The sequence below is a fragment of the Muricaecibacterium torontonense genome, assembly GCF_004793925.1.
Classification (GTDB): domain Bacteria; phylum Actinomycetota; class Coriobacteriia; order Coriobacteriales; family Atopobiaceae; genus Leptogranulimonas; species Leptogranulimonas caecicola.
This window is the reverse complement of sequence record NZ_SRYE01000004.1, coordinates 230,687-280,133: the sequence shown is the minus strand read 5'-3', so window position 1 is coordinate 280,133 and position 49,447 is coordinate 230,687. Positions and strand designations below refer to the sequence as shown.

Genomic DNA, 49,447 nt, shown 5'->3' with positions numbered 1-49,447 from the left:
GGACGTCGCCGACCCGCCCTAGGCGTCACTTCAAAGCCCCGTTGCCACTCCAGTGGCAACGGGGCTTTTTGCGTTTGGGGGAAGGTTTGAGAGTTTAGTCGCATTGCATGATGCAGTTATTAATAGCACCAATAATAGTTTGTGATGCTTTTTGAGAATCCACTTCCAGTGCAACTTGAAAGCTTTTATCGGCAAGAGAGGCAGGCGTGGTCTCTCCAATGAGGGTCCGGGCGCGTTGGGAGCCATTGAGGATCACGGATATGGGTGCAATGGGCCCATCGACGAGCTGAGGATGATCGATGATGGCCGCTGCCAGAGGATCGTGAAGAGCGCAGCCACCCATCGTGGGGTTATTGCGCTGATAGGCGTGGATATAAAAATCTGCCATGGAAGCCAAAAGCTGCCCGGTTTCGTTGAGCTGGCTCCAGCAGGAGGTATGTCGGCGCGTAAGGGTTGTCTTCATGGTGACGTCCAGACCGACCACCTTGGGGATTTGATTGCCTGCGTGACAATGGGTCCAGGCAGCAATCCAAGAACCAGAAAATACCTGAGAGGCCGCCTCTGGGTCATTGTTGATATTGGATTCAGCATGGGAGGTGACATTCCCAGGTACCAGGAAAGCTCCGCCCATACATGAAATGGCCCCGGCATGGGATAAGGCCTCAGGATCTTGGTCGAGAGCAAGTGCAATATTGGTGAGAGGGCCTGTGGCTACGATCGCAAGGCTGCGGCCATAACTTCGGCAAAGGTGGTTGATGGCTTTTGGGGCGATGAGTTTATCGGCGCGTCGAGGTGAAGGGGGAAGCATAAGTTTGCCCAGGCCAAAGAGCCCATGGATGGCTTTGACGGCAGATGAGGGCTCGAAGGGGGAGGACTTGCTCCAGACAAGCGGGTGGGACGCTCCGGGATAGACAGGGATGTCATCGCGACCCAAAAGATGCAAAATTGAGAGCGCATTGGATACGCTTTGGGCCTGGGAGACGTTGCCAAAAGTAGCGGTGATGCCTATAAGCTCTAGGTCAGGAGAGCCAAGGACATAGCAAATGGCAAGGGCGTCGTCGATGCCGGTGTCTAAATCCAAAAGAACTTTAGTGGTCATGGACCCTCCTGGAAATGGCAGCTGAAAGTCGCCTACCTGCAGATATGCCACAAGAATAGAAATGTCGCGAGGAACTCGATGACTTTATTCTAAGGGACTAGAGTTGCCTGAATCTTAAGGAGAGTCCATAATGGCGTTTCAGATTTTAAGTTCTGTTCAGGCAGTACTGCCCTCTGGGAAGAGGAAGCAGCCATGCTGTGTAAGAAGAGAGGATTGGCCATGGGTATGTTTGACGGTAAGACGGTGATCATCACTGGCGGCGGTTTTGCAGGGCTGCGCGATGGCTCGGCGGGCTCCATTGGTTACGGCATCGCCACTGCCTTTGCAAAAGAAGGTGCGAACCTTGTGGTTACCGGCCGCAACACTGCCAAGCTGGAGGAGGCCAAGAAGCGCCTCGAGGCCGACTTTGGAGTGCGTGTCCTTTGGGTTCAGGCTGACGTAGAAGCTGGTAAAGACAATAAAGCCACCGTGCAAAATGTGGTCGATCAAACAGTTGCCGAGTTTGGCGGCATCGACGTGCTGGTAAACAATGCGCAGGCTTCGGCATCGGGCGTGACACTGGCAGATCACACGCCCGATCAGTTTGACCTGGCTATCTATTCTGGCCTTTATGCCACCTTCTATTACATGCAGGCCTGCTACCCCTACCTCAAGGAGTCCAAGGGCTCTGTCATCAACTTCGCTTCTGGTGCCGGTCTCTTTGGCAACTATGGCCAGGTGGCCTATGCCGCTGCTAAGGAAGGCATCCGCGGCATGAGCCGTGTGGCCGCTACTGAGTGGGGTCCCGATGGCGTGAACGTCAACGTGGTATGCCCTCTGGCTTGGACCAAGGCTCTGGAGGACTTCCAAACTGCCTATCCCGACGCCTTCGAGGCCAATGTTCACATGCCTCCCATGGGCCACTATGGCAACGTTGAGACCGAGATTGGTCGTGTAGTAGTTCAGCTTGCAAGCCCGGACTTCAAGTTCATGACGGGTGAGACCCTTGTACTTGAGGGTGGAATGGGTCAGCGCCCCTAAAGTTTCGATCCCGTGCATAAGCTGCCGAGAAGAGCCGACCTCCTTTGTGGGGAGTCGGCTCTTTTGCTGCTCGCCTGCCGAGATTCGGCCCAAAAAAGCTTGTAGGGGTCGTTAGAGCGCGGCCTCGTCCGTATCCCCAGTGCGGATACGCCACACGTGGCTCACGGGCGTTACAAAGATCTTGCCGTCGCCCACCTGGCCCTCATCGTCGGTCTTCGCTGCCGAGACGATGGTCTTGCACAGGTCTTCGGCTCGCTCATCCTCACACACCACGATGATGATGGCTTTAGGCTGAGTTTGCACCAAGACCTCGGTGCCGCGGTAGTACTCGGTAAATCCATGCTGCTGGCCCATGCCCTGGGCCTGGAGGATGGTCATGCCGCCTGCGCCTGCCGCAACCAGCGCGTCGCGGGTGCGAGACACGGCTTCGGGCCGAATAACAGCTTCAATCTTTTGCATGGCTCAAAGACTCCTTAGCGTAAAGGTTGAACGGGAGAGGAAGGGCAGGGGTTTCTCGGTAAGGAATGGCCGAGAAAAACGCCCATCCCTACTAGTGAAGGTCCATGCCGGAGTAGGCGGGGTAGGAGGGCTCGGAGTGCGCTGCGACGTCGAGGCCGATCTCTTCGTCCTCATGGGCAACGCGCAGGTCGCCGCCCAGGCGCTTCAAGAACCAGGCAAGCAGGAAGGAGAGGCCCCCGGCCCACGCGATGACAAAGAGCACGGAGAGCAGTTGGCGCACTACCTGCATGGGGTCGCCAAAGATGAGGCCGGCGAAGGGACCATAGGCAGGATTGGCAAAGATGCCTGTGAGGATGGTGCCCGTCATGCCGCCAATGCCGTGAACGCCAAAGGCATCTAAAGCGTCGTCATAGCCCAGACGCGGCTTGAGGCGAGAGACGGCGAAGAAGCACACCACAGAGACGATGACGCCCATGAGCACGGCGGCCCAGATGTCTACGTAACCGGCGCCAGGAGTGACTGCTACGAGGCCGGCCACCGCACCAGAGCACGCACCAAAGAGGGTGACCTTGCGGGTGCTGGCATACTCGCAGGCCATCCAGGAGAGCATGGCGGCGGCAGCGGCGGTGTTGGTAGTGGCAAAGGCGAGGCCGGCCTGTCCGTTGGCTGCTCCGGCAGAACCGGCGTTAAAGCCAAACCAGCCCAGCCATAAGAAGAGGGTGCCTAGCAAGATGAAGGGGATGTTGTGTGGCTGGTAGGAGAGCTTGCCGTTGCCAAAGCGGGGGCCCACCATAAGGGCGAGCACCAGCGCGGTGACGCCAGAAGAGATGTGGACCACGTCGCCGCCAGCAAAGTCGTAGGCGCCAATGGCATCGGCAATCCAGCCGCCGCCCCACACCATGTGGGCCAGGGGACAATAGACGATCAAGACCCAAAGGCATATGAAGACAAGGAATCGAGAGAAGCGCATGCGCTCGACGATGCCACCCACGATGATGGCCACGGTGATAAGGGCGAACATGCCCTGGTAGAGAGCCCATACAAACTCGGGGATGGTTCCCCAGACGGTATCTACAGTCACTCCTGAGAGAAAGACCCGCTCCAAGCCTCCCAAGAAGGGGTGGGCCAAAAAGCTGTCGCCTGCACCGGTGCCAAAGCCCGATCCAAACACCAGGCTGTAGCCGACAGCCACCCAGATGATTGACACCACGCCCGCTACGGTGGTGCACATGAGCATGGTGTTGCCTACGTTCTTGCGACGTACCATGCCACCATAAAAGAATGCAATGCCCAAAGTCATGATGAAGACGAGAAACGCGCTCACCAAGATAAAGGCAGTGTCTCCGGTGTCGATCATGGATGCCTCCTTTAGAAGTCGAGCCGCGCAGCCTTAAATACGCAGCTGGTTAGGAGGCACTTTCTCCTCAGTTGGTTGCCTCATGGTTTCAGAAACAAAAGATGGAATAGATGCTTACTCCCCCTTTATGGGAGTGAAATCCCAGAGAAACTCAGTTAATTTGCAGGAATAAGCCTTTACCCAGCTACGAGGGGCCTTTTGGACAATTTAGAGCGCGAGGTAGATACTATTGAAGCGCTACGAAATATAGAAAAGTAAATTCATTCTTTCTTAAGATGCATGAAAACTCCTTCAGAATGCATATTTTTGTTCTTGCAATTAATCGAAACCCATAGAGTCACCTTCATGCAAAGTCAAGCAGTTAAGGTAAATTTGGGAAACTTAAATTCCATTTAAAGACGTGAAATACTAATTAGGGGATAGTTTTGGGGTTTGCTAAAGGCCTATTGAGGAACTATGAACAATAGACAACAGACTGTTTAAAGAGGGACCCTCTTGGTGCATAATCCCACTCGACCTAAAGCCGGTGCCCCATTGGCGGAATCGCATTTCGTATGCTTTGGAGAGGTTGCGTCCGCTTCGCCTGTGGCATCCCAGGCGCCTTGCGTACCCGGCTCGACTGAAAGGATTCACCCATGAATTCCATCGCTATCGTGTACTGGAATGGCAATGAGAAGACTGAGACCATCGGCCGTATGATTGCTCGTGGCGCTGCAGACTCCGGCGTGCTGGTCACCATTTTTACTGCAGAAGAGTTCAAGCCTTCCCGCATGGCTTCGTTCAATGCGGTGGCCTTTGGCTGCCCCACGGTGGGCGATGAGGAATCCTATTCCTTCGACGCCTATCTAGACGAGCTGGGAGAGCACCTCCACGAGGCTCCTGTAGCCGTCTTTGGTTCCTACGAGGACGCCGGCGATGCCGTAGATGTGTGGGAAGAGTCCATGGTGAACCGTGGCGTAGAGCTGGTTTCTGCCATCAAGCTCGACAATTTCCCCCAGGGCGCCCAAGTGGAGCGCTGCATGGCGCTGGGTGCCAAGCTGGGGTCCTTTGCCAAGAGCGAGGAGCTCGACTCCTACGAGGAAGCCCAGATGGCGCTCGCCTAAACCCTAGAAAACCCCACCATAAAGAGCCAATGATGCCGGCATTCCTGCAGCTTGCAGGGGTGCCGGTGTTTGTGAGGTTTGTTTATCCGCCACAATAAGCGGACGGCTGCTTGAAAGTGGAGGTGGTCGGGTAGTAAATGGGCGAGTTATTTTGAGGCCCAGTCTACTGAGCCCTCGCAGGTATTTACATTTGAAGGAGCAACTCATGCGCATCAAGAACGCTAAAGTGTTTCAACCCGACGGTACGTTCAAAGAGACCGATATCGTCACCGAGGGCGAATATATCAAGTCTGATGCCGCCGCTGACGGCGAGATTGTCGACGCCTTCGACTTCATCGCCCTGCCCGGCTTGGTAGACATCCGTGTGAAGCAGGCTGCAGACACTGTCTACGATGATGCAGGCAACTATCGCGTTGACGAGGTCTCCCGCTATGAGGCTGGCAATGGCGTGTTGGGCTACATGCCTGCAGTGAGCCTGCCTGTCGCCCATGCCAAGAAGGTTACCAAGACGATCTTGGACTGGAACGGCGACGAAGCTGCCCGCAAGGATGACAACGCCACTATCCTGGGTATTTCCTTGGAACACCCGCTGGCTCATATCGAGGATGCCAAGCCTTCTGAGGAGTCCTGGAAAGATCTGGCTTACGACGACGTGGATACCTTCCGCGACCTCCAAAAAGACGCCCAGGGTCTCATCAAGGTCATCGATGTGGACGCTACTCATGAGGGTATCGAGACCTATGTGCGCGAGACCTCCAAAGACGCCGTGGTGGCCATTGTCGACAACGATGCCACCTTTGCCCAGGCCGAGAAGGCCATCAAGGCTGGCGCCACCCTGGTGTCTGCCCCTTGGGCCGAGCGTATCCAGCTGGATGACAAGAAGCCCGGCGTGATCGATGCCGCCTTCAAGAACGACGGCGTCTTTGTAGAGCTGGTGGCCAGCGAGGACAATGGTTCCAAGAAGGACATCGTTGCCAACTTCGCCTTGCTGCAGGATCGCGTGGTGCTGGTATCTGAGGACGGCAACCTGTTCGACGCTATGAAGCGTGCCATCGAGATGGGCGTTCCCGCTCCCGTGGCCATCAATGCCGCCTCCCTCACTCCTGCCCTGGCCACCAAGCAAGAGGGCAAGGTGGGCTCTCTGGAGGATGGCCGTCTGGCCAACATCATCCTGGTCGACTCCAGCTACCACATCAAGCATGTGATCAACCGCGGCAAGATGATCCTCTAGCTTGCAGCTCCCTGCTCTTGGGGCGCAGGCAGATATAACCTCGAGAATCTCTAGGCTCCGGCGCCTCGACATTTGAGGTGTCGGAGCTTTTTTTGCAGGTTGAAATCAACTCAGTAGCCGCACCGTGTAAAGCACCCGGGTCCTTAAATTTTGGTATTCAACCCGTCTTCTCCAGGGGATTTATAAGGCGTAGAGAAGCTTCTTCGACCTTCTTAGATGGGTGGGTGACAGGGCCATGCGCTGGGATGTGCCACACAGATCGCTTCTGGCAGGCGCCAAGGTCCGCCCTGCGCAGGTTGGACATGCGTCCAACAAGACCCCTCGAGATCATAGCTTTGACGGGTTTGCGCGCCATGAGGCTTCAGTGACCGAGAAGCACTACCCCCTCGACCTGGGTGGATCTGCGCTGGCGGCGCTCATTGTAGGTTTGGTTGTGGGGGCGCTCGTGGCCATCTTGGAACTCAACCCCAGGTTTAACTACCATACTGCGCTTTATCTTAGCTTTCCCTCTGGTTCCGTGGGCATCTGGGCCATTTTGGTAGTGGTCATCGCCAGCCTGAGCCCCAATGGCCGCCAGGCAGCGGTACGCACCGGCTGCTTCTTGGCAGGGGTGGTCACCATCTACTACATCGTGCGTTTTGCCAACTACAGCGGCAATAACTACCGCATCATCCAGTCCATGTCAGAGGTTATGAGTCGCAAGTCCTCAGCTATTCAGGGTACTTGGTGGACCCAAAGCCGCATCCTTGCCATTGTCGTGTCCTATATGGCCTGCCTTTTGGGGGCCATTGTCGCGTGGGGCATCGCTCGGTTCTCGGGCACTCGTCACTATTGGCTCTTTGCCTCGATCCCCATCTTTTTGCTGGTCTTCGAGGGCTGGAGCTACTTTGTGCCCATGGCCCTCTACGTGCACATCAACTACGTTCCTGCGGTGGTGGACGTAGTGGGAGCCCTGGCAGTCACCTGGATCTTGGTCCAAAATCGCCAAGACGCTCAGGAAGCTCAAGAGCAAGCTGCCTAGCGAGAACCAAGCTTTTGGGCAAAGCTTCTTTTGGGTTCCTTAATACCTAATGTGGAAGACGTTGTCTTCAGGGATAGGGTCGATAGGATCGATATCTTCCACCGTAAAGCTCCAGGGAAGACGCGAATAGGCCCGTTGAAGTTGCGCAAAGAAACGTTGGCAATTCTCGGCAGATCCTTGAAGCTCCATAGAGACTGAGCCGTCGTCCTCGTTTTTCACCCAGCCGGCAAGATGCAGATGATTCGCAATGTCTGCAGAAGTGAAGCGAAAGCCTACGCCTTGGCAGCGCCCTCCAAACCGTACTGCGTAACGACGGAGCCCTTGATCCGGGATGTGGGGATTGGGGGAGACGGGATTGGCCATGAGAGCCTCCAGGTAAGGAGAGGGGCGGTTTTTGAAGGGGCGCAAGAGTTCTCTATAAAATCCTTCTGTGACCCTGCTCATCTTTATAATGGATTATTAGCGTGCGAAGGAGGGAGGGCTATGGCGTTCGTGAGCTTTCAAGATGTGCGTAAGGTCTATGCCATGGGCGACGTGTCTGTGGTAGCGGTTGACGGCATGACCTTCTCTATTGAGCAGGGGGAACTCTGCATTATTGTAGGGCCTTCGGGCGCAGGTAAAACCACGGTGCTCAATATGTTGGGCGGCATGGACAGTCCTACCTCGGGCACCATTTATTTGGGTGACAAATGCGTTTCGTCCATGGACAAAAGACAGCTCACAGCCTATAGGCGAAACGATATTGGCTTTGTCTTCCAGTTCTACAATTTGGTGCAAAACCTTACGGCTCTAGAGAACGTGGAGCTGGCCAGTCAAATTTGCGCCAACCCTCTGCCCGCAGCAGAAGTGCTCGAACAGGTTGGGCTTGCTCACAGGCTCAACAATTTCCCTGCTCAGCTTTCTGGCGGCGAGCAACAGCGCGTGGCCATTGCCAGAGCCATCGCGAAGAATCCAGCGCTGCTGTTGTGCGATGAGCCAACCGGCGCGCTGGATTACCGCACCGGCAAATCAATTCTCAAGCTTTTGCAAGATACCTGCCACCAAACCGGGCAGACGGTGGCTATCGTCACCCACAACCTTGCCTTTACACAGATCGCAGACCGCGTGATCTCGGTGCGTGAAGGGCGAGCTGCCTCCATCGAGGTCAACCCTCATCCGGCCGATGCCGCCACTGTGGAGTGGTAGCCTATGCCCCCCATCTACTGGAAAGAGATAGGGCGCACCATCAAAGCGTCGCTGGGCCGCTTCATTGCCATCGTCATCATCGTGGCCATGGGCTGCGGCTTTTTCGCTGGCCTGCGCATGACCGGTGTGGGAATGCGCAAATCGGCCGATGCGTTCTACGACGCCACTCGTTTGTTCGATATCCAGCTGGTCTCCACGTTGGGTTTTAGCGACCAGACCGTGGATGAGATCGCAGTCACCCCCGGGGTCGAGGCGGTCATGCCTCAGCGCACAGTGGACGTCATGGCGGACATCGACGGCACCTCCCACTCGGTGCGCATCATGTCTTTTAATGAGGAAGCCGCTAAGGATTCCCAGGTAGATGGCCCTGCAGTGCTAAGTGAAAACGGGGGGTACCTGGATCGCCTCATGCTTATGGAAGGTCGCTGGCCCACTGCCGACAACGAATGCGTGGTGCTCTACAAGAAGGCCATTGCGGGGGCGATGCCCAAGACAGTCAAAGTGCTCTATAGCCCCGCCGATCTCGACGGCGTGCTCAAAGTACGCGAGTACCAGGTGGTAGGAATGGTGGAATGCGCTGCCTTCACCAATGAGACCACGCTTTCTACCACCTCGTTGGGCAGCGGCATGCTGGGACAAGTGGCCTTTGTGGGGCCCTCTGCTTTTGACAGCGACACTCCCTATACCCAGGTCTCGGTCGAAGTCTCTGGGGCCAAGGATGCCCTCTGGGGGACCGATGCCTATCAGCAGCGGGTTGACGAGGTGGCAGCCTCTATCGACAGCCGCCTTGCTGGTATCGCAAACGGTCGTCTGGCCCAGGTGCGCGATGAGGCCCAAAAGACTTTGGACGACAATCGCACCACCTACGAACGGGAACGCGCCGATGCCCAAGCCCAGCTTGACGACGCCAAGGCTCAGCTGGAAGACGCCAAGGCCCAGCTGGATTCAGGCCAGGCCTCCTTGGACGAGGGACGCGCCACCCTTGCCGAGAAACGACAGCAGTTGGTGGATGGCCGCGCTCAGTGGGAAGAGGGCTCTGCTGAGCTGGCTGACAAAGAAGTCGAGCTAGAAAATGGGAGGGTGGAGCTGGAGCAGGCGCAGGCCACCTTAGACGACAACAGCGCCACTCTCCAAGAGGCCGGGCGACAGCTGCGAGAGGCTCAAACGCAGTTGGAAGCCCAGGCCTCTGCCATCGATGAAGCCAAGCAGCAGATCTCTGCCTATGAGCAGGGATGCCAAGCACTGGTGTCTGCTGCACAAGCCCAGGGGTTTAAGGGCGCTACGGTGGCAGAGATCCAGCAAGAGGCGGCAGTCCTTATCGGCCAGCTGGAAGCCGCAGCTGCTGCTGGCCAACCTATCTCCCAAGAGACGCTCGCAGGCCTTAAGGCTTTGGAAGCTCAGGCAAACACGCTGCTGGACAACGAGAGCGCCATTCAACAGGCCAAAGACGGTGTGGCGCGCTATGAAGAGGGGTTGGCTGCCCTCAAAGCCCAGGAGGGCCAGCTCGATGAGGGGGCGCGTCGGCTAGAGGCCGGCCGCTCCCAGCTGGATGCCCACAGAACGCAGCTAGAGGAGGGCACGGCGCAGATTGCAGCAGCCAAAGAGCAGTTGGCGTCCACCAAGGCCCAGCTGGATGATGGCGAGCGGCAGATTCAAGAGGGGCAGCAGTCGCTGGACGAGGCGGCCGTGAGGCTTGAGCAAGGCAGAAAAGACTACGAGAGCGGCCTGGCCGAGTATAAGGAAAACGAGGCAAAGGCCCAGCAAGAGTTTGCAGAGGCCGAGGCCAAACTTGCCGATGGCCAGGCAGAGATAGACGATATCGCCCGTCCTGACATCTATCTGTTGGACCGCACGCGCAACTATGGCGCGGAATCCTATAAGTCCGATTCCCAGCGTATCGACGCCATCGCCACTGCCTTTCCGTTCTTCTTCTTTTTGGTGGCAGCTCTAGTATCGCTCACCACTATGACGCGCATGGTGGATGACGAACGAGGACTCATTGGCACCTATAAGGCGCTGGGATATTCGGTGGGCGCCATCTGTACCAAGTACCTCATCTATGCAGGGCTGGCCTCGGTGGTCGGTGCGCTTTTGGGCATTCTTACCATGTCCCAGCTCTTACCCGGCGTGATCTTTGATGCCTATGGCATCATCTATGCGGTCCCTGCTCGGCCGTGGCCGCTGCCCATCGAGGCGCCTCAAGCGCTGGCGGCGGCGTTTCTCGGCATCGCGGTGACTTTGGGCGCCACCTTGTTCGCCTGCCTTTCCAGCTTGCGAGAAAGCCCGGCCTCGCTCATGCAGCCTCGTGCCCCCAAGGCTGGAAAACGCATCTTGCTGGAGCGCGTCAAGCCCCTTTGGAATCGCCTGTCATTCTCTTGGAAGGTCACCTTCCGCAATATCTTTCGCTATAAGCGCCGCTTCTTCATGACGGTGGTGGGCATCGCCGGCTGCACCATGCTGCTGCTCACAGGCTTTGGGGTGCGTGACTCTATCAACGACATCATCGATAAGCAATTTGGCGAGATCATGCACTACAACCTTACGGTGGGCCTCGCCGAGGACGCGACGCCTGAGGAGCATGAGGCCGTGGTGACCTACCTGGCAAGCCATACCAACGCAGCAGCCACCCAGAGCGCCTATACAGAAAACGTCATGGCAGACAGCGCCGCCAGCGACGGCAAAAACCATACGGCCACGCTGACGGTGCCCGAGGATGCCTTGGGGTTTAGCTCGGTGATGACCTTGAGAAACCGTGTCACCAAAGAGCCCTGCGAGCTTGCTGACGATGCCTGTATCGTGACCGAGAAACTCGCCGCCTCGCTAGGCGTCGCCCCTGGGGATACCCTCGAGCTCTACCAGGAAGACGCCGTGGGCAACCGCACCGGAAGCCCCCACAAGATTACGGTGACCGGAGTCTGCGAGACCTATCTGGGCTCGGTGGTCTACCTAGGCAAAGGGGCCTATGAGAAAGCCTTTGGCCCTCTGCCGGAAGCCCACACCGTCTATGGGCTGGTGCCCGAGAGCGGCTCTGAGCGCCAAGAGATCATCGAGGCCGTGGAGGCCATGGGCGGCGTGGACACCGTGACGCTCAACGACGAGACCATCGCCAGTTACCGCTCCATGCTCAAATCGGTGGATTCGGTGATGATCGTGCTTATCGCGGCGGCGGCGTTGCTGGCCTTTGTGGTGCTCTACAACCTGGCAAACATCAATATCGCCGAGCGCGTCCGCGAGATCGCCAGCCTTAAGGTATTGGGATTTACTCCAAAAGAAGTGGACGCCTACGTGTTTCGCGAGATAGTGCTCATCGTGATCATCGGCGCGCTGGTAGGCCTTGTCATGGGCGTGTGGTTTGAGTCCTACGTCATCGTGACTGCCGAGGTGGACGCTGCAATGTTTGGCCGCGAGATCCATGCTGTGAGCTTTGTCATGGCCTTTGGGCTCACCCTGGGCTTCTGCGGACTGGTACTTTTGGCCATGCTCCCCAAGCTTGCCTCCATCGACATGGTAGAAAGCCTCAAATCGGTAGAGTAACATTTATATGTCTATGTATTGACCCCTTTGCACCCGGAGGACCTTATGGACGCCCCCTATTCCATCATCGTTGACTCTCCTTGTGAGATCACCAAAGAATTCGCCGAGCAAAACGACCTTACCGTCCTGCACTTCACCTATACGGAGGCAGACAAAGAGGACGGCGGCCTCTCGGGCACCGACAACCTCTTCAACGCCAAGACTGCCCATGAGTTCTATGACGCCATGCGTCACGGCGCCTCTCCCATGACCAGCCAGCCTTCACAGTTGGAGTTCGAGGAGTGCTTCCGCCAGGTGGCCAAGAGCGGCAAACCCGCCATTTACCTGGCCTTTGATTCCGGCATCTCCGGCTGCTACGAGGGCGCTTGTACCGCGCTGGAGCGCGTGAAGGAAGACTATCCTGACATCCCCCTCACCATTGTGGACACCAAGCTTGCATCCACTCCTTTGAACCTGCTGGTGTACGAGGCGGTGCGCCAGCGCAACAAGGGCCTTTCGATGGAGGGCCTGGCTCAATGGGCGACCGAGGCTCACAACTTCATCCACACCCTCTTTATGGTGGATGACCTCAAGGCTTTGGCCCGTGGCGGCCGCATTCCCACCGGCATTGCCTTTGTGGGCACCAAGCTCGACATCAAGCCCATGCTCACCATCGCGCTGGACGGCAAGCTGGAGCTGGTAGGCGTGGCGCGCGGCCGCAAGAAGGGCATTCGTCGCCTGGCCGACAACTACCTCAAGAACCACGAGGAGAACACTCCGGTGTGCGCCATTGGCAATGCCGATTGCCCTGCCGACGTTCGCCGTCTGGAAGACCTGATCTCCCGCTCCGATGAGAACACTCTCTTCTTGGAGAGCTTTGCTGGCCCGACCATCGGCTGCCACGTAGGCCCGGGCTTCATGTCTTGCTGCTTCTGGGGCGCAGACAAGCGCGGCACCATGGCAGTGCCCGATAAGATCGCCAGCCAGGTGGAGCACGAGTAACCTTAACGGAGCATGCGCCAGGCTCTTGCGCACTCAAACCCACGCACCCTCCTGCTTGGAAGCGTTCCAGGTAGGAGGGTGTGTTTCTCGGCAGCTTGAGGATTCGGGGGGGCTGACAGGCGCCTTCTGGGATGCTAGCGCACGCGGTCTTCCCAGGTGCGCAGGGTCTCCTCGCGCAGGAAGGCCTTGAAAGGCGCCAAGTCTCCGGTGGAATCAAAGGCTTCCAGGGCCTCGTAGAAGGCGGCTTGGTCGCTGGCGTAGACGCACACTGGCGGATGGCCGCCGGCCAGCAGGATGAAGTTGGCCAGGTCGCGGGCCACGCGGCCTGTTCCCTCGGAGAAGGGGTGGATGGAGACCAGCGCGTTGTGGAAGTAGGCGGCGCAGGTGAGGGCGCGCTTGGGAGTGAGATTGGGGAGCTGAGCGCACACTTCGCGGCAGAGCTCCCGGGTGAGCAGAGGGCAGTCTTCAGGGGAGGCGCCCACCTCATGGGTCTCGCGCACGATATAGTCGCTCAATTTATATTTGCCCGGACGCTCGCCATCTGCAAGCTGAGTGGGGCTGTAGGTGCCATAGGTCAGCGTGCGATGGAGCGAGAGCACCAGCGATTCGTCCAAGGGGCGGCAGTACGCAAGGGCGTCCAGCATCCAGAAGAAGGCCACCCGCTGGTTGGCGATAGAGATGAGGTTTCGCACGGGGCCGGTGTAGTTGGTGACGCTGGCATGCTCGAAGACCTGGCTGGCTTCTTGAAAGGTGATGTCGGCACGCTCGATCTTGGCCGATTGGTAGGCAAACTCCAGCGCGAAATCTGACAGCTCGTAGTTTTGCTCTTGATGCGAGAGCGAGGACCACCAAGACAACACGTCGTCGTAGGTAACCGGAGTCTTGCGAGCCATGGACAACCTCCTCACACGGTGCTTTGACATCTATGATGACAAAACCAGGTGGGCGATAGGGCGGCAAATGGGGGAACGGGGTGCTTTCTTTACAAAGGATGAGGGAGGGTCTGGAGAAACCGTGGTGAGCTCGTGGCGGCTCTAAGGAAGTTATTCAACTGCGAGGTTTGCGACCCATACTTACCTAAGGACGCTCTTTTAGAGAGGGCACGTGAGGCAGGCAGTGGCAGAAGGAAGGATGATCGTCCATGGCGCTCACCCGGAGAAATTTTTTATGTGGCGCGGCTGGCTTGGCAGGATTGACCCTTGCGTCGTGCGCCCAGAACCCTGCTCCCGCTGAGGAAGACTCTGCTGATCAGAAAAAACCCAAGGTAGACGTGCATGCCTTTGATAAGTTGGCACTGGATGGCTCTGCGTGGAACTACGACGAGGAACACGACGTCTACTATCAGTTGGGATTGCCTTATGTGCTTGATCCCGTAGCAAGCCTTTACCAAAAACTCTCTATCTATGTGCCTGGCGCCTATTTTGAGAGCAAGGCTCATGGCGCCACCTATGAGTGCCATGTGAAAGAAGACAGCCAGGTGGCTGAGATCCCTCAGGCCTCTGCGCCCATTCTTTTGCCCATTAACTGCGGCGACTTTGGCCCGCAGATCGCAGCCAGCACCTATAGCTACGAGGGCCTCAAGACCTATCTGGACGCTGGCTGCATCTATGTATTTGCGGGATGCCGCGGCCGCTCAGGAGGCTATGAGTCCAAAAACCAGCTGGAAGGCGACGGGTCCTTTGACGGCGGCATGCCTTGGAACATCACCGACCTCAAAGCAGCCGTCCGCTTCCTTCGCTATAACGCTGCCGCTCTGCCCGGAGGCGCCCAATCCATCTATGGCATGGGGTTAGGGGCTGGTGCAGGCATCGCGTCGCTTATGGGCGTTTCAGGCGATGCCCCTTGTTTTGACCTCTATCTTAAGGAGGACGGCGCGGCCCTTTGGGATGGCCGGGGAAACCCGGTCTCAGATGCCCTTACTGGCGTACTTGCGTGGACGCCGGTGGTAGACCTTACCCATCAAGATGGCGCCTATGAGTGGCTCTATGGGCGCTTCTCTCAGAGTGAGAGTCGGGCCACCGATCTTTGGACCTCGGCGCTCTCTCAAGATCTGGCAGGCACCTACGGCCCCTTTGTAAACGCGCTGGGGCTCTCTTCAGGCTCTGGAGAGGACGCTCGAGAGCTATCGCTGGTAGAGACTGGCGACGGTCTTTGGAGCGATGGCGGCTATTACCAGGAGCTTCTCTCTCAGCTGGAGGGGGCAGCCACGCAGTTTTTCGAGCATGCGTCTTTTCCTGCCACGCTCTCAGCCTCTATCCAAACCAGCGCGGGGTTCCCAGGCGGCCAAGCTACTGGCGCCGACAGCCAAGCCATCGCTGCCAACGTGGCCCAAAGCGCTACGGGCGAGGCAGTGTCGTCTGCCCCGGCTATCTCGGTGCCTTCTGTGGCAGCCTACTTGGCCACCCTCAACAGCACCAGCCAATGGCTCTCCTACAACCCCTCAGATATGGTGGTGCGCATTGCCGATTTGCGCAGCTTCATCCAAGCCTGCGCCCCTGCCAGTCTGCCTTGCACTGCCTTCGATGGCATTGAATGCAAAACCGACGAGAACCAGCTCTTCGGGACCGGGACCCATGCGACGCTGCACTTTAGCAGGGATATCTACGAGCTGCTCAACCACAACCAGAGCACCTATGCCACACTTTCTGGCTGGCAGAACACCTATCCGGGCGATTGGGGCGTCGAGCTTCTTGAGAAAAACGCCCAGGGCGCCACTGTCGAGCGCCGGGGGCAGATGGCCAACGCCTTTAACTATCTGGTAGGGGAGACCGATCTTCTCGGCAGCGCGAAAGTGGCTCCTCAGTGGCGTATCCAGGTGGGTCTCGCGCAGTCGGTGGTGCCCTTTACCTCGGGTATCAATTTGGCCTGGTGCTTGCGCTCCACTGGGGCTGCCCAGCAAGTAGACCTCACTTGCGTATGGGGCGGCGGCCACGACCTATGCGAAGTAACCGGCGCTGCTCCAGAAAACCTGGTGAACTGGATCAAGGAGCGCATCCCTCAGGTGGATGAGTCCGAGCGCACCCAATAGCGTCCCACTCGCCCTAGGACGGCAAGCTAGAGGCGCATCACAAAGCCGCTTATAAAGATTGCCCAGCTGAGCGCCGCCATAATCCCGCTCAAGGCCAAGGGGGCGGCTGCAGCTGCCCTGGCGCCTGCCCAGGAGCGCGCTTTTTGGGCGAGGTGCGTAGCTGGGCCGCTGCCGAAGTTGAGGCAGATGAGCAGGAACGGCCCCATCTCAAAGAGCAGGTAGCGCACCTGGAGCCCCAGCACCAAGGGTGCCCCCAGATTGGTGTAGTTGAGGTAGAGGGCGGTGGCCATGAGGCAAAAGCCCAAGAAGATGCCGATAAAAAGGCTCCAGCGATAGCGGGGCTGAGCACCGAAGTCATCTGCTTGGGTGCGGTCTGCCACCACGGACCAAGCCAAACAGCCTATGAATGCTGCCGAGAAAAGCGGCCATCCAGAGGGGATGGGCAAGTAGCAGAAGTTGATGAAGAGGTTGGCGAAGAGCTGGAAGGGCGTGAATACATTGATGAAAGAGGCCAAAAGGATGAGAGGGTAGGCCCAGAGATGCTCCAGGATGAAGCGGAGCTGCCCTAGGCTGTCGATGCTGGTAGAGCCGCCACGGGTGTCAGGGGCGATGGAGGCATTGTCAAAGAGATAGGGCACCACAAAGCTTGCCAGTAGCCCCACTACGCAGAGCGTGGCCGCTCCAATCCAGAGGACTCGATCCCGCGGGCGCTTGAATTTGCAGCGCGGCATGAATAGGAAGAGAAGGGCTGCAGGCAAAAAAACCGCTTTGGTGTAGGTGCCGATGACCCAAGGCGCCAAGATCCAGGCAGCCCTACCCAGGCTCAAGGGCTCATGGGGGGTCTGCAGCTCTTTGGCAAAACTGGCGCCGGCTAGAGAGAGCAGGGCGATAGCGCAGGGGTCGTAGGAGTAATTGGCAGCCATGAAGAGCAGGGTAGGGGTGAGGCCAAAGACCAAAAGGATGCGCCTTCCAGAGACCAGCCGGCTCATGGCCAGTGCCATGAGCGCGATATAGGCAATCATGTTGGTGAGACGCCCGCAGAACAGCTGCACCGAGAGGGGCGCCCCGCACGCCTGGGCTAAAGCCAGCCCCAGCGCATTGGGGAGCCGAGTGGGCTGCAGCGAGGTCTCGGGAGACTCCTCTTGAGGAAAGGTCACCTGGTCCCAGCGATCCATATAGGCTTGCGCTCTATCCAAATTGCCATCCTGCTGGATAGTGGACCAGTTGGCCGACCAGTCATCCTCGCTGGTACCCCAAGGAAAAGGCCCCACGTTGTAGATGCCGTCAGGGTCGAAGTTGGTGAGTTCTCCTACCGATAAGAGCCTCTCTTGGCCTGCAGCAATGGCTGCCGCGCTGCGGTAATGGGCGTACCCATCCCAGCTCACAGAGACGATGGCAGGCATGAAGCAACAATATAGGAGGCCCAAAGGAGCGGCGATGGCCACAAAGCAGGCGATAGGACGGCCAGCCAACTGGCGACCCTTGAGAACCCAAAGCCCTATGCTGGGTGCGAAGAGCGCCCAGAAAAGGGCCAAGCGCCAAGGACAGCCCAAAAGGGCGCAGGCGACCCATGTCACCAGGGCTATGAGCCCCAGGAGGGAGCCCAGCCAGAGGCGGGGGTGGTTCTCGGTAATAGTTTTTATAGAAGCGACGGACATGAAAACTCTCTTCGTGCCAAATGAGATGCGGGCTCTGGAGCAGGTGACGTCCTTAAGGCCCTAAGGAGACGGTGCTGGATTGCTTGAATGGTAAAGGCGGGTATTCTGTAGCCTAAAGTGGCCTTTGACCCCTTTGGCATCCCTGATTTCAAGGTATCAGCATCCTGGGTCAAAATGGGTCTAAGAGTCGCTGCGCACTTAAATGACACCAGAGGCGCTTGGCTGCGAGCACCTGAGATGAAAAGAGGACGCTCATGTACGGGCTTATTGCTGAGGGACACTTTGATGCCGCTCACTTTTTGGCAGACTATCACGGCAAATGTGAAAACCTCCATGGCCACAGATGGCGGGTGGAGGTGACGGTGGAGTCTCAAGAGCTGGGTCAAGAGGGCACAGAGCGATCCATGGTGGCGGACTTCGGCCGCTTCAAGCGAAGTGTAGCTGCGGTGTGCGATGAGTTCGACCATAGGCTGCTGGTAGAGCAGGGCACGCTCAAGCCCACCACCGTCCAGGCGTTGGAGTCAGAAGGTTTCGCCCTGGAGGTGCTGCCTTTCCGCACTACGGCAGAGAATCTGGCCCATGAGATCTTCTGCCGCCTGGAGGCCAAAGGATTGCCGGTGGTCCAGGTAGAAGTAGATGAAACGCCGGCCAACCGCGCGTTTTTCCGGCGCTAGGAGGGTCGAGGGGCGATTCAATACCCAAGATGTAGGAGGGGGCGTCGCGGCGTGTTAGCGGCGCTCCTGCCTCTCTTGGGCCTCTTCGCGGTTGTCGTCCAGCGCCACTTCTTGGGCCAGCTGGTCCAAGCGGTATTTGAGCTGGGAGATCTTGGCAGAGTCGCGATATTGGCGCAAAAGCATGATGGCGATGACGCCTACCAGGATGAGGTTTGAGGGCGAGACAAAGCCCAAGAGGTCGCTTAGCCAATAGATGGGCTGAGGGAAGATGGCGATGAGCACCAGCAGGGCCACGAAGCACACCCAAAAGAGCGAGTCTTCAATTTGGATACGCTGCTTGCGAATGGAGCGGCAGATCATCAGAAAAGTGATGGCGGCTCCTAGAAAACAGACGAGGCGCAGAGGGATTTCCACGGATGACTCCTATCGAAACCACTGGAAGAGCAGGATGTTTAAGCAGGTGCGAGCCATATAAAGTATGGCTTTGGTGGGCTTGAGGTAGCTCTCGCCGGCCATACGGTCGCGCATTTGAGCGGGCACTTCGATGACTTTGGCGCCGCGCTTGCGAATGAGCAGTGCCACCGCGTCTGGCTCGGGCCCAATGTCCATGCCGGTGGCGTAGGGATCGAACATGTCTTTGGAGAACATGCGCATGCCGCTGGTGGGATCTGTGATGGTGACGCCGGTGGTGATGCGGATGAGCCAGGAGATAAGCGCATTTCCTACGTGGCGCAGGGAGCGGCCGCGCTCGCCCTCCAAAAAGCGGCTGGCGATGACGATGTCTGCCTGCTGGTCTTCCATGGCCTTGGCCATGGGGGCAATGTAGTCCGGCAGGTGCTGGCCGTCTGCGTCAAACTGCACCACGGCATCGTAGCCATTGCGCAAGGCATACTTCATGCCTGCCTGAAAGCCAGAGGTGAGCCCGCAGTTCACCGGCATGTCCAAGTGGTTGTAGCCCCTGGCGTCGCAGATCTCGCCAGTGCGGTCGCGGGATCCGTCGTTGATGATCAGCACATCGATCCAAGGGCAGGCAGCCTTAAGGCCGTCGACGGTGGCCTCCAGGCTCTCTTCTTCGTTATAGGCGGGCACTACGGCCAGGATGTTCAACAGGGGACCACCTTTGCTCAAGAGTCGCTTGCCCACCCATCCTAGCATTGTCCATTGGTAGAGAAGCGTTTATCCGCAGGTCAGACAGCTGTCTATGAGGTTTCCTCATAGTCTTTAAGATGAGAAAAATCTTTCATTATATCCAGTGCTACAATGAATGCAAGGGAAACGGAGGAATTGTATGTATTCAGTCGGTGATTTTATCGTCCATCCCGGTCAAGGCGTCTGTCGCGTAGAAGCAATCGACACTTCAGACACCCCCACCTATCACCTCATGCCCACCCATGGCCGCAATCCCATGCTCATCAAGTATCCCGTGGCGTCAGAGGACAATCTGCGTCCGGTGGTCTCTGCAGAAGAGGCCAACGGCCTTATCAACAACATCTGCGAGATGGAGCTCGACCCGTTCACTGACCGCTCTGCCGTTCTTGAAGAGAAGCATTTCAAAAAGGCTATCCGCCACGGTTCCTGCAAAGACGTGGTGCGCATCGCCAAAACCTTCCGTAGCCGTATCCAAGATGCCCAGTCCTCCCATAAAAAGGCCCCGGTCATCTACGAGCGCATCTACAAAGAGGCTCAGGAGCGCTCCCTCTCTGAGCTTTCTTGCGCACTGGACGAATCTCCCGATCAGATAACGGCTCGTTTTCAGGCCGCCCTCTCTTAGCCATTTGCGCACATCCATCCTATAAGCTAATAGCAGACACGCCTTAAGGCCCCGCCAATCCGGGGCCTCTCTGGTAATAAGGAGGATCTCATGGAAGCTGTCTCTGCCACCCAAGGCCGCGCCATTCTCACGGTGCTTGGCTCTGACCGCGCAGGCATCGTTGCCGCCATCACTCAGGTGCTGGCAAACCACGACGCCAATATCTTGGACATCTCGCAAACCATCCTGCAGGGCATCTTCACCATGACCATGCTGGTAGACCTCACCGCCGTCAGCGTGGAGTTCGACGCTCTCAAAGAGGAGCTCGATGAGGTCGCCAAATCCCTAGGCGTGCAGGTAATGCTCCAGCGCGAGGATGTGTTCCGCTTCATGTATCGCCTCTAAGGAGCCCCTATGACTCAAGACGCGACCTATCGTTTGGCAACGCCTGGCACCTATCGTCCGGTGATTCCCTCGGCAGCCACCTCAGCCCTGCTTCACGTGATGGATGTGAGCCCCATGCCCTCCGTCTCGCTGGGCCGCCCGCCAGTGAGCGACGGGCTTTACGAGGGCTTCTTCTCCATCGACGCCATCGACCCAGAGCTTTACCGCCACTATGGCGTGAAGCGCGGCCTTAGGAATGACGATGGATCAGGTGTGGTGGCTGGCCTTACCACCATCTGCAATGTGCACGGCTATACCAAAGATGAAGCCGGTATTCATGCCGATAAGGGAGACCTCATCCTCCGCGGCTACTCCATAGGCCAGCTGGTGGAGGCGGCCCACGCCGAGGATCGCTTTGGTTACGAGGAGCTTTCCTATCTCCTGCTTACCGGCAAGCTGCCCTCTGCAGCCCAACTGGCAGACTATAACGCGCGCATCGACGCGCGCCGCTCGCTGCCCACAGGCTACCTGGCGCTCTTCCCGCGCACCACGGCCTCCAGCTCCATCATGAATGTGCTCCAGCGAGCCACGCTGCTGCTCTACGCCTTCGATGAGAACCCGGATGCCACCGATCCCGAGCATGAGATCGACGTGGCGCTCTCGCTTTTGGCAAGGCTGCCGCGTATCGCCGCCATCGCCTCCAACGCCTACAGCGCCGAGACCAACCAGACTCAGCTGCGCATCCCTCCCATCGAGCCAGGCCTGTCCATGGCAGAGACCATCTTGGACGTGCTTCGCGGCGAGAAAAACTACAGCCATGAAGAGGCCATGGTCCTAGACTCGATGCTCATGCTCCATGCCGAGCATGGCGGCGGCAACAACTCCACCTTCACCTGCCGCGTGCTTTCCTCCTCTGGCACCGATCCCTACTCGGCCTATGCCGCTGCCATGGGCTCGCTCAAAGGCCCCAAGCACGGGGGTGCCAACTTCAAGTTGGGCCAGATGATCGACGACGTGGCAGCCCACGTAAAAGATCCTACCGACGACGAGGAAGTGGTTGCCTACCTCGAGCGCATCGCCAGAAAAGAGGCATTCGACGGGTCTGGCTTGCTCTACGGCGTAGGCCACGCGGTCTATACCCTCTCCGACCCTCGCGCCGAGATCATCCGCTCCCAGGCCGCCCAGTTGGCCCAAAACAAGGGATATACCAGCCGCTATCAGCTCATCCATGCCATCGAGCGGCTGGGGCCCCAGGTGGTGCAAAAGGTGCGGCAGACCGCCAAGCCCCTCTGCGCCAATGTGGACCTCTATGCCGGCTTTGTCTACGACATGTTGGATATCCCCGCCGAGATGCACACACCCATCTTCGCCATCGCCCGCCTCTCTGGCTGGGTGGCCCATCGCATGGAGGAGCTCTATGGCGCCGGCCGCATCATTCGACCAGCCTACATCTCGGTGGAATCCCACCCCACCTACGTGCCCCTGAACGATCGTCTCTAGCCAAAGGCCAGGAGAGCTCCATGACCCACGACCCCGCCCAGATCGCCACAGGACCCCTATCCATTGTCTTCACAGACCTCGACGGCACTTTTTTAACTACCGACAAGCGCGTCCATCCCACTTGTCGCGCTGCCCTGGAGGCGCTTCAAGAGCATCAGGTGCCCTTTGTGATCTGCACGGGTCGCGCAGTCTCTGGCGTCTACCCTGAGCTTCGCGCCCTGCCCGCCCTTTCCTACATCATTGCCTGCAATGGGGCGGTAGTGGCCAATGCCACGACTTCCCAAGAGCTCCACGCCACGCCCTTGGGCCACCAGCGGGCCCGCCAGCTCTTCGATGCGGTGGCTCATCTGGACGTCAACGTCGACTTTTTCGCCGATGGCTGCGCCTATGCCGAAAAGGACCGATTCTCAAAGCTCGACACCTATGGGTTGGAACCTCACTTTTTGGCCCAAACGCGCCGCTCGCGCAGGGTGGTCGAGAGCCTTGTTGAGCTCTTGGATCAGGTGGGGCGAGTGGATCGCATGAGCGTCTACTACCACACGCCAGAGCAGCGCCGGGCGGTGCTCGAGGCTGCCGAGGCTATGGGCGGCCTTACTGTCACCTCCTCGGAATTCTGCAATCTCGAGATCAGCGATAAAGAGGCCAATAAGGGTACGGCTGCCTGCTGGCTCTGCGACTACTTGGGCATTCCTGTAGAAGAAGCCGCCGCTTTTGGCGACGGCTTGAATGACACCCCCATGCTCGCAGCCTTAGGCGATGGGGTCGCTATGGCAAACGCTCAGCCCGGAGTGGCAGACTATGCCAACCATATCACCGCCCTTATCAACGACGAGGGCGGCGTGGGCGATTATCTTTTGAGACGTCTGGCAGCCTGGGAAAAGCTCTAAGGCTGACGATTGCGCAAAGTATGCGAGAGTCCTCAGGATGCGTGCACGCTGAGCGTTTGGTCGCCCACTTGCACTTGATAAGCGGCCCCCGGCTTGATTTGCGATGAGCTAAAGATAATCAGCTCATAGGGTTGGCTTGGCTCCCAGGTCTCAACGACGGCTCCGGCTTCGTCTTTAAGGGTCACTGTGGCGCCTACCTGCTGGGACCCGGTGTTCACTGTAAGCACCCCCTGGGTGGCGGTGGTCAGGGTCTGCACCATCTTGGCAGCCCCTGTGCCTTTGAACGTGCCTCCCGTGATGGTTCCAGTGGTATCAAAATCTAAAATCGAGGGGTCTCCTTGGGTGGGACCTTCACAGGCAATGGTGCCCCCGGTGATCTCTAGGGAGCCATTGGAGTCGATGGCATCCCCTGACGCCTGGATGTCCAAGGTGCCTCCAGAAATGGTGATGGCGCAGGCAGAGCCCCGTTGTGGCTGAGGGCCAAAGGTTTTGGTAGTGCTGCCGTCGGAGGCATTGATGCCGTCATCGGCAGCCGTCAGGGTAACGGTGCCATCGGTGACATCCACCTGTGCCCCTTCCAGTCCCTCGTAGCAGGTAGAGATGGCAATGGCGCCTCCAGAGACCGTGGGGGTCCCCTCTGCATGGGCGCCATCGTCTCCCGAGGCCAACTCAAGCTCACCGCCGCTTAAGGAGAGGTCGCCATCTGAGTGCAGGGCATCGTCTTCGGCATCGATGATGAGAGTGCCGCCACGCACTGTGAGAGAGCTGCCGGCTTTTAGACCTTTGGTGCTGGCGGTGTCGCTGGCGTCTTCTGTAGATCCCGTTACTGCGCTGGTATCTGAGGGCGCTGCGGCATTTTCAGGCCCTGCAGCAGGAGGCATCTGAGCGTTCGAGCCAAGGGCTTCTCCAGAAGGCATTGCAGGCGGCATGGTGCCTGAAGGCGGCGTTTGTCCTTGACTTGGGCTGTCTTTGCCACCAAAGCCTGGGGCATCGCTGCTGTCTTGTCCGGGCCCTCCTAGACCCAAAGAGCCGTTTTGCGCGCCTGGTTGTGCCGGAGGCTCTCCGACGGCTTGGGTGTTTGAGCCGGGCGTGGCTTCAGAGGAGCCGCCACTGGTGATAGAAAGGCTGCCGTCGGCAATATCCATCCAGCCCGAGGCGCTCACGCCATCGCCTTGGCTCTCTATGTCCAAAGACCCGCTTTCCACATAGACATAGCCCAGGGAGGCATCGTCGTCATTCTCGGCATGGAGGCCGTCTTTGCCTGAGGTGATCTGAAGGCTGGCTTCTTTGATGCAAAGGCTGTCGTTGGCTTCGGCGCCATGGCTGGCTGCTTCGATCTGGTAGGTGCCGCCGGCAATGACCAGATCATCTTTGCAGTCGATGCCCTTGCCTGCTGCAGAAGTGATGGTGAGTGATCCCCCCTCCGTTGAGAGTGAGGTCGCTGCTGCTCGCAATTGCGCAAGGAGACGAGGAGCCTTCTGAGACGGCGTCCTCCGAGGTTTGGCTAAGGGACGAGTTGCCTTCTAAGGTGATAATGACCTTATCGGCTTGGGTGATAGCAAGAGGGGTGTCGGTCGAGTTAGATAGGGCGGCCTCTTGTAGAACGAGGTGGACTTTGGCATCTTGAGGGGCATCGACGGCAAGGGAGCCTTCGGCCAGTTGGCCAGAGATGAGATAGATGCCTTCCTGGGTGAGGGTCACCTGAGAGCCATCCACAGACACGCCGGGGGCCTGGGTGGCCTTATCGAGTTGGGAGAGGTCAAGAGAGATGGTGGTGTCGGCATCGTAGGCGGTGTCAGAATCGCGCTCGGTGAAGTAGGCGCCCTGAGCAGTCTGGGACGCTGCGGGGAGGGTGGGCGCAGCACAGCCTGCCAGAAGCGTGGTGGACAGGCAGAGTCCTGCCACAAGTGCGGGAAGTTTCTTCATGGGTGTCCTTTTTTGTCCGGGTTAGAGCGAAGTGGCCTCGGTAGGCTGGGGAGAGAGGCAGATTTCCAAGTTGCCGTTGCGCAGGCGAAGACCGTCAATGAGGGACTTCTCTTGAGCGCCGTCCTTAAGGCAGATCTCATAGGTGAGTTTGAAGAGGCTGCCAAGATTGCAGGTCTTCACGCGAATGAGCTGATGGGAAGTGGCGTAGGCGGCAAAGAGGTCATCGAAGATGCGGGGGTAGTCCAGGTCTTCGGGCACGGTGACGGTGAGCGTGCGATAGTGCGAGCTGCGGCTGGTATGGGTGCCAAAAGAGTTCACCAGCAAGAAGGCGGCGCACATGATGAGGGGTGAAGGCGAGCCCATAGGCTACATAGCCCATGCCGCAGATAAGGCCTGTGCCCATGCCAATAAAGAGGGCGCAGATCTTTTTGGCAGAGCCGGGCACCGAGCGAAAGCGCACCAGGCTAAAGGCGCCGGCTACCGCCACTCCGGTGCCTACGTTGCCATTCACAAACATGATGACTGCGCAGACGACTGCTGGCAGCAGGGCCAAAGTGGTGCAGAAGGTAGCAGATACCCTACTTTTAAAGCTATAGGCCGCAGCCAGTATGAGTCCCAGCACAAGCGCGCTTCCTAGGGCAATCCCAAAGCCCGCAGGACTCATTCCCAGGCTTTCTGAGGCAAAGAGGGTGGAAAAAAGAGAGGTGTCCATTGGGTGCATCCTTTCTTAGCAGGCCAGTGCCTGGAGGGTTTGAGTCGAGGGCATCGAGGCGAAGAGTGTCCAGGCGCGGCCGTACTTGGAAAACGAGGAGGGATAGAGGTGCAGCTCGGACAAGAGGCCGCTGAGCCAAAGGGGGATCGCCTGGGCGCACTTCACCTCCATAAGCACCTGGGAAGAGGGCAAAAGCTGGACGCCTGAAGCCTGGGCGTTCAGGGACAGGTGAGCGGCGCTTGCTTTGAGAGCGCGGTCAAAGGTGACACGCAGCTCAGGGCTTGAGGGGTCGTGCGCTGCAAGCGCTGCGGGCATTAAAGCGTCAGATAGGCTCCCGCCGGCACGCAGCCGCAAAGAGTCGCGCTCGTAGCTCACCACAAGTGCGGGTGCCAGCGAGTCGTAAAAAACCAGGAAACGGTCGATCTCCCGGGCGGTGGCAGAGCTTTCGGGAGCTTCGCTCTGTCCCCAGAGCCAGGCCATTGCCTGAGTGTAGCCAGCCTGGCAGCGACGCTTGTACACCTAGCCGCGATACTTCTTTTTGAGCTCCACAAATACTGGAGTTTCGCCGGATGCCGGGCCGTAGGAGCGTAGGCGCAGCTTCTCTTTGTAGGCGGGCTTCTCGGCAGATCGGCGTGCCAGCACCAGATTGGGCGTGTCAAAGTAGAGGCTGCGCACCGTCGAATGCGGCCAGCGATCCGGCTCCATGTAGAGGGTGAGGGCGTCTCGCAGTGCGGCATACTGGGAGAGGTCCAAGAGGTATTTGAGTTCGTGCCTTTGAAAGAGTGCGGTATAAGCCACAGAACCTCCTTTGGTCTGTGCAGGAGGTTAGGCATCGAAGCTTAAGCCAACTCAAAATGGCGCCACAATCTTTAAGACTTTAGGCTCGCTTTAGGTTGGCTCCATAGACTGGGCTCACAGATTGGAAGCAAAGGAGTGTCGTGAGACTGCTGATAGCCGAGGACGAAGCACCCCTGGCCAGGGTGCTAAAAAAGCTCTTAGAGAAGAGCCGCTTTACTGTGGACGTGGTGGGAGATGGCGCCCAGGCGCTTGCTTACCTTGCCAGCGGCGCCTACGATGCGGCGATCCTCGACGTCATGATGCCCAAGCTGGACGGAGTGGAGGAGGTGCGCTCTCTGCGCGCTTAAAACAATCCGGTTCCCGTGCTCATGCTCACGGCGAAAGCCGAGCTTGACGATCGCGTCACAGGCCTTGAGAGCGGCGCTGACTACTATCTTACCAAGCCTTTCGAGGCAGCCGAGCTCGTCGCTGCCTTGCACGCCATCACTCGCGGCCATGCCGAGGTAGACGGTCGTCTCGCCAAAGAAGGCGTCACGTTGGATCGCACTACGTTTAGGCTTTCTGGCCCCGAAGGGTCTTTGGAGCTGCCCAACAAAGAGTTTCAAGTGCTGGAGTATCTGATGGCCCATCCGGGGCGCATCGTCTCTGCAGATCAGCTGCAGGACCGACTGTGGGACGCCTCTTCTGCCCCGGATATCAGCGTGGTGTGGGCCTACATCTCCTACCTGCGCAAGAAGCTGGCTTTGGTAGGCGCCCCTTTCACCATCAAAAGCTCGCGCAATGTGGGCTACTCGCTGCAACCTGCAATCCTCGAGGACCCCGCGGCTTCCCCAGGCTCTCACTTCAAGGACTCCCATGATCGCTAAGTTTCGCCGACGTTTCATAGGCCTCGCCATGGCCACCCAGCTTTTCCTGCTTGCAGCCATCCTTTTGGCCATGAATCTGCTCAACTACCAGGCCATTCTCGCCGAGGCTGACACCCTTCTGGCCACGTTGGCCCAAAACCAGGGCACCTTCCCTGAGCTCGCGGCCCTACCCGGGAGACACTCCCTGCCGATAAAGGCCCCCGCCAGCCTCCCTACTCGCCGGAGCTGCCCTACGAGTCCCGCTACTTCTCTGTCTTCTATGACGATGCAGGCCAGGCGGTTGCCGCCGACGTGTCCCATATCGCCTCGGTGGACAAATCCGGAGCCGTCGCCCTCGCCGATGCAGTGGTCGCTCAGGCTGCCGAGAAACCCCAGCTCCCAAAGGCGGGTGCTTCTGAGGGGACTCAAAGCCCCCAGGCTTTGGGGACCTATGGCTTTTCCGGCGCCTATCGCTATCTTTTCTCGGCAGATCCTAAAGGCGAGCGCGTCACCTTTCTAGACTGCAGGCGGCAGTTGGATCAGTCTTGGCGGTCGGTGGCCACCTCGATGGCCATGGCGGCGGGCTATGGAGTGGCAAGCCTCATCATTGTGCTGGCTTCGAAACAGCTGGTACGGCCTTTGGTAGAAGCGCAGCGAAAGCAGCGCCGTTTCATCACCGATGCAAGCCATGAGCTTAGGACGCCTCTATCCATCATCTTGGCCAACGCTGACCTGTTGGAGTTGGAGGGGGAGGACGACCCAGAGAGCATCGGTGACATAAAGTCCCAGGTGCGACGCATGGAATCGCTCACCGATGATCTGGTGGCGCTCGCCCGTCTGGAAGAGGCTCATGCCCAGGCGAAAACCGGCTCAGTGGATCTTTCTGCAGTGGTACAAGAGGCGATCGCACCCTACGAAGCGGTGGCGGCCCAGCAATCAAAAGAGCTGATAGTCGAGGTGGCCTCTGGCCTTGTGGGCTCAGGCAGCGCTCCAGAGATGGGAAGCCTGGTGGGAATCCTTTTGGATAACGCCTTTAAGTACTCGCCGGAAGGCGCATCTGTGCAGGTGGGTCTAGCGGCCTCCAAAGATGGGAAATCGGCAGAGCTTCGCGTGTTCAACGCCACCTGCGAACCTCTGGATCCTGCCCAACTTCCCGCTCTGTTCGACCGCTTTTATCGGACCGATGAATCCCGCGCCTCAGAGACGGGAGGCCATGGCATTGGGCTTGCCATGGCAAAGGCTTTCGTAGGGGCGGCAGGGGGGGGACCATTGTGGCCACCGCCCCTGAGCGCTCGACCTTTGTGATAGAGGTGTCGCTGCCCCTGCATAAAAACGTCTCCTGTCGCCGGGAGGGCGACAGGAGACGCAAGAGGCGTGGGGTGCCCAATGGTTCTAGTTAGCGCTCGTCCGGGTCATTGGGATGGGCGGGCTTCTCGGCGCCGGGCTTAGGCTTTTCGATGCCCACCGGCTTGCCCTGAGCATCGAAGATGATCTTGGGGTGGCAGCCGGTGCGGTCGGAGCTCTCGTTGCCGCCAATGACGTTGGCCTCGATCTCTGCCAGGGTATCAGCCATCTCGTCTGCCAGATCGGCAGAGAGCACATCGTCTTCGTCTGACTCCTCGTCGATCTCAGGCTCGCTCAGGCCCAAGGGCACGCGCTCCAGCACAGGGGCCGGTGTGGCGCGACTAAAGAGCGGCACATACTCGAAGAGGACGCCAGAGGTGGCCAGACCGTACCACTGGGCAGCGTTGCCGCAGATGCGGCGAATGGCGTATTTTACGCTCATGACGGTGCGGTCGTTGCCGGAGAGCTCGGTCTCGGGGGTGAGGAGCTTGCGCAACATCACGAAGCGGAAGTCGCCCACCTTGCCGGGATCGCGGTAGATGGAGTAGTTGATGGGCTGGGGAGCCATCTCGCCGGTGTCTACCAGGTCGCCAATAACCTGGCGCAGGTAGGTGTTCACGCGCTGGTTCATCTTGAAGCCCAGGTGCAGGGTGACTTTGAAGATGAAGTCGGTGCCAAAGTTATTGACGGTGTAGGCGTGGGTGTAGGGCTCGTCGGTCACGCGCACCGTGAGGAAGAAGTAGCAGCGGGCACGCTTGGGGCGCTTGTCCAAAATGGAGTAGAGGATGTCGCGGTCCAACATGTCCGGGGTGGCGTCGTTGGTGAGAAACACCACGTTGTCTGCCAACATGGGGATGTGCTCATCTGCGGTAAGGCGCTCCAGCTGTGGGATATAGCGGCTTACCGGCAGATAAACCGATTGGGAGCGCTCGATGGCCGAGCCGCGGCGCCAGACATACATGATGTAGAAGATGACGGCCGCCATAAGGATGGTGACATAGCCGCCATGGAGGAACTTGGCCAGAGAGGATAGGAAGAATGCGCCTTCCAAAGCGAGGAAGAAGACGGCAAAAACCACTGCCAGCGCGGTGTGACGGCGCACCTGAGAGAGATAGACCGTGAGCAGCAAGGTTGTCATGAGCATGGTGATGGTGATGGCCAGGCCGTAGGCGGCCTCCATGGCGTAGGAGGTCTTGAACAGCAAAACCACGCCAATGCAGCCTATCCACATGACGGTGTTCACCATGGGGATATAGAGCTGGCCCTTGGTTTGAGAGGGGTAGGTGACCCTTAGGTGGGGCAACAGGTTCAAGCGGGTGGCCTCAGAGACCAGGGTGAACGAGCCTGTGATGAGCGCCTGGCTGGCGATAAGGCCGGCCACTGCCGAAAGCACCACGGCAAAAGCGCGAAGGTCTACGGGCATCATCTCAAAGAAAGGATTCAGGCCCTCCAGGGAAGCCAGCTGGGCGTTACCGGAGTTGGCGATGATCCAAGCGCCTTGGCCTAGATAGTTGAGGAAAAGGCAGGTTACCACGAAAGGCCAGGAAGCGTAGATGTTGACTCGGCCTACATGGCCCATGTCAGAGTAAAGGGCCTCAGCACCGGTGGTAGCCAGAAAAACGAAGCCCAACACCGCAAAGCCCGCCTTATTAAGGGGCCCAAAGAGGAACATGATGCCGCGCAAGGGGTTCAAGGCGCGAAGCATGTCCCAATTGCCGGCCAGGTTCACTACGCCCATGATGGCCAGGAATAAGAACCAGGTGCACATAAGGGGGCCAAAGAGCTTGCCGATGGAGTTGGTGCCCGCACGTTGGAGCAAGAACAATCCGCACAAGATCACGACGGTGATGAGCACGACGAGCGTAGGAGTGTCGCCCAAAAACGCATGGCCGGCCTCGATGGTGCGAAGGCCTTCGACGGCGGTGGTGACCGTGACTGCGGGGGTTAAGATGCCGTCTGCCAAAAGAGCAGCGCCGCCAATCATAGCGGGCAGGATGAGCCACTTGGCGCAGGAGCGCACCAGCGAGTAGAGGGCGAAGATGCCGCCTTCGTTGTGGTTGTCTGCGCGCATGGCGATAAGCACATATTTGACTGTGGTGATGAGCATCACGGTCCAAATGATGAGGGAGACGGCGCCAATGATCATGTCTTGGGAGACGCTTTCAAGGCCGCCGTTGCCCTCGACAATGGCTTTCATAACGTAGAGAGGGCTGGTGCCAATGTCACCGTAGACCACGCCCAGGGTTACAAGGGACATGCCAAGAGAGAAGGGGATTGCCCCGTGGCCCGCCTTCTTGGCGACGGCCGGAACTGTGGATGCCAAAAGATGCCTCCTCGTAGGGGTGAAAAACCCACGTAAAACGGATAGTGCTCAAGAACCTAGCGATGATACGCCTCTTTTATAAACCATGTGCTCTCAAGAAGCTCGAAGACCCTCAAGAGCGTGGCTGCACGTTGAGGAATTCCCCTAAAAAAGCGAAGGAGCAAAACGCATCTGTAAGAGAAGAAGCCCTAGGTGCAAGGCGCTTTTGAGTCTATTCCCAAGCATGCAAAAGAGCACGCAATGGCACAGGGATTTTCTCGGCTGCCTCAAGGGCTTAAATCAGAGTACTCTCAATAGGAGACCCTTGATCTTTTAGGTTATATACGCCGCACAGCTGTCCTGGCAGTGCGGCCCGCATCCAAGGAGCCCCTATGGCAGACACGTCCACCATTCCTCAAGCCCCTGCGCCCCCTGCGCCCGCGTCAGCCCCTGACTCCTCTTCAAAAGAGCTGGTGTGGCACGGCGCCAATGGGCAGCGCATAAGCTATAGGGCCACCGCTGAGCTGCTGCCCATCCATCATTACGAGACTGGGGCACTCATAGGCATGATGTTCATGATCAGCTATCTGGCTCAAGACGGCACCGATGACCGGCCTGTGACCTTTCTTTGGAACGGCGGCCCCGGCGCTTCCTCAGACATGATCAATATCGGCGGCCTGGGTCCCCACTATGTGCCTGTGCGCGGCACGGATCATCTGAGCAATCCCAGCGTGTACAGGGACAATCCCTACACGTTGCTCCAGGAATCCGACCTGGTGTTCATCGACGCCTTTGGATGCGGCCTCTCTAAGGTGGACCCTTCTTTCGACGCCAAGACGATCTGGGGCGTCGATGGCGACGCCAGCGCCTGCGCCTCGGGAGTGGCTGCGTGGGTCCAAAAGCACCATCGCTACAATTCGCCACTCTTCCTCTACGGTGAGTCCTATGGCACGTTGCGCAATGCCCTGGTCTTCAGGCTGCTGGGGGAGCGAGGCGTCTCTGTCACCGGCGTCGTCGAGCAGTCCTCCATCCTGGACTTTGCCCCCACGCTTTCTGGCAACGACGACTATTACTTGGGCATGCTTCCCCTCTATGCGGCTGCTGCGTGTCACTTTGGCAAGGCGGGAGCGCAAAGCGCCGTCTCTGAGTGGTGGGACAAGGCTCAAAGCTTTGCAGATACCACGTTGGCGAGCGCCATCACCCAGGGGGACAATCTCTCGACAGAGACGTTTAACGATGTGGCCCAAGAGATGAGCCGGCTCATTGGCCTGAGCCCTGACTTTATCAAGAGCCGCGGCCTACGTATCGAGCTCGATGACTTCAGGGCCCATCTCTTGGAATCCGAGGGCAAGTTTATCGGGCGCTATGACATGCGCTATACCTCCTTTGCCTATAAGCCCGTCCAAGGGGACAGCGAGTTTTTCTCGGGCGAAGACCCCTCTATGGACGCCATCAATTCCCCTTACGTCTCGGCCTATCTACGCTTGGTCCAAGAGACAGGCTATGAGGTGGACCCCAACTACAACGCCCTCAACTTCAAGGTGAACCAGGCATGGAACTGGGCTCATCAGGCGCCAGGCACCCAGGGGATGCCCATCGTGCCCGACGGGTCCTTTGACATCTCTTGCGCCCTGCGACGCAATCCCCGAGCTCATATCCTTTTCATTGGCGGCTATTTCGATGCAGCGACACCCTTCTGGAACGTGCGCCACGACATGGCCAAACTCTTCTTGCCGCCCGAGCTCAAGGCACAGATCCAGTATCGCGTCTATGAGACGGGCCACATGACCTATGCCGACGACAAGGTACCCGCACTCTTGGCCGCCGACCTCAAAGCGTTCTACGGCAAATGCACGCGCGCGCTGGACGACTAGGGTTTCTCGGCAAATAGTCGCTCAAGCAAAATGCGCGGTCTCCCTATGAGAGATCGCGCATTTTGCTGTTTTGCAACGCCTAAGCAAGCTGCGGTTATCTGGGCGGCCGTGCGCAAGCCCAAGGTATCCAGACCCCAAGTTCGGTGCTTAATGGCGATTGCCTCCCTGACGGCCTTGGCCCTTGCGGTTTTGGCCTTGCGGGCCGCTTCCCGTAGGCCTGCCCCCTCTGCGAGGGCCAGGGGCGCCATGGAGCCTCTGGCCTCTTGGTTGCCGAGAAGAGCTGTCCTTCCCATAGGGGCGCTTGCCCTGGGTGGCGCCATTGCCTCGTCTGCCTCGGCCGGAGTGCGAAGGCGTTGTGCGCCCGCGTGCAGCAGCCTCTTTGGCGCGCCTGGCCTTGAGCTCGGCAAGCTTCTCCTCTGAGATCGGCGTGCGGCGCACCAGATAGACGTGGTGGATCTTGGCGTTTCGCTCGAAGTCTTGAGGGATGGTGCCTTGGGTGGCGTCTTGGATCTCGACGCCTGCGCGGCTTAAGGCCTCCACATCAGGAGTGAAGTTTCTCAGGTTGCAGGAGAACAGACACACGCCGTCGCGGGTGAGCAGGCGGGAGATGCCTATGAGCAGCTCGGCATGGTCTGCCTGCACATCGAAGGTGCGTGATCCCATAGAGGAGGAGTTGGAGAAGGTGGGGGGATCGCAGTAGATGAGGTCCCAGCGGTTTTTGGTGCGCCGCTGCTCGTCCACCCAGCGCAACACGTCTGCCTTGATGTACTCGTGGTTCTCTCCCACAAAGCCGTTGCGCTCCATATTGCGCTGCGCCCAGTCCAAATAGGTATAGGACAGGTCTACGGTGGTGGTGTAGCCAGCACCACCATCGGCTGCATAGACGGTGCCGGTGCCGGTATAGGCGAAGAGGTTCAGGAAGCGCTTGGAGCCCTGCATGGCCTTGGCCATCTCGCGGATCTCTGCGCGCACCAGGCGGTGATCCAGGAACAGGCCGCAATCCAAGCGATCTACCAGGTTGATCTCAAAGAGCAGGCCGCCTTCCTCCACCAGCTTGGCGCCGGGGGCAAGCGGGGCTCCGGCCACCCTGCGAAGCTTTGGCTTGCGCACCCGTGCACCCGGCGCTTTGGACTTTGCCAAGAGTTCCTGGGAGCGAATGGAGCGGGTGATGTCTTCAGGGGCCGCATACTGCGAGCCTCCCTTGGAGTGCTGGCGCACGCGCAGCGCCACGTCCCGGCCTCGGACTCCCACAACTCTTGGAGCCACCGTGAGCACGTCGATCAAGCGGCGGCGGACCTTCTCGGTATCGATCTCTTTGGGAGCGGCATACTCTTGCACCACCAGCCAGCGGCCCGGCGTCTGAGGGGCTCCCTGGAACAGATCCAATGCCACATTGTAGTCTGGCAAGTCCTGGTCGTAGACCCGATAGCAGGTCACGTCCTCTTCCAGGGCCCAGGACTTGCGCGCCTTGGCCACCTTCTCCAGGCGGGCGGCAAACTGGTCGGTGGTGGGCACCAGCACGGGGATCTGATCGCCTCCGGAAAGAGTGACGGTGGCTGCCGGCTCCAAGGCCACATTGTCGTAGGCACGCAGCGTCGCGTCGCCCTTGCCCAGCTTTACCTCTAGGGTCTCCTGAGGCTCCGTGCCCAGGAGGGCGTCCAGAGCCGCGTCGCGGGTGAGGCAGGAGGCGGGGCAGATCTCGGGCAGTCCCGAGAATAGCGAGGCCAAGCAAGAGAACGCCTCGGCTTCCCTGGGCGCCTCATCGGCATGGAGCCAGGAGAGGTCTGCTACTGCCAGGCGGTTTTCGCTCAAACGCTCGCCCAAGTGCATCGCTTCCTTTACCGAGAAGAACTCCGGTTCCCGGTCGATGCCGGCGGCGCGCAGGATAGAGCGCACGGCGGTGGCATAGCCCTCGCGGCTGTCAGTGGCACAGAGGATCAATGGGCGGTCTTTGCCCTGGTCTGCCCGGTGCTCAGCCTCTTTGCAGACAAGCGTCCAGGTGCGGGTGGCATGCTTGAGCCAATGGGTGAACCCCCAGGTCACACGCAGAAGGCCGGGAGCGCGATCCAAGGCGATCTGCGCGGCTTCTGCCACCAGCGACCCGTTGCCCGCAAAGGCCACGGCTAGAGAAGGGGCGATGTCTTCGCTTACCATGTGCTGCCAGCCGGAGGTCCAGAGCATGGCGGCGGCATAGTCTGCCCTTAGCGCGGGGATGGTGGCTCTGCGCTCGGCGCGCTCATAACCGCGCTGGAACAGTGCGGCGCCAGAAAGGTCGATGCCAACGGAGAGGTGCCCCTCGCGCAGACGCACGCGAATACGGAGGTCGGGGCGCTGGGTGTCCACATTGGGACGCACGCCGCGCGCCGCCAACATGCGGTCAACGATGGCGTCCTTCACACGCTGGGACACATAACGGGTGTTGTCGAGCCCCGCCGATTCACCGGTGGAAAAGACGGCAAAAGTGGAGGAGGGGGCCAAGTGTTCCTCCCAAGGTATGGCAGAAGCTACCTGGTAGAGGTCTTCTGGCCCAGAGATGGGAGCTTGCTCGATGACGGCCACGATGGTGCTGGCCATGCGGCTCCACATGCAGGCGGTATAGGCATCGCGTAGAGGTCCCTCAAAAGAAACCTGGCCCATAAGAGGGCGCACTCGAGAAGCGCCAAGGGATTCAAGCTCTGAAGCCAAGAGGTGCTCAAGACCCGTGGGGCAGGTAGCGTAAAAACGCATATAGCCGCCTTTCTTCCTTTTTCAAGCAGACACAGACACCATCCTAACGGTCCGAGGTGCCTGTGTCTGCTAATTCATACCATTGGCCTAAGCAGGCCTCAGTCATCTTGTGCCCCTTGGTAGTTAGAGCTCTACCGAGAGATAACGCTCGCCGGTATCCGGCAGCACGGCAACGATGACGGCCCCCTCAAAGTCAGGGCGAAAAGCCAGTGCCAAGGCGGCTGCCACCGCAGCGCCCGAGGAGATGCCTACTAAAAGCCCCAGCTCTTCTGAGAGGCGCACTTTGGTGGCGACGGCATCATCAGAGGTGACAGGCAAAACCTCGTCTACCACTGAAGCGTCGTAGTTGTCAGGGACAAAGTTGGCGCCAATGCCCTGGATCTTATGGGGGCCGGCGGGCTTTCCAATAAGCACCTGAGACTCTGCAGGCTCCACGGCAACCGAATAGACGGAGGGCTTCATCTCTTTGAGGAAGCGCGCGGCGCCAGAGATGGTGCCGCCGGTGCCTACACCGGCCACGATGGCGTCCACGCCGCCATCGGTGTCATGCCAGATCTCAGGGCCAGTGGTGCGGTAGTGAGCCAGAGGATTCTCAGGGTTTGAGAACTGGCCCATTACCTTGGCTCCCTCGATCTCTTTCTCTAGCTGAGCAGCCTTGTTCACCGAGCCCGTCATGCCTTCGGAGCCCGGTGTGAGCACGATCTTTGCACCATAGGCGGCCGCAAGCTTGCGGCGTTCAACGCTCATGGTCTCAGGCATCACCAAAATCATGGAATAGCCGCGCTCGGCAGCGATCATGGCCAGGCCCACGCCGGTGTTGCCGCTGGTGGGCTCGATGATGGTGCCGCCGGGTTTGAGCGTGCCGTCCAGCTCTGCGGCGTCAACCATGGCGCGGGCTATGCGGTCTTTTGCAGAGCCGCCGGGGTTTTTGGCTTCGAGCTTGCCCAAGATGGTGGCCCTGCCTTCGCAAAGCAGCGACAGGTCTATCAGCGGGGTGTCCCCAATGGCTGCGCTTACACTGGTGGCGATGTTCATAGATCCTCCTTGATATCGCCTGGTTAAACCGCTCTCTTGCCTGCGCCTGCAGGCGTGTCAGGAGAGCGTGATGGCTTAGTACCCAAAGTCGTTAGAGCGTTGCCTTGGCGATGGCGGCTTTGATCTCATCGATACCGGCGCCGGTGGCAGAGGAGCTTATCAAAAGATCCGACGGCTCCATCCCCAGTTCCTTGGCAATCAAGGACCTTTGGCGTCCTTGTTGCGAGCGACTGAGTTTATCGGCTTTGGTAAGCACGATTTGCAAAGGGTAGCCGCCTTCTTGGAGGAAGGTCACCATGTCGCGGTCGAGAGCGGAGGGCTCGTGGCGGATGTCGATCAAAGAGATCACCAGGTTGAAGCTGCGCTCTTGGTCAAAGTAGCCAGCGATGAGGTCTGCCCAGCGCTGCTTTTCTGAGCCGCTGACGGCCGCATAGCCGTAACCGGGCAAATCCACGAGATAGATGCCGTCCACATCATAGAAGTTGATGGTGGCCGTTTTGCCGGGCTTGGCGCTTACCTTGGCCAACGCCTTGCGGCCTACCAGCCTGTTGAGCAGGGATGACTTGCCCACGTTGGAGCGCCCAACAATGGCTACCTCGGGACGGGCGGCCTCTGGCAGCTGTTCAGCAGTGCCAAATGCCGCCTCGAAGCGGGCGTCAGAATAGTTGATCTTTGCCATAGGGATGCCTTTCTATGCGCGTCTCTGTTCATGATGCCCGACTCGACGGCCTGCTATGGCCCCGGTGCATATATTTGCGGATTCTTCTGTTAAAAAAGTGCGTTGGCTGCCATTCAGCCTACTACCAGGGTTGTAGGGACAGCAGCGCTTCTAAAATGAGCTGAAGAGGAGTCACGCAGGTTTCTTTTAGGACCTGTGGATTTTGGTTCCACACATATCCACAAGGAAGGGATACCCATGGAAAAGAATATCCAGGAGCGCGCGCAGCTCTGGAAAGAGAATGTCGACGAACCTGAGCTCATCGCCGAGCTCGAGGATCTGTTGGCCAAGAACGATGAAGATTCTATTGTCGATGCCTTCTATCGCGATCTGGAGTTTGGCACCGCCGGCCTTCGCGGCGTGCTGGGCGTAGGCACCAACCGCATGAACGTCTATACCGTCTCCCAGGCCACCCAAGGCCTGGCAGACTATCTGAACGCCCACTTCGAGAACCCTTGCGTGGCCATCATGCGCGACTCGCGCAACAAGGGCGAGGAGTTTGTGAAGGCTGCTGCCAGCGTGCTGGCCGCTAACGGCGTGAAGTCTTTGGTGGCTCCTCGCATCGAGCCGGTGCCCGTGCTCTCCTTCACCACCCGTCATCTGGGGTGTTCGGCAGGCATCGTCATCACTGCCTCCCACAACCCCGCTCCCTACAACGGCTACAAGGTATACGGCCCCGACGGCTGCCAGATCGCCAATGAGGCTGCTGACGAGATCCAGGACTCCATCAACAAGACCGACATCTTCAACGGCGTGAAGACCATGGACTTTGGTCGGGCCGAGGAGCAAGGCCTGGTGAGCTGGATCCCCGATCAGGTCATCGAGGACTACCTGGACGCCATTCAGACTGTCTCTGTGCCTGGCTGCGTGGCCGAGGACGGCTCCTTCAAGGTGGTCTACACCCCGCTCAACGGAAGCGGCCTGGAATGCGTCACCAAGATTTTGTCCCGCGTAGGCATCGACAACGTGGTGGTAGTGCCCGAGCAAAAAGAGCCCAACGGCGATTTCCCCACCTGCCCCTATCCCAACCCCGAGATCCGCGAGGCTCTGCAAAAGGGTTTGGAGCTCTGCGACGAGGTCAAGCCCGACCTGCTTCTGGCCACTGACCCCGACGCCGACCGCGTGGGCATCGCCGTTCCCCACAACGGCGACTACAAGCTGCTCTCCGGCAACGAGGTAGGCGTCCTGCTTATCGACTGGCTCACCCGCCTCAAGCAGGAGGCCGGTGAGGACGTCGCCCGCAAAGTGGCCGTCTCCACCATCGTCTCCAGCTCCATGCCCGACGCGCTGGCCGCCCACTACGGCTTTGAGATGCGCCGCGTGCTCACCGGCTTCAAGTACATTGGTGGACAGATCGACATGCTCACCTCCAAGGGCGAGGGCGACCGCTATCTGCTGGGCTTCGAGGAGTCTTACGGCTATTTGGCCGGCACCCACGCTCGCGACAAGGACGCCGTGGTCACCTCCATGCTCATCTGCGAGATGGCTGGCTGGTACGCAAAGCAGGGCAAGGACCTCTATGAGGCCATGGACGAGCTCTACCGCGAGTTTGGTTTCTACCTCAACGGCGTGGTGAACGTCACCTTCCCCGGGGCCGCCGGCGCCGACAAGATGACTTCCATCATGGCGGGCCTGCGCGAGCAGCAGCCTGCCACCATCGCTGGCTACGACGTCGAGGGCTACACCGATTACGCTGCAGGCGTCGAGATGCCCATCGTCAACAAGGACCCCGAGGATCCCACTCAGATTCTGCCTTCCGCCAACGTGCTGGAGTTCCGCTTGGCCGGCGGTCACAAGGTCATCGTGCGCCCCTCGGGTACCGAGCCCAAGATCAAGGCCTACCTGTTCTCCGTGGGCGAGACCCGCGAAGAGGCCGAGGCTGTCCAGGACAAGCTGGCTATCGACGCCAAGGAGAACCTGCTTGCCTAAGCGCCTGCGCTTCTAAGAGGACCCGCGGCGCCGTGCGTGTCCTACTGAAGAAGGCACCTCATCTTTTGAGATGGGGTGCCTTCTCTTGTGCATCCAATGGGAAACAACGCTCTCTGAACCACGGGAGGCTTTGAGAGGGCAGGACGCCCGTTGGCCTCCTAGCCGAGAAACCCTTGGCCTCAGGAATTGGCAGCGGCGCTAAACCTGAAGGCAGCAGAGAGGTCGGAGGCTACGATTGCCGGATCCCACTGATGGCCACTGTTGGCCGTGGAGGCGGGGTCGTAGACCTTGAGGGCGCCATCGTCGCCGGGAGCCAAAAGCACCCAGTGGGCGGTGGCGCCTAGAGCCCCGCCGCGGGTCTGGGCTACCACGTACGCGTTGTCTTTGAGGGCATCGGCGAGCACAGAGACCTGGCTGCCGGCTTGAGAGGCTCCTTGCGTGCCGCTCTGAGCGCTGGAGCCATCGGAAGACTGTGGGGATTCGCCAGAGGTGGCGGATGCGATATCCAGCGGCGTGACGGCGACGCCTAGGTCGGAGCTCTTCTCGGTAAAGAAGGAGGGATCGGTGCCTGAGTCCCCGGTGGCCTTGGAGGCATCGGTTGCCAGCTTGGCGATGGCGGCAGGGGAGAGGTCGGGGCTGCCGGTAAGGGCCATGATCGCCATAGAGGCGGCTACTGGGCCCGAGCCTGCGGTGGCCATATAGCCGTTGCCGTAGCTGCGGTAGCCCCACTGAAGATCCCAATCAAACAGCTCGGGGACGGTGCCTGCGGTGAGGTCGCCGGTGTAGGCGGCGGGCTCTTGGGAGTCGGCGTCTTTGCCGGCGGTGGGCCAGTTGTAGACAAAGGAGACTGCGCCAGGCTCTGTCAGGGCGAGAGAAAGCAGGGGCTCGGGATAGTTCTCTGGATGTTGAGCCAGCTCTTCGATTTGCTGGGCGCGGGCGAGGGCCTGGGAGTAGCCGGTTTTAAGGTCGCTGGGCATCTGCTCTGAGACTTGAGGGGCCTCAGGTGCGGCCTCTTGGGGATGCGAGCAGGAGACCACCCAAAAGATGATAAGGACGATCACAATAAGGATGGCGGCGGCCAGCACGATGAAGTGAGGGTCTACGGCATTGATGCGCCCCCGGCGCCCCGCGAAGTTGATGGGGTGGCGCTGGAGCTGATAGCCGCTGGCGTTGCGCCGACGCTGGCTGGGGGTCTGCAGCCCGCGACCGTGGAGCTGCGGGGAGCCGGCGCGGCGGCGTTGGCGCGATCTGGAGGAGTTGGTGTGCCTGAGCGGCGGACGCTCGCTTCCCAAATGTTGGTTCTCGTTCACAAATCCCCCTCGATACGTAATAGTGCGATGGTTCGAATAGAGCTCAATTAGATCCATGATAGCTTCTTTAGACAAGGGCTAAAAAATAGTCATGTTCTTGGGCTTCAGGAACCTGGTTGCTGCCGATAAAAACACCGATGGCCGAAGGATTTCTACCGTTGGCCGTGCCTCAATTGTTACGAAACAATCAATAGACAGCCATTAAGTGCATCAAAACTCTTTTGACAAGCCAAACTCTTTCTAAATCGCTCGGATTTCTCTTATGAGAGAGATGGGCCTTTCATACATCGTGATGCATGAAAGGTCTCCAGCACCAAAGGATTTGCGCGGAAAGGAGGAGCTCTTGGTTAAGGGACGCAACGATCGTCAAGACGCGATCCGCGAGATCGTGCGCAGCAAGAGCATCCGTACCCAGCGCGTGCTGGTCCAAGAGCTTGAGGCTGAGGGCTATGTATGCACTCAGGCTACCGTCTCTCGCGACATTGCAGACATGGGTTTGCGCAAGCTTCCTGAGGGCGTGTACGTGTTGGCTGAGGACCTCCATCTTCAGCGCATGGTTTCTGAGCTGGTTGTCGGCGTGACCGCATCCAGCAGCTTGGTGCTGGTGAAAGCCCAGCCAGGCACTGCCTCTGGCATCGCTGCCGCCATCGATGCGGCAGATCTCCCAGAAGTGGTGGGAACCTTGGCGGGCAATGACACCATTTTGGTGGTGGCCACTTCCCCTGAGGCAGCTCAGGCCTTTGAGAAGCACATAGACAAGCTTCGCAACTTCCGATGATAGCGGCCATCCGGTGATGTGATCCCGGGTGTCCGCGCCCCAGACCCCAACCGCACTAGGGTATGGCGCCCTGGTGGGTTGGCCGCACCGTTGGTAGGTCCCAACGGGCGGGCAGTCCTCAAGCAACGACTTCAAAAACTACATAGTTGTCTTTCACAGCTTTATTTAAGGCTTGTGATTGTCTCGGATCTCGCGAAGGAGCTTCTCATGACTCACACTGCTACTGCCTCTACTGCCGCCCAGACCTCTGCCCCCAAGGGCAAAGTAGTGCTTGCCTATTCCGGCGGCTTGGACACCTCCTGTTTGATTCCTTGGCTTCAGGAACAAGGTTACGAGGTGGTGACTGCTATTGCTGCCTTGGGCCAGCCCGGTTCCTCCGACATCGACGCCATCGCCCAGAAGGCCATCTCGCTGGGTGCGGTGGCTTCCTATGCCATCGATATGCGTGAGGAATTCACTGAGGACGTCTGTGCCTGCGCCATCAAGGCCAATGCGCTTTATGAGAACAAGTACCCTTTGCTCTCCGCACTTTCGCGTCCGGTGATCTGCAAGCACATGGTAGACATCGCCCACAAGGAGGGCGCTGTGGCCATCGCCCATGGCTGCACCGGCAAGGGCAACGACCAGGTACGTTTCGAGCTGGAGTGCAAGGCGCTCGATCCCAGTCTGGAGATCTTGGGCCCGGTGCGCGACTGGGACCTGCTCACCCGCTCCCAGGAGATCGAGTACTGTGCTGACCACGGCATCTTCATCGAGGTCACCAAAGAGTCTCCCTACTCCATCGACGAGAACGTCTGGGGTCGCGCCATCGAGTGCGGCGTGCTGGAAAATCCCTGGAACGAGCCCCCGGCAGACGCCTGGGTCATGACTGCGGATCCCCTCGAGGCGCCCGACCAGCCCGTTGACATTGTGATCTCCTTCGAGGCCGGCAAACCCTGCGCCCTCAACGGCGAAAAGCTGGGCATGTTGGAGCTCATCACCAAGCTCAACCACATTGCCGGCGAGGCGGGTTTTGGCCGCATCGACATGATCGAAGACCGCGTCATCGGCATCAAGAGCCGCGAGTGCTACGAGCAGCCCGCCGCCCTTACCCTTATCAAGGCCCATCAAGCCCTGGAGAGCCTCTGCTTGCCTGGCGATGTGCTCAATACCAAGCTGGAGCTGGAGCATCAGTGGGCCAAGCAGGTCTATAGCGGCCTTTGGTACAGCCCCTTGAAAGACGCGTTGGACGCCTTCTTCGAGGCCACCCAAAAGACCGTCACCGGCGATGTGCGCTTGCGCCTTTACAAGGGTTCCTGCACGGTCATTGGCACCAAGTCTGCTCACTCCATGTACGACTTTGGTCTGGCCACCTATGACGAGGGCGACACCTACGACCGCACTGCCGCCAAGGGCTTCATGGATCTCTTTGGCCTGCCCAACAAGGTCTGGGCCCAGCGCTCGCTGGAGGAGCTGGCAGAGTCTGCAGATGCGACCGACGCCTTCCTGCACACCCCGCTGGTCTTGAGCGTCGAGGCTGCCGGGGCTCCCGCCCAGGTGAAGTCCTTCTCTTAAAAACCCACCCTACCTCTCGTCACAGGAGCGCAGGCTTTTGGTGCAGCGACTCGGGCCAAAAGCCTGCGCATCTGTCGTTAAGATTCCTTGCCGATACACGCCGCCATCCCAGATGGCGCCATGCCAGAAAGTAGGACCTATGAGCCAGACAGAGACCACCTCAAACGCTGCGCCTTTATGGGGCGGTCGTTTCTCGGCAACGCCAGAAGGCGCCCTGGAGCTCTTTGGAGCCTCGTTGGGCTTTGACCAGCGGCTGTGGCCCTACGATATCGCCGGATCGCGCGCTCATGCCAAGATGCTGGGAGCCCAAGAGATCCTTTCTGCACAAGACGTGGATGCGATCCTTCAAGGGCTCGACCAGGTGGCCGCTGCCATCAAGGCAGGAGAACTCGCCTTTGACCCGGCTCAAGACGAAGACGTGCACATGGCGGTGGAACGGGAGCTCACAGCCAGGATCGGCGCTGCGGGAGGCAGGCTGCATACCGGCAGGTCGAGAAACGACCAGTCGGTCACAGACCTTCGCCTCTTTGCCAAGGATCAGGCGTGGGCGCTCTGGGAAGCCCTGGGCGCGCTGGCGGAGGCCTGCATTGCCAGGGCTCGGCAGGAGATGGGCGTGGTGATGCCCGGCTACACGCACCTGCAGCCGGCGCAGCCAGTGCTTTTCTCCCATCATCTTCTGGCCTATGGATGGATGTTTTTGCGGGATATGGAGCGCATGGCGCAGGCTGCGGCTGCAGCCGACAAGTCGCCTTTGGGAGCTGCAGCGCTGGCAGGCACCACCTACCCGCTGGACCGCTTCCAAACGGCCTCTGAGCTGGGCATGAGCGCGCCTATTCCCAACTCTATGGACGCAGTGGCAGACCGCGACTTTGCCGCAGATCTCATCTACGCCTGCTCCATGGCCCAGATGCACCTGTCGCGCCTCTGCGAGGAGCTGGTCGTTTGGTCTTCTGCCGAGTTTGGCTTCATCGAGATGGACGACGCCCACTCCACTGGCTCCTCCATCATGCCTCAAAAGAAAAACCCCGACTTTTGCGAGCTGGTGCGCGGCAAGACCGGCCGCGTCTATGGCGACCTCATGAGCCTGCTTACGGTGCTCAAAGGTCTGCCGCTCACCTACGACAAGGACCTTCAAGAGGACAAGGAGCCGCTCTTTGATGCTGTAGACACCGTGGCGGGGTCGGTGGACGCCTGCTGCGGCATGATCGCCACCATGAAGGTGAAGCGCGACGCCATGGCTTCTGCCAGCCACGAGGGCTATATGGCCGCCACTGATCTAGCCGATTGCCTGGTGGGGCAGGGCATGCCTTTCCGCGAGGCCCACGGGGTGGTGGGGCGCCTGGTGGCCGACTGCGTAGCGCAAGGCCTTACCCTCCAGCAGCTCACCTTAGACGAGCTGCGCAGCTATTCGCCCCTCTTCGACCAAGGGGCTCTGGAGGCAGTGAAGATCGACCAAGTGGTGGCCCAACGCACCACCTACGGAGGCACCGCTCCTGTCGCCGTGGAGCACCAGCTTCAAGAGATCCAGGAGGCGTTGGCCTCCCAGCGGCAGGCGCGCATCCAGGCCTCCTAAGTGCTTCGACCTTTGGGAGCGTGGGTTTATCGGTATCAAAAAAGGGCTTCTTGGCAGGAATGGTCCCTTGCCGAGAAGCCCTTTGCCTTAGGGATTGCGCGCGTGTAGGGGTTTACAGCCGCTAGAGCGCCGAGGCGTTTAGGGGGTGGGTGCAGTTTGACCTGTCTCGCCGCCGCCCTGATCAGTGCCGCCTGAGGTGTCGCCACCCTCCGTGCCGCCTGTGCCTTCCGTGCCTTGGGATGGGGCAGGCGTTTGGGCCTCGGGTTGGGTTTGGGTGGCGTCGGGCTCGGTTTGGGTGGGCACCTGCTCTTGAGGCTGCTGCTGTTGAGGGGTGCTCTGAGAGCGGCGGCCGGTGTTGCCCGAGCTCGAGGCGGTGCCGCGCGAGAACTTCCAAGAGCTGTTGGGTTTGTAGGCGGGCGCGGTTTCCTCAGTGAACTCTTGTCGAGGTGTGTCTCCCAAGTAGGCTTTCACGAAGTTGGCCCAAATGGGGCAGGAGCTGTTGGAGGGGTGGCCGTCGGACCCGCCAATGATCACGGTCTTGGAGGAATCGGGGTAACCGGTCCACACCGCCACGGCGATCTGGGGGGTGTAGCCGCAGAACCAGAGGTTGTCGGCGAGGTCTGTGGTGCCCGTCTTGCCGGCTATGGGCTGGTCGATGCCGTAGTTCTTGACCACTGAAGCCGTGGCGCCGGAGCTGGAGATGACGCCTTGGAGCACCTTGGTGGCGGCATAGGCCACCGAGGGGTCCACTGCGGTGGTAGGGGAGTCCTTGTGCTCGTAAACCTTGTTGCCGTTTCGATCCTCGATACGGGTGATGGCCACTGCGTCGCGATGCTGGCCGTTGGCGGCAAGGGTGGCATAGGCTTCTGCCATCTGCACGACGGGCACAGGAATGGTGCCTAAGGTGATGGAGTCGTAGGCGGGCAGGTCCTCGGTGACGCCCATGTCTTTGGCCGCCTGGGCGATCTTTTGGCCGCCAATGGCTTGGGCCACCTGCACATAGCCCGTGTTGGAGGAGAGCTCGGTGGCCCGGGCCAGAGAGATGTTGCCGTAGCTCACGCCGCCATAGTTTCTCACCTTCCAAGTGGAGGACACGGTGAGGGGGGAGTTGCAGTTGAGCAGCACGTCGGGGTTCACGCCTTCGCGCAGGGCGGCTACCAGTGTGAAGACCTTGAAGGTGGAACCCGGCTGGCGCAAGCCTTGGGTAGCCAGGTTCATCTGGCTCTTGGAAAAGTCGCTGCCGCCCACCATGGCCTTGATGTAGCCGGTGGAAGGGTCGATGGCCACCAGGGAGCTCTGAAGGCCCTCCTGGCCGATCTTTTGAAGCTGCTCGTTCACCGCATCCTCTGCCTGCTTTTGGGCGTCCGGATCGATGGTGGTGTAGACCTTGAGGCCGCCTTTCATCACCGTGTCGCTGGAGAAATCCTGGGAAAGCAGCTCTTTGATGTATTGGGTCCAATAGGGATAGGTGCCCGTGTTGGACATGACGTTGGTGCCCAGATTGAGCTCCAAGGGGGTGTTCACCGCCTCGTCGTATTCCTCCTGGGAGATGTCGCCGGCCTCTTTCATGCGCCTGAGCACCAGGTTGCGACGCTCGATGGAGGCGTCGGGGTGCTGGGTGGGGTCATAGAGCGACGGCGAGTTGGGGATGCCGATGAGCAGGGCTGCCTGGGCCAACGTGAGGTCTTTGGCGCTCACGTTGAAGTAGGTTTTTGACGCGGCCTCGATGCCGTAGGCGCCCGAGCCGTAGTAGATGGTGTTGAGGTACATGTTAAGGATCTGGTCCTTGGAGTACTTCTTCTCCAGCTCGGTGGCGATGTAGGCCTCGCGCACCTTGCGTCGCAGGGTCTTGTCGAACTGCTCGTCAGAGAGAACAGTGTTTCGCACCAGCTGCTGGTCGATGGTGGAAGCGCCTTCGCTGCCTCCTAGAAGCGTCACCACCACGGCGCGGGCGATGCCTTGAGGGTCTACGCCGTTGTGCTGGTAGAAACGGATGTCCTCGGTGTCCACGGTGCCCTTCACCACATAGGGCGAGATCTCGTCCAAGGTGACGGCTCGACGGTTCTCCGCATAGTATTCAGCGATCACGTTGCCCTGAGAGTCAAAGACCGTAGTGGGCTCAGAAACAAGGTAGGCGTCGTCAGACTCGAAGTCCGGAAGGTCTTTGAGCCAGTTGTCGACCACGGTTCCTAAGGAGAAGGCCAAGGCAATGGTGATGAGCACGATGAAGCCCAGAAGCCCCGCAATGCCAAAGCCAACGAAATGGGTCCTCGAGTGCCTGCGGGCACGTCGGGTCCTGATTCCCATAAAGGTCCTCCTTTACTTTACGTCCCTGTGCATTATCGGTCATGAACGCACCGTTAGGCCTATGGGGCGCTCGATTCATCTCATTTATGAAATATCGTCACCGCTGTGATAAATAGCTGTAAGAGCGCCTGTTTTACCGGCAGTTATGAGGGTTGGCAACCTTTAGGCTCAAGCCCGCTTTTATCTATAGGGGCTTGGGCGGGAGTTGGGCAACCAGTGGCCAAAAGAGCTTCCCTCTGGAACCTATAATAGATTGCCTGTTATCATTTTCTGCGAGAAGAGAACGCATTCTAGCGTGGGGGATAGCCTATGACGATATCAGTGAAGAAAATAAAGAAGCTCCTTTTGGGAGCCCTTTCTTTGGGAGCGGCACTGGTGCTTTTCGCTGCTCCTGCACCTGCTCTGGCAACCTGTGGCCCAGTGGCGCTGGACCCCGGCCATGGCGGCACTGAGGTGGGAGCTCACAATAACGGTCTCAAAGAAAAGGAGCTCAACTGGCAGGTGATGCTCTACTGCAAGGAGCGTCTGGACCAGCTGGGCATCCCCAATTATGTGGTGAAGGAAAAGTGGGAGACGCTTGACCGTCGGGAAAGATGGCTTAGGGCCAAGGCTAAAAACGCCCGTGTGCTCATCTCTTTTCATATGAACTCCGCTGACGGCATTCCCTCGGCCAATGGTTCCGAGGTGCTCTGTTGCAACTTCTCCACGTGGAACCAGTTCACCAACCGCGAGAGCCGCGCCTTTGGCTCAGACCTGCTCAAGCGCTTTCAGGAGATGGGTTTTTACAATCGCGGCAACAAGTTCAACACAGGCACTGGCACCTACCCAGACGGATCTGCAGCAGACTCCATGGGCATCAACTACTACCCACGCTGGGACGGCACTACCGGCCTCATCATCGAACATGGCTTTTTGTCCAACGAGTTCGAGGCTAAGCGCTTGGGTGACCCTGCCACCCTCAAGCAGATGGGTTACGCAGACGCCGAGGCTATCGCCAAGCAGTGGCCCAACAGCTATGTGAAGCCTGCTGTCTCTGTGCGTCCCAGCAGAGCTCACTGGGCCCAAGACTCCAGGGGTTGGAAGTACATCCTCTCTGACGGCTCGGCTGCCACCAACTGCTGGCAGAAGATCAGCAACAGGTGGTACCGCTTTGGCGCAGACGGCTACATGCTCTCCGGCGAGATCACGCTGGGCGGCGCCCACTATCTGCTGGGCGGCCCGAGCGACGGCGCCATGGTTACTGGCTGGGTCTGGCGAAACGGCGCCTGGTATTACTACGGCGGTCCTGACGACGGGGCCATGAAGACTAACTGGGCCTATGACGGCGGCTGGTATTACCTGGGCAATGACGGTCGCATGCGTACCGGTTGGGTGCAGGTGGACTCCGTCTGTTACTGGCTCAATGGCTCTGGCCGCATGGCTACCGGCTGGCTCAGCCTGGGCAGCACGTGGTACTGGCTGGATCTCAATAGCGGTGCGATGGCTGAGAACGGCACCGCGGTATGCCATGGCGTACGCTCGCTCTTCAATGGCTCGGGCGCATGGATCTCAGGCTCTGGCTGGCGTCAGTTGGGCAATCGCTGGTTCTATCTCTCCGGCGATCGCGTGGCTACCGGCTGGCTCAACCTGGGTGGCGCCTGGTATTGGCTGGCTGGCGACGGCGCCATGGCTACCGGCTGGACTTGGGTCGGCAATGCCTGGTACTACTTGGGAGGCCAAGGCGACGGCGCCATGAAGACCGGCTGGATCTTGGTGGACAACAAGTGGTACTACTGCAACGCCTCCGGCGCCATGCTCACCGGCTGGCAGTGGGTCGGCAATGCCTGGTATCTCCTGGGTTCTGACGGCGCCATGCTCACCGGCTGGCAGCGCATCGACAACAAGACCTACTACCTCAATGGCTCTGGCGCCATGCTCACCGGAAAGCAGGCCATCGATGGCAAGAACTACGAGTTCGACAGCTCCGGTGCGCTCTTGAACGACCCCAATCAGCGAGTGGGTTGGTTCAAAGAGCCCAATGGCCAGTGGCGTTACTACGACTCCAAGGGAAACATGCTCACCGGCTGGCAAACCATCAACGGCGCTCGCTACTATCTGGGCACTGACGGCATCATGGTCACGGGCCGCCAGACCATCGGCGGAGCCGCCTATGTGTTTGACAATGACGGCAAAGCCATCAATGGCTGGTACAACGTCTCTTTGCAACCTTCCAACTCTTCAGTCTCTGGCTCGAAGGTCCATTACTATGAGGGCGGCAAAGAGACTTACACTCGCCCCGGCAATACCCCGGTCATGGGCGCATCTGCGATGGGCAAGGACGCCTTTGTGAAGGCCTTCGCTGCAAAGATCCAGGCTAACTACCCGCAGATCTATCGCGATGATGCCAAGTACGGGGCGCAGACTCCCGAGGCCTTTGCCCAGGCAACTTGGGACGCAGCCGAGAAAGAAGGCGTGCGCCCCGAGGTGCTCGCAGCTCAGGTTGGCAATGAGACCGGTTGGCTCAAGTTTGGCGGCATCGTCAACGCGAATCAGTGCAACTTTGGCGGCCTCGGCGCCCTGGATGGCAACGCAAACGGCAACGCCGCCACGTTCGCCAACGTGCAAGAAGGCCTCTTGGCCCAAGCGCAACACCTCAAGGCCTACTCCTCCAAGGAGGCGCTCGCCCAGCCTTGCGTGGACCCTCGATTCCACCTCATCGCAAACCGCGGTATCGCTCCTTACCTTGAGGATTACGGCGCCGACGGCCATGGCGGCCTGGTATGGGCGAGCAATCGACTCTACGGGCGCGACCTGCTGGCAGCCATGAAGGCCATCACCGGCTGATCGTCCTTTCTATAAAGGATG

Annotated in this window: 40 protein-coding genes and 2 pseudogenes; 22 read left to right on the top strand and 20 right to left on the bottom strand. The window is 59.2% G+C overall.

What is annotated here, in order from left to right:
* Positions 1–94: 94 nt before the first annotated feature.
* Positions 95–1,099, bottom strand: coding sequence for a nucleoside hydrolase (locus tag E5334_RS07580; protein WP_136012981.1), 1,005 nt, complete (start codon positions 1,097–1,099; stop codon positions 95–97).
* Between the two features lie 192 nt (positions 1,100–1,291).
* Between E5334_RS07580 and E5334_RS07575 the strand changes: the two genes are divergently transcribed.
* Positions 1,292–2,119 (top strand): SDR family NAD(P)-dependent oxidoreductase, encoded by an 828-nt coding sequence (locus tag E5334_RS07575; RefSeq protein ID WP_275438984.1) that lies wholly within the window; start codon positions 1,292–1,294, stop codon positions 2,117–2,119.
* A gap of 111 nt (positions 2,120–2,230) precedes the next feature.
* Here E5334_RS07575 and E5334_RS07570 read toward each other — a convergent pair whose 3' ends face one another.
* Complete coding sequence (locus E5334_RS07570; protein WP_136012980.1) at positions 2,231–2,578, bottom strand: P-II family nitrogen regulator; 348 nt, start codon at positions 2,576–2,578, stop codon at positions 2,231–2,233.
* Positions 2,579–2,669: 91 nt separating this feature from the next.
* Positions 2,670–3,935, bottom strand: coding sequence for an ammonium transporter (locus E5334_RS07565; RefSeq protein ID WP_136012979.1), 1,266 nt, complete (start codon positions 3,933–3,935; stop codon positions 2,670–2,672).
* Positions 3,936–4,570: 635 nt separating this feature from the next.
* Between E5334_RS07565 and E5334_RS07560 the strand changes: the two genes are divergently transcribed.
* The 3 genes from E5334_RS07560 (at position 4,571) to E5334_RS07550 (ending at position 7,290) form a co-directional block, all read left to right on the top strand.
* Positions 4,571–5,038, top strand: coding sequence for a flavodoxin domain-containing protein (locus E5334_RS07560; protein ID WP_136012978.1), 468 nt, complete (start codon positions 4,571–4,573; stop codon positions 5,036–5,038).
* A 205-nt stretch (positions 5,039–5,243) separates the two neighbouring features.
* Positions 5,244–6,269, top strand: coding sequence for an amidohydrolase family protein (locus tag E5334_RS07555; protein WP_136012977.1), 1,026 nt, complete (start codon positions 5,244–5,246; stop codon positions 6,267–6,269).
* Between the two features lie 235 nt (positions 6,270–6,504).
* Positions 6,505–7,290, top strand: a complete 786-nt coding sequence (locus E5334_RS07550; RefSeq protein WP_136012976.1) for a hypothetical protein — start codon at positions 6,505–6,507, stop codon at positions 7,288–7,290.
* Between the two features lie 39 nt (positions 7,291–7,329).
* On the opposite strand, the gene E5334_RS07545 is transcribed toward E5334_RS07550, so the two are convergent.
* Complete coding sequence (locus tag E5334_RS07545; RefSeq protein ID WP_167604348.1) at positions 7,330–7,653, bottom strand: acylphosphatase; 324 nt, start codon at positions 7,651–7,653, stop codon at positions 7,330–7,332.
* A 120-nt stretch (positions 7,654–7,773) separates the two neighbouring features.
* Here E5334_RS07545 and E5334_RS07540 point away from each other — a divergent pair, with 120 nt between their 5' ends.
* Genes E5334_RS07540 through E5334_RS07530 form a run of 3 tightly spaced genes read left to right on the top strand, consistent with a single transcriptional unit; the run spans position 7,774 to position 12,990 of the window.
* Positions 7,774–8,475: an ABC transporter ATP-binding protein gene (locus E5334_RS07540; protein WP_136012974.1), complete on the top strand. Its 702-nt coding sequence runs from the start codon at positions 7,774–7,776 to the stop codon at positions 8,473–8,475.
* A 3-nt stretch (positions 8,476–8,478) separates the two neighbouring features.
* Positions 8,479–12,009, top strand: a complete 3,531-nt coding sequence (locus tag E5334_RS07535; protein WP_136012973.1) for an FtsX-like permease family protein — start codon at positions 8,479–8,481, stop codon at positions 12,007–12,009.
* 45 nt (positions 12,010–12,054) lie between these two features.
* Complete coding sequence (locus E5334_RS07530) at positions 12,055–12,990, top strand: DegV family protein (protein WP_136012972.1); 936 nt, start codon at positions 12,055–12,057, stop codon at positions 12,988–12,990.
* A 134-nt stretch (positions 12,991–13,124) separates the two neighbouring features.
* Here E5334_RS07530 and E5334_RS07525 read toward each other — a convergent pair whose 3' ends face one another.
* Positions 13,125–13,883, bottom strand: a complete 759-nt coding sequence (locus tag E5334_RS07525) for a Fic family protein (RefSeq protein WP_167604347.1) — start codon at positions 13,881–13,883, stop codon at positions 13,125–13,127.
* 248 nt (positions 13,884–14,131) lie between these two features.
* Here E5334_RS07525 and E5334_RS07520 point away from each other — a divergent pair, with 248 nt between their 5' ends.
* On the top strand, positions 14,132–16,018 hold the full coding sequence (locus E5334_RS07520; protein ID WP_136012970.1) for an alpha/beta hydrolase family protein: 1,887 nt from the start codon (positions 14,132–14,134) through the stop codon (positions 16,016–16,018).
* Between the two features lie 26 nt (positions 16,019–16,044).
* Here E5334_RS07520 and E5334_RS07515 read toward each other — a convergent pair whose 3' ends face one another.
* Positions 16,045–17,676, bottom strand: a complete 1,632-nt coding sequence (locus E5334_RS07515; RefSeq protein WP_136012969.1) for a DUF2142 domain-containing protein — start codon at positions 17,674–17,676, stop codon at positions 16,045–16,047.
* Between the two features lie 254 nt (positions 17,677–17,930).
* Between E5334_RS07515 and queD the strand changes: the two genes are divergently transcribed.
* Positions 17,931–18,350: a 6-carboxytetrahydropterin synthase QueD gene (gene queD / locus E5334_RS07510; RefSeq protein ID WP_136012968.1), complete on the top strand. Its 420-nt coding sequence runs from the start codon at positions 17,931–17,933 to the stop codon at positions 18,348–18,350.
* A 54-nt stretch (positions 18,351–18,404) separates the two neighbouring features.
* Here queD and E5334_RS07505 read toward each other — a convergent pair whose 3' ends face one another.
* Positions 18,405–18,764, bottom strand: a complete 360-nt coding sequence (locus E5334_RS07505; RefSeq protein ID WP_136012967.1) for a DUF2304 domain-containing protein — start codon at positions 18,762–18,764, stop codon at positions 18,405–18,407.
* Positions 18,765–18,773: 9 nt separating this feature from the next.
* Entirely contained in the window at positions 18,774–19,457 is a 684-nt protein-coding gene (locus E5334_RS07500; protein WP_136012966.1) for a glycosyltransferase family 2 protein, read from the bottom strand.
* A gap of 181 nt (positions 19,458–19,638) precedes the next feature.
* Between E5334_RS07500 and E5334_RS07495 the strand changes: the two genes are divergently transcribed.
* From E5334_RS07495 to E5334_RS07480, 4 genes are all read left to right on the top strand, one after another.
* Positions 19,639–20,121 carry a CarD family transcriptional regulator gene (locus E5334_RS07495; RefSeq protein ID WP_136012965.1) on the top strand — a complete coding sequence of 161 codons (483 nt, stop codon included), beginning with the start codon at positions 19,639–19,641 and terminating at the stop codon, positions 20,119–20,121.
* Positions 20,122–20,211: 90 nt separating this feature from the next.
* A complete protein-coding gene (locus E5334_RS07490) occupies positions 20,212–20,505 on the top strand; it encodes an ACT domain-containing protein (RefSeq protein ID WP_136012964.1) in 294 nt (97 codons plus the stop codon).
* Positions 20,506–20,514: 9 nt separating this feature from the next.
* Complete coding sequence (locus E5334_RS07485; RefSeq protein ID WP_275438983.1) at positions 20,515–21,984, top strand: citrate synthase; 1,470 nt, start codon at positions 20,515–20,517, stop codon at positions 21,982–21,984.
* A gap of 20 nt (positions 21,985–22,004) precedes the next feature.
* Positions 22,005–22,871, top strand: coding sequence for an HAD family hydrolase (locus E5334_RS07480; RefSeq protein ID WP_136012963.1), 867 nt, complete (start codon positions 22,005–22,007; stop codon positions 22,869–22,871).
* A 32-nt stretch (positions 22,872–22,903) separates the two neighbouring features.
* Here E5334_RS07480 and E5334_RS07475 read toward each other — a convergent pair whose 3' ends face one another.
* The 6 genes and pseudogenes from E5334_RS07475 to E5334_RS07455 form a co-directional block, all read right to left on the bottom strand.
* Positions 22,904–24,325, bottom strand: coding sequence for a carbohydrate-binding domain-containing protein (locus tag E5334_RS07475; RefSeq protein WP_136012962.1), 1,422 nt, complete (start codon positions 24,323–24,325; stop codon positions 22,904–22,906).
* Positions 24,237–24,797 carry a carbohydrate-binding domain-containing protein gene (locus tag E5334_RS07470; protein WP_136012961.1) on the bottom strand — a complete coding sequence of 187 codons (561 nt, stop codon included), beginning with the start codon at positions 24,795–24,797 and terminating at the stop codon, positions 24,237–24,239. The genes E5334_RS07475 and E5334_RS07470 overlap by 89 nt, the downstream gene beginning before the upstream one ends.
* 21 nt (positions 24,798–24,818) lie before the next feature.
* Entirely contained in the window at positions 24,819–25,160 is a 342-nt protein-coding gene (locus E5334_RS08845; RefSeq protein ID WP_275438982.1) for a hypothetical protein, read from the bottom strand.
* Between the two features lie 49 nt (positions 25,161–25,209).
* Positions 25,210–25,461 (bottom strand): annotated as a pseudogene (locus E5334_RS08925) (DUF4956 domain-containing protein); the annotation flags it as partial.
* Between the two features lie 63 nt (positions 25,462–25,524).
* The gene (locus tag E5334_RS07460; RefSeq protein ID WP_136012960.1) at positions 25,525–26,028 is read right to left on the bottom strand and encodes a VTC domain-containing protein; all 504 of its coding nucleotides are present in this window, start codon (positions 26,026–26,028) and stop codon (positions 25,525–25,527) included.
* Positions 26,029–26,307: a VTC domain-containing protein gene (locus E5334_RS07455; protein WP_136012959.1), complete on the bottom strand. Its 279-nt coding sequence runs from the start codon at positions 26,305–26,307 to the stop codon at positions 26,029–26,031.
* A 140-nt stretch (positions 26,308–26,447) separates the two neighbouring features.
* Between E5334_RS07455 and E5334_RS08840 the strand changes: the two are divergent.
* The 3 genes and pseudogenes from E5334_RS08840 to E5334_RS07445 form a co-directional block, all read left to right on the top strand.
* Positions 26,448–26,771: pseudogene (locus tag E5334_RS08840) on the top strand (response regulator); the annotation flags it as partial.
* A 9-nt stretch (positions 26,772–26,780) separates the two neighbouring features.
* On the top strand, positions 26,781–27,173 hold the full coding sequence (locus E5334_RS08835; protein WP_275438989.1) for a winged helix-turn-helix domain-containing protein: 393 nt from the start codon (positions 26,781–26,783) through the stop codon (positions 27,171–27,173).
* 291 nt (positions 27,174–27,464) lie between these two features.
* Positions 27,465–28,457, top strand: coding sequence for a sensor histidine kinase (locus E5334_RS07445; RefSeq protein ID WP_136012958.1), 993 nt, complete (start codon positions 27,465–27,467; stop codon positions 28,455–28,457).
* 91 nt (positions 28,458–28,548) lie between these two features.
* On the opposite strand, the gene E5334_RS07440 is transcribed toward E5334_RS07445, so the two are convergent.
* Positions 28,549–30,819 carry a KUP/HAK/KT family potassium transporter gene (locus tag E5334_RS07440; RefSeq protein ID WP_338041726.1) on the bottom strand — a complete coding sequence of 757 codons (2,271 nt, stop codon included), beginning with the start codon at positions 30,817–30,819 and terminating at the stop codon, positions 28,549–28,551.
* Positions 30,820–31,190: 371 nt separating this feature from the next.
* Here E5334_RS07440 and E5334_RS07435 point away from each other — a divergent pair, with 371 nt between their 5' ends.
* The gene (locus tag E5334_RS07435; protein WP_136012957.1) at positions 31,191–32,672 is read left to right on the top strand and encodes a S10 family peptidase; all 1,482 of its coding nucleotides are present in this window, start codon (positions 31,191–31,193) and stop codon (positions 32,670–32,672) included.
* A gap of 147 nt (positions 32,673–32,819) precedes the next feature.
* On the opposite strand, the gene rlmKL is transcribed toward E5334_RS07435, so the two are convergent.
* The 3 genes from rlmKL to yihA all read right to left on the bottom strand — a co-directional run bounded on the left by rlmKL (position 32,820) and on the right by yihA (position 37,113).
* Positions 32,820–35,399 (bottom strand): bifunctional 23S rRNA (guanine(2069)-N(7))-methyltransferase RlmK/23S rRNA (guanine(2445)-N(2))-methyltransferase RlmL, encoded by a 2,580-nt coding sequence (gene rlmKL, locus E5334_RS07430; RefSeq protein ID WP_136012956.1) that lies wholly within the window; start codon positions 35,397–35,399, stop codon positions 32,820–32,822.
* 123 nt (positions 35,400–35,522) lie between these two features.
* Entirely contained in the window at positions 35,523–36,434 is a 912-nt protein-coding gene (cysK, locus tag E5334_RS07425) for a cysteine synthase A (protein ID WP_136012955.1), read from the bottom strand.
* A 91-nt stretch (positions 36,435–36,525) separates the two neighbouring features.
* Positions 36,526–37,113 (bottom strand): ribosome biogenesis GTP-binding protein YihA/YsxC, encoded by a 588-nt coding sequence (yihA, locus tag E5334_RS07420; protein ID WP_136012954.1) that lies wholly within the window; start codon positions 37,111–37,113, stop codon positions 36,526–36,528.
* A gap of 237 nt (positions 37,114–37,350) precedes the next feature.
* Here yihA and E5334_RS07415 point away from each other — a divergent pair, with 237 nt between their 5' ends.
* Entirely contained in the window at positions 37,351–39,081 is a 1,731-nt protein-coding gene (locus tag E5334_RS07415) for a phospho-sugar mutase (protein ID WP_136012953.1), read from the top strand.
* A 179-nt stretch (positions 39,082–39,260) separates the two neighbouring features.
* On the opposite strand, the gene E5334_RS07410 is transcribed toward E5334_RS07415, so the two are convergent.
* Positions 39,261–40,448 (bottom strand): hypothetical protein, encoded by a 1,188-nt coding sequence (locus E5334_RS07410; RefSeq protein WP_136012952.1) that lies wholly within the window; start codon positions 40,446–40,448, stop codon positions 39,261–39,263.
* A 286-nt stretch (positions 40,449–40,734) separates the two neighbouring features.
* Here E5334_RS07410 and E5334_RS07405 point away from each other — a divergent pair, with 286 nt between their 5' ends.
* The 3 genes from E5334_RS07405 (at position 40,735) to argH (ending at position 44,296) form a co-directional block, all read left to right on the top strand.
* Positions 40,735–41,169, top strand: a complete 435-nt coding sequence (locus E5334_RS07405) for an arginine repressor (protein ID WP_136012951.1) — start codon at positions 40,735–40,737, stop codon at positions 41,167–41,169.
* A gap of 207 nt (positions 41,170–41,376) precedes the next feature.
* Positions 41,377–42,723 carry an argininosuccinate synthase gene (locus E5334_RS07400; protein ID WP_136012950.1) on the top strand — a complete coding sequence of 449 codons (1,347 nt, stop codon included), beginning with the start codon at positions 41,377–41,379 and terminating at the stop codon, positions 42,721–42,723.
* Between the two features lie 139 nt (positions 42,724–42,862).
* Entirely contained in the window at positions 42,863–44,296 is a 1,434-nt protein-coding gene (gene argH, locus E5334_RS07395; RefSeq protein ID WP_136012949.1) for an argininosuccinate lyase, read from the top strand.
* Between the two features lie 138 nt (positions 44,297–44,434).
* Here argH and E5334_RS07390 read toward each other — a convergent pair whose 3' ends face one another.
* Positions 44,435–46,603: a transglycosylase domain-containing protein gene (locus tag E5334_RS07390; RefSeq protein ID WP_136012948.1), complete on the bottom strand. Its 2,169-nt coding sequence runs from the start codon at positions 46,601–46,603 to the stop codon at positions 44,435–44,437.
* 309 nt (positions 46,604–46,912) lie between these two features.
* On the opposite strand from E5334_RS07390, the gene E5334_RS07385 reads away from it, so the two are divergent.
* A complete protein-coding gene (locus tag E5334_RS07385; protein ID WP_136012947.1) occupies positions 46,913–49,426 on the top strand; it encodes an N-acetylmuramoyl-L-alanine amidase in 2,514 nt (837 codons plus the stop codon).
* The last annotated feature ends 21 nt before the right edge of the window (positions 49,427–49,447 follow it).

Bases quoted from the DNA above. Each gene is read 5' to 3' on its own strand.
- E5334_RS07580 (WP_136012981.1), bottom strand. From the start codon at position 1,099: ATGACCACTAAAGTTCTTTTGGATTTAGACACCGGCATCGACGACGCC.
- E5334_RS07575 (WP_275438984.1), top strand. From the start codon at position 1,292: ATGCTGTGTAAGAAGAGAGGATTGGCCATGGGTATGTTTGACGGTAAG.
- E5334_RS07570 (WP_136012980.1), bottom strand. From the start codon at position 2,578: ATGCAAAAGATTGAAGCTGTTATTCGGCCCGAAGCCGTGTCTCGCACC.
- E5334_RS07565 (WP_136012979.1), bottom strand. From the start codon at position 3,935: ATGATCGACACCGGAGACACTGCCTTTATCTTGGTGAGCGCGTTTCTC.
- E5334_RS07560 (WP_136012978.1), top strand. From the start codon at position 4,571: ATGAATTCCATCGCTATCGTGTACTGGAATGGCAATGAGAAGACTGAG.
- E5334_RS07555 (WP_136012977.1), top strand. From the start codon at position 5,244: ATGCGCATCAAGAACGCTAAAGTGTTTCAACCCGACGGTACGTTCAAA.
- E5334_RS07550 (WP_136012976.1), top strand. From the start codon at position 6,505: ATGCGCTGGGATGTGCCACACAGATCGCTTCTGGCAGGCGCCAAGGTC.
- E5334_RS07545 (WP_167604348.1), bottom strand. From the start codon at position 7,653: ATGGCCAATCCCGTCTCCCCCAATCCCCACATCCCGGATCAAGGGCTC.
- E5334_RS07540 (WP_136012974.1), top strand. From the start codon at position 7,774: ATGGCGTTCGTGAGCTTTCAAGATGTGCGTAAGGTCTATGCCATGGGC.
- E5334_RS07535 (WP_136012973.1), top strand. From the start codon at position 8,479: ATGCCCCCCATCTACTGGAAAGAGATAGGGCGCACCATCAAAGCGTCG.
- E5334_RS07530 (WP_136012972.1), top strand. From the start codon at position 12,055: ATGGACGCCCCCTATTCCATCATCGTTGACTCTCCTTGTGAGATCACC.
- E5334_RS07525 (WP_167604347.1), bottom strand. From the start codon at position 13,883: ATGGCTCGCAAGACTCCGGTTACCTACGACGACGTGTTGTCTTGGTGG.
- E5334_RS07520 (WP_136012970.1), top strand. From the start codon at position 14,132: ATGGCGCTCACCCGGAGAAATTTTTTATGTGGCGCGGCTGGCTTGGCA.
- E5334_RS07515 (WP_136012969.1), bottom strand. From the start codon at position 17,676: ATGTCCGTCGCTTCTATAAAAACTATTACCGAGAACCACCCCCGCCTC.
- queD (WP_136012968.1), top strand. From the start codon at position 17,931: ATGTACGGGCTTATTGCTGAGGGACACTTTGATGCCGCTCACTTTTTG.
- E5334_RS07495 (WP_136012965.1), top strand. From the start codon at position 19,639: ATGTATTCAGTCGGTGATTTTATCGTCCATCCCGGTCAAGGCGTCTGT.
- E5334_RS07490 (WP_136012964.1), top strand. From the start codon at position 20,212: ATGGAAGCTGTCTCTGCCACCCAAGGCCGCGCCATTCTCACGGTGCTT.
- E5334_RS07485 (WP_275438983.1), top strand. From the start codon at position 20,515: ATGACTCAAGACGCGACCTATCGTTTGGCAACGCCTGGCACCTATCGT.
- E5334_RS07480 (WP_136012963.1), top strand. From the start codon at position 22,005: ATGACCCACGACCCCGCCCAGATCGCCACAGGACCCCTATCCATTGTC.
- E5334_RS07470 (WP_136012961.1), bottom strand. From the start codon at position 24,797: ATGAAGAAACTTCCCGCACTTGTGGCAGGACTCTGCCTGTCCACCACG.
- E5334_RS08845 (WP_275438982.1), bottom strand. From the start codon at position 25,160: ATGGGCTCGCCTTCACCCCTCATCATGTGCGCCGCCTTCTTGCTGGTG.
- E5334_RS07435 (WP_136012957.1), top strand. From the start codon at position 31,191: ATGGCAGACACGTCCACCATTCCTCAAGCCCCTGCGCCCCCTGCGCCC.
- rlmKL (WP_136012956.1), bottom strand. From the start codon at position 35,399: ATGCGTTTTTACGCTACCTGCCCCACGGGTCTTGAGCACCTCTTGGCT.
- cysK (WP_136012955.1), bottom strand. From the start codon at position 36,434: ATGAACATCGCCACCAGTGTAAGCGCAGCCATTGGGGACACCCCGCTG.
- yihA (WP_136012954.1), bottom strand. From the start codon at position 37,113: ATGGCAAAGATCAACTATTCTGACGCCCGCTTCGAGGCGGCATTTGGC.
- E5334_RS07415 (WP_136012953.1), top strand. From the start codon at position 37,351: ATGGAAAAGAATATCCAGGAGCGCGCGCAGCTCTGGAAAGAGAATGTC.
- E5334_RS07410 (WP_136012952.1), bottom strand. From the start codon at position 40,448: ATGGATCTAATTGAGCTCTATTCGAACCATCGCACTATTACGTATCGA.
- E5334_RS07400 (WP_136012950.1), top strand. From the start codon at position 41,377: ATGACTCACACTGCTACTGCCTCTACTGCCGCCCAGACCTCTGCCCCC.
- argH (WP_136012949.1), top strand. From the start codon at position 42,863: ATGAGCCAGACAGAGACCACCTCAAACGCTGCGCCTTTATGGGGCGGT.
- E5334_RS07390 (WP_136012948.1), bottom strand. From the start codon at position 46,603: ATGGGAATCAGGACCCGACGTGCCCGCAGGCACTCGAGGACCCATTTC.
- E5334_RS07385 (WP_136012947.1), top strand. From the start codon at position 46,913: ATGACGATATCAGTGAAGAAAATAAAGAAGCTCCTTTTGGGAGCCCTT.